At 70.0% G+C, this 57,671-nt stretch carries 40 protein-coding genes and 2 pseudogenes (1 of these 42 only partly in view); 22 read left to right on the forward strand and 20 right to left on the reverse strand.

Annotation, left to right across the window (positions count from 1 at the left end):
* On the reverse strand, positions 1–1,641 hold a 1,641-nt coding region (locus ABZ532_RS27500; RefSeq protein ID WP_361289289.1), incomplete at its 3' end, for an Ig-like domain-containing protein.
* 802 nt (positions 1,642–2,443) lie between these two features.
* Between ABZ532_RS27500 and ABZ532_RS27505 the strand changes: the two genes are divergently transcribed.
* From ABZ532_RS27505 to ABZ532_RS27520, 4 genes are all read left to right on the forward strand, one after another.
* Positions 2,444–3,931, forward strand: a complete 1,488-nt coding sequence (locus tag ABZ532_RS27505; RefSeq protein WP_361289292.1) for an oligopeptide:H+ symporter — start codon at positions 2,444–2,446, stop codon at positions 3,929–3,931.
* Positions 3,932–3,962: 31 nt separating this feature from the next.
* Complete coding sequence (locus ABZ532_RS27510) at positions 3,963–4,928, forward strand: DUF4344 domain-containing metallopeptidase (protein WP_361289295.1); 966 nt, start codon at positions 3,963–3,965, stop codon at positions 4,926–4,928.
* Between the two features lie 103 nt (positions 4,929–5,031).
* Positions 5,032–5,772 (forward strand): lysophospholipid acyltransferase family protein, encoded by a 741-nt coding sequence (locus ABZ532_RS27515; protein ID WP_361289298.1) that lies wholly within the window; start codon positions 5,032–5,034, stop codon positions 5,770–5,772.
* Between the two features lie 345 nt (positions 5,773–6,117).
* Complete coding sequence (locus tag ABZ532_RS27520; RefSeq protein WP_361289301.1) at positions 6,118–7,614, forward strand: APC family permease; 1,497 nt, start codon at positions 6,118–6,120, stop codon at positions 7,612–7,614.
* Positions 7,615–7,750: 136 nt separating this feature from the next.
* On the opposite strand, the gene ABZ532_RS27525 is transcribed toward ABZ532_RS27520, so the two are convergent.
* Together ABZ532_RS27525 and ABZ532_RS27530 are read right to left on the reverse strand one after the other, a co-directional pair.
* On the reverse strand, positions 7,751–9,250 hold the full coding sequence (locus ABZ532_RS27525; RefSeq protein ID WP_361289304.1) for a HAMP domain-containing sensor histidine kinase: 1,500 nt from the start codon (positions 9,248–9,250) through the stop codon (positions 7,751–7,753).
* Positions 9,250–10,002 carry a response regulator transcription factor gene (locus ABZ532_RS27530; protein ID WP_361289307.1) on the reverse strand — a complete coding sequence of 251 codons (753 nt, stop codon included), beginning with the start codon at positions 10,000–10,002 and terminating at the stop codon, positions 9,250–9,252. Before ABZ532_RS27530 ends, ABZ532_RS27525 begins: the two co-directional genes overlap by 1 nt.
* A gap of 175 nt (positions 10,003–10,177) precedes the next feature.
* Between ABZ532_RS27530 and ABZ532_RS27535 the strand changes: the two genes are divergently transcribed.
* The 4 genes from ABZ532_RS27535 (at position 10,178) to ABZ532_RS27550 (ending at position 13,689) form a co-directional block, all read left to right on the forward strand.
* The gene (locus tag ABZ532_RS27535) at positions 10,178–11,572 is read left to right on the forward strand and encodes a ferredoxin reductase family protein (protein ID WP_361289310.1); all 1,395 of its coding nucleotides are present in this window, start codon (positions 10,178–10,180) and stop codon (positions 11,570–11,572) included.
* Positions 11,573–11,614: 42 nt separating this feature from the next.
* Positions 11,615–12,076 (forward strand): FMN-binding protein, encoded by a 462-nt coding sequence (locus tag ABZ532_RS27540; RefSeq protein WP_361289313.1) that lies wholly within the window; start codon positions 11,615–11,617, stop codon positions 12,074–12,076.
* Positions 12,077–12,110: 34 nt separating this feature from the next.
* Positions 12,111–12,872 carry an FAD:protein FMN transferase gene (locus tag ABZ532_RS27545; RefSeq protein WP_361289413.1) on the forward strand — a complete coding sequence of 254 codons (762 nt, stop codon included), beginning with the start codon at positions 12,111–12,113 and terminating at the stop codon, positions 12,870–12,872.
* 73 nt (positions 12,873–12,945) lie between these two features.
* Positions 12,946–13,689, forward strand: a complete 744-nt coding sequence (locus ABZ532_RS27550; RefSeq protein ID WP_361289316.1) for a phosphatase PAP2 family protein — start codon at positions 12,946–12,948, stop codon at positions 13,687–13,689.
* 156 nt (positions 13,690–13,845) lie between these two features.
* On the opposite strand, the gene ABZ532_RS27555 is transcribed toward ABZ532_RS27550, so the two are convergent.
* The 3 genes from ABZ532_RS27555 to ABZ532_RS27565 are packed head-to-tail and all read right to left on the reverse strand — an operon-like array spanning position 13,846 to position 18,565.
* Positions 13,846–15,183, reverse strand: coding sequence for an MFS transporter (locus ABZ532_RS27555; protein WP_361289319.1), 1,338 nt, complete (start codon positions 15,181–15,183; stop codon positions 13,846–13,848).
* Between the two features lie 8 nt (positions 15,184–15,191).
* Positions 15,192–17,201: a PEP/pyruvate-binding domain-containing protein gene (locus ABZ532_RS27560; protein ID WP_361289322.1), complete on the reverse strand. Its 2,010-nt coding sequence runs from the start codon at positions 17,199–17,201 to the stop codon at positions 15,192–15,194.
* A complete protein-coding gene (locus ABZ532_RS27565) occupies positions 17,198–18,565 on the reverse strand; it encodes an ATP-grasp domain-containing protein (protein WP_361289325.1) in 1,368 nt (455 codons plus the stop codon). The genes ABZ532_RS27560 and ABZ532_RS27565 overlap by 4 nt, the downstream gene beginning before the upstream one ends.
* Positions 18,566–18,831: 266 nt before the next feature.
* Between ABZ532_RS27565 and ABZ532_RS27570 the strand changes: the two genes are divergently transcribed.
* The gene (locus ABZ532_RS27570) at positions 18,832–20,109 is read left to right on the forward strand and encodes a PAS domain S-box protein (protein ID WP_361289328.1); all 1,278 of its coding nucleotides are present in this window, start codon (positions 18,832–18,834) and stop codon (positions 20,107–20,109) included.
* Between the two features lie 55 nt (positions 20,110–20,164).
* On the opposite strand, the gene ABZ532_RS27575 is transcribed toward ABZ532_RS27570, so the two are convergent.
* From ABZ532_RS27575 to ABZ532_RS27595, 5 genes are all read right to left on the reverse strand, one after another.
* On the reverse strand, positions 20,165–23,998 hold the full coding sequence (locus tag ABZ532_RS27575; protein ID WP_361289331.1) for an SAV_2336 N-terminal domain-related protein: 3,834 nt from the start codon (positions 23,996–23,998) through the stop codon (positions 20,165–20,167).
* A gap of 3 nt (positions 23,999–24,001) precedes the next feature.
* Positions 24,002–24,997 (reverse strand): MoxR family ATPase, encoded by a 996-nt coding sequence (locus ABZ532_RS27580; protein ID WP_361289334.1) that lies wholly within the window; start codon positions 24,995–24,997, stop codon positions 24,002–24,004.
* Positions 24,997–27,321, reverse strand: coding sequence for a hypothetical protein (locus ABZ532_RS27585; protein ID WP_361289336.1), 2,325 nt, complete (start codon positions 27,319–27,321; stop codon positions 24,997–24,999). The genes ABZ532_RS27580 and ABZ532_RS27585 overlap by 1 nt, the downstream gene beginning before the upstream one ends.
* The gene (locus ABZ532_RS27590; RefSeq protein WP_361289338.1) at positions 27,309–28,484 is read right to left on the reverse strand and encodes a hypothetical protein; all 1,176 of its coding nucleotides are present in this window, start codon (positions 28,482–28,484) and stop codon (positions 27,309–27,311) included. Before ABZ532_RS27590 ends, ABZ532_RS27585 begins: the two co-directional genes overlap by 13 nt.
* 185 nt (positions 28,485–28,669) lie before the next feature.
* Positions 28,670–28,846 (reverse strand): hypothetical protein, encoded by a 177-nt coding sequence (locus ABZ532_RS27595; RefSeq protein ID WP_361289341.1) that lies wholly within the window; start codon positions 28,844–28,846, stop codon positions 28,670–28,672.
* Between the two features lie 424 nt (positions 28,847–29,270).
* On the opposite strand from ABZ532_RS27595, the gene ABZ532_RS27600 reads away from it, so the two are divergent.
* Complete coding sequence (locus ABZ532_RS27600; protein WP_361289344.1) at positions 29,271–30,074, forward strand: maleylpyruvate isomerase family mycothiol-dependent enzyme; 804 nt, start codon at positions 29,271–29,273, stop codon at positions 30,072–30,074.
* A gap of 303 nt (positions 30,075–30,377) precedes the next feature.
* Here ABZ532_RS27600 and ABZ532_RS27605 read toward each other — a convergent pair whose 3' ends face one another.
* Positions 30,378–31,217: a hypothetical protein gene (locus ABZ532_RS27605; RefSeq protein WP_361289347.1), complete on the reverse strand. Its 840-nt coding sequence runs from the start codon at positions 31,215–31,217 to the stop codon at positions 30,378–30,380.
* A gap of 905 nt (positions 31,218–32,122) precedes the next feature.
* On the opposite strand from ABZ532_RS27605, the gene ABZ532_RS27610 reads away from it, so the two are divergent.
* The 4 genes and pseudogenes from ABZ532_RS27610 to ABZ532_RS27625 form a co-directional block, all read left to right on the forward strand.
* Positions 32,123–32,323 (forward strand): DUF6229 family protein, encoded by a 201-nt coding sequence (locus ABZ532_RS27610; RefSeq protein ID WP_361289350.1) that lies wholly within the window; start codon positions 32,123–32,125, stop codon positions 32,321–32,323.
* Positions 32,324–32,423: 100 nt separating this feature from the next.
* The gene (locus ABZ532_RS27615) at positions 32,424–35,279 is read left to right on the forward strand and encodes a type 2 lanthipeptide synthetase LanM family protein (RefSeq protein WP_361289353.1); all 2,856 of its coding nucleotides are present in this window, start codon (positions 32,424–32,426) and stop codon (positions 35,277–35,279) included.
* Between the two features lie 147 nt (positions 35,280–35,426).
* A complete protein-coding gene (locus tag ABZ532_RS27620; RefSeq protein ID WP_361289356.1) occupies positions 35,427–35,867 on the forward strand; it encodes a GNAT family N-acetyltransferase in 441 nt (146 codons plus the stop codon).
* 38 nt (positions 35,868–35,905) lie between these two features.
* A pseudogene (locus ABZ532_RS27625) lies at positions 35,906–36,004 on the forward strand (IS5/IS1182 family transposase); the annotation flags it as partial.
* Positions 36,005–36,084: 80 nt separating this feature from the next.
* On the opposite strand, the gene ABZ532_RS27630 reads toward ABZ532_RS27625, so the two are convergent.
* Complete coding sequence (locus ABZ532_RS27630) at positions 36,085–36,894, reverse strand: methyltransferase domain-containing protein (RefSeq protein WP_361289359.1); 810 nt, start codon at positions 36,892–36,894, stop codon at positions 36,085–36,087.
* Positions 36,895–37,200: 306 nt separating this feature from the next.
* On the opposite strand from ABZ532_RS27630, the gene ABZ532_RS27635 reads away from it, so the two are divergent.
* The 3 genes from ABZ532_RS27635 to ABZ532_RS27645 all read left to right on the forward strand — a co-directional run bounded on the left by ABZ532_RS27635 (position 37,201) and on the right by ABZ532_RS27645 (position 40,013).
* Positions 37,201–38,079, forward strand: coding sequence for a hypothetical protein (locus tag ABZ532_RS27635; RefSeq protein WP_361289362.1), 879 nt, complete (start codon positions 37,201–37,203; stop codon positions 38,077–38,079).
* A gap of 237 nt (positions 38,080–38,316) precedes the next feature.
* Complete coding sequence (locus tag ABZ532_RS27640) at positions 38,317–39,096, forward strand: rhomboid-like protein (RefSeq protein WP_361289365.1); 780 nt, start codon at positions 38,317–38,319, stop codon at positions 39,094–39,096.
* Between the two features lie 416 nt (positions 39,097–39,512).
* On the forward strand, positions 39,513–40,013 hold the full coding sequence (locus tag ABZ532_RS27645) for a lamin tail domain-containing protein (RefSeq protein WP_361289368.1): 501 nt from the start codon (positions 39,513–39,515) through the stop codon (positions 40,011–40,013).
* Between the two features lie 109 nt (positions 40,014–40,122).
* Here the strand turns inward: ABZ532_RS27645 and ABZ532_RS27650 are convergent, their stop codons facing one another.
* Positions 40,123–42,054, reverse strand: a complete 1,932-nt coding sequence (locus ABZ532_RS27650; RefSeq protein ID WP_361289371.1) for a cellulase family glycosylhydrolase — start codon at positions 42,052–42,054, stop codon at positions 40,123–40,125.
* A gap of 145 nt (positions 42,055–42,199) precedes the next feature.
* Positions 42,200–43,567 carry a D-alanyl-D-alanine carboxypeptidase/D-alanyl-D-alanine-endopeptidase gene (gene dacB, locus ABZ532_RS27655; RefSeq protein ID WP_361289374.1) on the reverse strand — a complete coding sequence of 456 codons (1,368 nt, stop codon included), beginning with the start codon at positions 43,565–43,567 and terminating at the stop codon, positions 42,200–42,202.
* Positions 43,568–44,160: 593 nt separating this feature from the next.
* Between dacB and ABZ532_RS27660 the strand changes: the two genes are divergently transcribed.
* Entirely contained in the window at positions 44,161–44,718 is a 558-nt protein-coding gene (locus ABZ532_RS27660) for a DUF3291 domain-containing protein (RefSeq protein WP_361289377.1), read from the forward strand.
* 277 nt (positions 44,719–44,995) lie between these two features.
* Here ABZ532_RS27660 and ABZ532_RS27665 read toward each other — a convergent pair whose 3' ends face one another.
* The gene (locus ABZ532_RS27665; RefSeq protein WP_361289380.1) at positions 44,996–51,226 is read right to left on the reverse strand and encodes an amino acid adenylation domain-containing protein; all 6,231 of its coding nucleotides are present in this window, start codon (positions 51,224–51,226) and stop codon (positions 44,996–44,998) included.
* Between the two features lie 650 nt (positions 51,227–51,876).
* On the opposite strand from ABZ532_RS27665, the gene ABZ532_RS27670 reads away from it, so the two are divergent.
* Positions 51,877–52,287 carry a hypothetical protein gene (locus ABZ532_RS27670; RefSeq protein WP_361289383.1) on the forward strand — a complete coding sequence of 137 codons (411 nt, stop codon included), beginning with the start codon at positions 51,877–51,879 and terminating at the stop codon, positions 52,285–52,287.
* A gap of 185 nt (positions 52,288–52,472) precedes the next feature.
* Here the strand turns inward: ABZ532_RS27670 and ABZ532_RS27675 are convergent, their stop codons facing one another.
* Together ABZ532_RS27675 and ABZ532_RS27680 are read right to left on the reverse strand one after the other, a co-directional pair.
* Positions 52,473–53,069, reverse strand: coding sequence for an NAD(P)-binding domain-containing protein (locus ABZ532_RS27675; RefSeq protein ID WP_361289386.1), 597 nt, complete (start codon positions 53,067–53,069; stop codon positions 52,473–52,475).
* A gap of 40 nt (positions 53,070–53,109) precedes the next feature.
* Entirely contained in the window at positions 53,110–53,943 is an 834-nt protein-coding gene (locus ABZ532_RS27680) for an inositol monophosphatase family protein (protein WP_361289389.1), read from the reverse strand.
* Between the two features lie 137 nt (positions 53,944–54,080).
* Between ABZ532_RS27680 and ABZ532_RS27685 the strand changes: the two genes are divergently transcribed.
* A complete protein-coding gene (locus tag ABZ532_RS27685) occupies positions 54,081–54,992 on the forward strand; it encodes a LysR family transcriptional regulator (RefSeq protein ID WP_361289392.1) in 912 nt (303 codons plus the stop codon).
* 90 nt (positions 54,993–55,082) lie between these two features.
* A pseudogene (locus ABZ532_RS27690) lies at positions 55,083–55,202 on the forward strand (IS5/IS1182 family transposase); the annotation flags it as partial.
* 155 nt (positions 55,203–55,357) lie between these two features.
* On the opposite strand, the gene ABZ532_RS27695 reads toward ABZ532_RS27690, so the two are convergent.
* The gene (locus tag ABZ532_RS27695) at positions 55,358–55,930 is read right to left on the reverse strand and encodes a GNAT family protein (RefSeq protein WP_361289416.1); all 573 of its coding nucleotides are present in this window, start codon (positions 55,928–55,930) and stop codon (positions 55,358–55,360) included.
* Between the two features lie 918 nt (positions 55,931–56,848).
* On the opposite strand from ABZ532_RS27695, the gene ABZ532_RS27700 reads away from it, so the two are divergent.
* A complete protein-coding gene (locus ABZ532_RS27700) occupies positions 56,849–57,595 on the forward strand; it encodes a helix-turn-helix transcriptional regulator (RefSeq protein WP_361289395.1) in 747 nt (248 codons plus the stop codon).
* 63 nt (positions 57,596–57,658) lie between these two features.
* Here the strand turns inward: ABZ532_RS27700 and ABZ532_RS27705 are convergent, their stop codons facing one another.
* Positions 57,659–57,671, reverse strand: the 3' portion of a protein-coding gene (locus ABZ532_RS27705) for a squalene/phytoene synthase family protein (RefSeq protein WP_361289398.1). 926 nt of this gene lie beyond the right edge of the window; the window shows 13 of its 939 coding nt (coding positions 927–939); the start codon falls outside the window, past its right edge — the gene reads right to left on this strand; it ends in the stop codon at positions 57,659–57,661.

The following is a 57,671-nucleotide window of genomic DNA, read 5'->3' on the forward strand; positions in this document are numbered from 1 at the left end:
TGAGGGTGTGCTGTCGATGGTGATGGTGATGGGGTCACCGTCGGTGGTGTTGCCTGCGGCGTCTCGCGCGGTGGGGAGGATGGTGTGTTGGCCGTCCGCGAGGGCGGTTGTCGGGGTGCAGGTCCATTCGCCGTTGGCGTCGACGGTTGCGGTGCAGATGGTGGTGCCGGACTCGGTCAGCGTGACGGTTTCCCCGGCGCCGCCTGTGCCGGCGAAAGCGGGTGTGCTGTTCGTGAGCGTCGTTCCGTCTGCGGGACTGGTGATGACCGGCTTTGTGGGGGGCACGGTGTCGATGGTGATGGTGATGGGGTCGCCTTCGGTGGTGTTGCCTGCGGCGTCTCGCGTGGTGGGGAGGATGGTGTGTTGGCCGTCTGCGAGGGCGGTTGTCGGGGTGCAGGTCCACTGGCCGTTGGCGTCGACGGTTGCGGTGCAGATGGTGGTGCCGGACTCGGTCAGCGTGACGGTGTCCTCGGCGCCGCCCGTGCCCGCGAAAGCAGGCGTGCTGTCAGCCAGGACGCTGCCGTCGGACGGACTGGTGATGGCCGGGGTGGTGGGCAGATCGCGGACGATGATGGGAGCGGTGTCGATTGCCGGAGTCACCCCTTCGGTCGTGGTCGTCGCGTTCACATCGATCGTGTACGTGCCGGGAGTGGCCGCAACCCTGCTGTCGAAGTGGAGCGTGATGCTAGCTCCGCCGCCTACCGCAAAGGGGCCCGACCAGGTCAGTGTCTGACCGGAAATGACCGGGTCATTCGTCGTAGCTCCGGTTGTCGTCCCGGTTTGGTAGGAGAAGCCCGATGGAAGGGATACCTCGATGGTGCTGATGTCCGCGCTGAAGTTGTTGGGATTTTCGATCTCGACGGTGTAGCCGTTGATGGCGCTGGGCGGTGATTCCGGCTCGTCCGCTGATGCGGTCGCCGCTAGCGGCACGGTACCCGTGGGGGAGAGGGCTGTCGTCCACTCGAAGGTGGCATTTTCGCTGCTCGGGAGGTTCACCGGCCAACTGAGCCCCACACCGTTGTCGATGAGCTGGCCGCAGCGGCAGGTGTTCGGCAGCGGCTGCCCGGCCGTAGCCAGGTCGTATCCCTCGAAGTAGTAGCCTTCGATGTACGAGTTGCCACCTGTGCGTGGCAGTAGGGCCTCAATACGGCTGCCAGGATCCGGCGACGTGCTGCAAGCCGCGCCGGAGCCGATGACCCGACCATACCCGGCGTCGCTGTCTCCCAAGTAGCAGTCCCCTACGGTGTAGATGTAGCCGACTTGCTGGATTCCCGAGTTGTTCTGGACGGCAACGCTCGTGTCGTAGCTTTCCTCTCCCACCACATAGGTGTCGGTCTGGGTGAGAGTTACGCCTGAGCCAGCTCCGACAACGGTCACCAGACGGTACGGATCTGCTGCGGTGCCTGTGCCCGTGGGTCCTGTTTGGCTCACCGCTGTGTAGGGGGTGCTGAGGAATCCGTACGAGGTCCCGTTCAGGGCGATCATCGTTCCGCAACTGTCGCCGCCGTACCAGGCGGGGTTGGTGTCGTCACGATGCTTGACGAAACACTGCAGTTGCGAATTGGTGTCGATACGCGTCAGCGGACCACTTGAGTCGATGGGCGCTGCTTGTGCGGTGGAAATCTGCGGAACCAGAAACAAGAGGATGGTAAAGATGAGTACATGACAAACTCTTGACCAATTCGCAGGCCTCTGTGAGGCAATCGGGAGATTGGTATGTCTGGGGGAATGCACTGCACTTCCTCTCCGTCGAGTGGTTGACTCATCGTTATACGGTGAAGGGGCAGTGATTGCGGTCCTGTATAACGAGCCGCAGCGGTTGTTGTCTACATTCCCCTGATTCGCTCTAAAGAGGAAAAATAGGGTAGTAAGTAGACCTTACCCCAGGGCTCATCGGCGACTGGCTTCCCCGTCGGGTTTGACGGGTGCGTTCCAATTTCACGGTTCGCCGGCCACTGCGCCTCATCTCGTTTCGGACCTGGCGCAGGAGTCGGTTTTGTTTCGACGCATCAGATGAACGGCGCGCGCCTTGTCAAGTCGGCTTCGGAACACGTACCCGGAGTCCCTTCCGCATCGAGTCGGCGCGACAGGCTGAGATGGATGTCGTGGACCGGCGCCGGCACCACGACCTGGAGCGAACCGGGCACGGACGGAGTGCTGTCCATCACCCGGGACCCCGGTTCCCAGTGCCTGGTCAACTTGTCCACGCCCCCATTCCGTTGCCTGAACACGAACGGGTACTGCTGTCCAGCATCCTCATCCGGGACGGATTCCTGCCGCACGACGCCACGGCGTGGCTCGCGGACCGATGACGGCGTTCCCGGTGCCCCGACTCTGTGCGCCGGTCAGGGGACCGAGCGCGGGTCCGGGGCCCGGAACGCCCTTCCCGGCCTGAGCCGCGGTCAGAATGCCGGACAGAGCAACCGGCGGACGGGGAGGGAGAATGACCGACACATCCGAGGCGGCCCCGTCGCCCGGTCGTACCTTCTTCGGGCATCCGCGTGGCCTGTCCACCCTCTTCCTGACCGAGATGTGGGAGCGGTTCAGCTACTACGGCATGCGCGCCCTGCTCGCCGTCTATCTCGCCGCACCGGTGAGCGAGGGCGGCCTCGGTTTCCCGGAGAACACGGCCATCGCGATCTTCAGCGTCTATCTCTCGATGGTCTATCTGCTGACGCTCCCCGGTGGCTGGGTATCCGACCGCTTCCTCGGCCCGCGGAAGTCGGTGACCATCGCCTGCGTCATCATCATGGTTGGCCACTTCCTCCTTGCCGTGCCCACCGAGGGATTCTTCTTCGCCGGACTCCTCTTCGTCGCCATCGGCTCCGGCCTCGTCAAGGCGAACATCTCCACCATGGTGGGCCACCTCTACGTGGGCGCACTGGAATGGCGCCGTGACAGCGCCTTCACCATCTTCTACATGGGCATCAACCTCGGTGCCTTCTTCGCCCCGCTGGTCATCGGCACCATCGGTCAGAAGGTCGGCTACCACCTCGGGTTCGCGGTCGCCGGCGTCGGCATGGCCATCGGCCTGGTGCAGTACCTCGTCGGACTCCCCTCGCTGAGTCCGCACAGCGATGTCGTCCCGGCGCCCATGGACGCGGAACACCGGGCCGCCCTGGTGAAGAAGGGGCTGTTGTGGCTGCTGGCGCCCGTCGTCTTCTACCTCGTGGTCGGGCTGTCAGGCCACTACACGATCGACTGGGTGGTCGTGCCACTGACGGTCATCGGCCTGGTGTTCCCCGCATGGACGCTGATCCGAATCCGCAGGGACCCGGAACTGACTCCCCCGGAGCGGCAGCGGATGACGGCGTACGTATGGCTGTTCGTCGCCGCGGCGATCTTCTGGATGATCTACGACCAGGGCGGCTCGACGCTCAACATCTTCGCGGACCGCGACACCGACACCGAGTTCGCCGGGATCGACTTCCCGTCCAGCTGGTTCCAGTCGCTGAATCCCCTGTTCATCATGGCCCTGGGCCCGGTCTTCGCCTGGCTCTGGCAGTGGCTCGCGAGACGCCACAAAGAACCCTCCACACCGGCCAAGTTCGCCGTGGGGCTCATCCTGGTCGGACTTTCCTTCGCCGTCTTCCTCCCGGCGTTGACGGCGGCCGCGGACGGCAGCCTCGTTTCCCCGATGTGGCTGGTCGCCATCTACCTGGTGCAGACGGTCGGTGAACTGTGCGTGTCACCCGTCGGCCTGTCCGTCACCACCAAGCTCGCACCGGAGAAGTACGGCAGCCAGATGATGGGCGTGTGGTTCCTCGCGGTGACCGCGGGCGACTGTGTCACCTCGCTCGCCTCGCTTGCCGGCGCCGACCTGAACGGCCGCCCGTTCGTCGTCGCGGAGGTCGTCGTGGCGGTGCTGGTCGGCGCGCTCATCCTGCTTTTCCGCAAGAGGATCAGCCGCATGTTCGTAGGACACCACTGAAGGAATTCGACACGGAGGAGAGCTGACCAGAGTGCTGAACAGCGGTGGGTGCCCGGCCAGGACCAGAGGCGCCTTCGCGGCCGCACTGCTGCTCGCCGGATTGGCGGTCACCGCGTGCGGCGGTGAGGGCGAGGCCGACACGGGCGGCAAGGTCACGGTGGTCTACGACGATTCCGCGAGCCCGCCGAAGGACCGGCAGGCGGTAGCCGTGATCCGGAAATCACGCGTGCTCGAGCAGGTCGCCGACTGGGTGAGCACCGCGGTCGCCCTCCCGCATGACCTGGCCGTGAAAGTCACCGGCCAGGTCCCGCCGGGGGTCACGGACGCGGTCACCCAGCCCGACGGCAGGACGATCTACGTCCCGCCGCAGTTCCTGCGGCAGATCCAGGAGGTCCTGGGCAACGTGGTGAAGACCGTCAAGCGTCCAGCGCTCCTCCCCGAAGCCGACTACAACGCCGACGACCTGACCGCCCAGTCGACCCAGTTCGTCTTCGGCCACGAGATGGGCCATGCCCTGCAACGCCAGCTCCTGCTCGCGAACCTCGGCCTCGAGGAAGACGCCGCGGACGGGTTCGCGTCCTTCTACACCGTCAACGAGGTGGGACCGGGCCCGTCGCTGGCAGCCGCGCTGCTCTTCGACGAGCTCGCCCGCGATGAGGGCGCACTGACCCTGGAAGGGCTCTCGAGCGACCATCCCGTCACACAGCAACGCGTCTTCCACTTCCTCTGCTACCTCGAGGGGAGCGACCCCGGGAAGTACCACGGTCCGCTCGTCGGCACCGGATACCTGCCGAAGACCCGTGCCCCGTTGTGCCCGCAGGCGTGGGCGATGCTGGACTACGGCTGGTGGACCCAGCTCGCGCCGCACTTCAGCAGGGCGTTCAAGGACGAGGGCGACGAGGAGCAGCGGGACGCACAGGCGCATCTGATCGCAGAGACCAAAGCCTTCGCGGAGCAACTCGACAAGCTCCGCACCGGGCAGGCACAGGCCGAATAGCGAGCCCGCTTCGAGCCCCGGAGAAGATGAGTACGACTACTCACGCCCGGCAGCGCCCGGCCACCGACGATGAAGTCACCATCGTCCGGACCGGAGATCGCCCGTGCTCAGCAGCATCGCCAACGTTCTGGTGCCCGCTTTCGGCCGCCTGTCGGTGACGTCCGATTCCGGCGTCGCAGTCGCCCCGGGCAGCATTGTCGCCGCGAACCACACCTCGCTCGCCGACCCCGCCGTCGTGCTCGCCGCCCTGCACCGTCTCGGAACCGAACCGGTCGTCATGGCGACCGCGGGCCTGTGGCGTGTCCCCGGGCTCGGCCGCGCGCTGATCCGTGAAGGACACATCCCGGTGCACCGGGGCGACCGTCGGGCCGCCGCCTCGCTCGCCCTGGCCGTACAGGCCGTCGAGCGGGGGCGGTGCCTCCTCATCTACGCCGAAGGCGGCCTGCCGCACCGGAAGGACGCCGCAGAGGCGGCTCCAGGCGACTTCCGCAGTGGTCTGGCCAGGCTCGCCGAGCTCACCGGCGCACCGGTCGTGCCGGTGGGCCAGGCCGGCGCCCGCAGGATCACCTCAGGCAGCCTGCTGAAGCAGCTAGCCGGTCTGGCGACGGCCCCCGTCCGCCGGCCGGACCTGCACGTCCACGTCGGCGCGCCGCTCACGCTGACCGGTAGTCGAGCCGCCTGTACTTCTCAGGCCCGCGCCGCGGTAACCACTGCCTGGCGCACGGCAGCCGCGCACCTTGGCGAGTGTGCCGCGCTCGCCGCCTGGCCCTCGGCGCCTGCGGGGACCAGGCCCTCATCCGGTGAGACCCGCACCGTGGACTCCCCGCCTTCGTGTGCGGGCTGACGGTCGACGCACGCCCGGCCCAAGATCGTGGGGAAGGGCCCCGGTCCGTGGACGGCGGATTTCGACGCGCCCACCGGCGAGGGACTTCTGGGGTCGGTCAGCAGCCACGGAGAAGGCCTGAGCAACAGCGGGACGGTATACGGACCGGTGCCCGGTGCCGCGGCCAGGAGAACGCGCGACCAGCGCAGCGCGGCTGACGATGAACCATGGGCGCATACAGGCGGTCCGGTACCGTCGATCATCAATACCTCATAACCCGCCATCAGTGCCAAAGAGGCGCGAATCAGCCTCAGGGCAGCAGAAGACGTCGCACGGGCGAAGACTTGATGAAGCTGAAGAGGGTCCATGGTCGTACGGAGGAAAGCGTCCGACACCGCACAGCCGCTGATGCGGTTCGCCGGGGCGGTTGCGGTGTCGATCGCCATGATCGCGCCGACCATGGCGGTGGCGCTCAACGGGGTTGGCGCCGCGCAGACGGTCGGCAGGGCCGTGCCGATCGCCTTTCTGCTCGCCACCGTGGGCGTGGGGCTGGTCGGATATGCTTTCGTTGCTCTGTCTCGCCTCGTTCATCATGCGGGCTCCGCCTATGCCTTCACGGGCATCACGCTCGGCCCCCGCGCCGGGTTCATCAGCGGGTGGGCCCTCCTCGGGGCGTATCTGATGTACGCGGCCGGTGTACTGGGCGCTTTCGGGTTCCTCATCGGCCGCCTCGTCCAGCAATGGGGAGGGGAGACACCCTGGTGGGCCGCGGCGCTGTGCGCCGCGGTGGTGTCATTTCTGATCGTCCGGCGACGGGTGGGCCACGTGGCCCGCGTGCTCCTGGGAGCGGAAGCCCTGTCGGTCGGACTGATCATCGTGCTGATCGGGGCCGTGTTCGTCAGGCTTGCGACCGGCACGGCACCTGCCGGACTATCGATCAACGCAGAGCCGTTCTCCCTGCCGCCCCACGTATCGGCCCATCAGGTCGCACTCGCATCGGTGTTCGGCTTCCTCTCCTTCGCCGGTTTCGAAGGTGCGGCTGCACTGGGCGAAGAGACCGCCGACCCGCGGCGCAACATCGGCCGTGCCATTCGTTGGTCGGTCCTGATCGCGGGAGCGCTCTTCGTCGTCGCCATGACGGCGCAGATTCTGGGATTCGGTGCCGACGAGGCGGGGGTCGCCGCATTCATCCGCTCCGGCAGTCCTCTGAATGTGCTGGCCGACCGTTATCTAGGTTCTCCCATGGGAGACATCCTCATCGCCGGTGCGGTCGTCAGCGCCTTCGGCTGCGCATCGGCCATGATCACGGCGGCATCCCGGCTGCTCTTCGCATTCTGCCGGGAAGGGCTGGGGCCGGCCCCACTCGCGCGCTGGTCAGCAGGCGGGGTACCGGGACCGGCTCTGACGGCCACCACGGCGGCGGCATGTGTGGCGGTGGGGTGCTACGCCGCCGCTGATGTCTCCGGCGAGGACATGTACTTCGCCCTCGGCGCCATGGGCACCCTGTGCCTGCTCGTCTCCTACGCACTGGTCAATGCCGGTGCCCTGCGATGGCTGTGGGCCGGCGGGCCACGCACCCCGCGCGCTGCCTTGGGAGTGTTGCCGATCGCGGCGCTCTGCGTTGTTGGCTTCGCCCTCCTCAGCAGTGTGTGGCCAGTGGCCGGATCCCCTGAGTTCTTCGTTCCCTGTGCGGCGGCAGCGTGGCTCGCGTTCGGTCTGATCGCCGTCGTACTCCGGCCCGGCCAGGTCACTGCTTCGGGCGTCCGTCTCCTGCGTCGACAACAGCCGATTCGAGCTTGGCAGGATACCGGCGGCCCCACCGGACAACCCCCCAACCGGCAAGGAGAGGGCTCAGAGGAATAACCCCGACCCCTTCGCAGCCCAGCTCCGCCGGCACCGGCCTGCCCGACCCGGGCAGGCCGGTGCCGGCAGCCCTCTTCGTACAACACCACTGAGCCTTCGACTGCGGCCCAGGCACGGGCACCCCCGGCAGGGATCCTCAGACCGCCGCGGCTTCGGGTTCGTCCAGCCCGTCCCCGCGGCGCCTCGGCAACACCACCCGGAACACGGTGCGGCCCGGGCGGCTGGTGAGCTCCACGCGGCCCCCGTGCGCCAGGGTCACCGCGTGGGCGATGGCGAGCCCCAGCCCGGTGCCGCCGGTGCTCCGTGAGCGGCCGTCGCCGCCGGAGCGTACGAAACGCTCGAAGATCTCCGTCCGTAGTTCCTGGGGCACACCGGGGCCGTCGTCCGCCACCAGGAACTCCACCTCGTCCCCGGCGCCTTCACCGACGCCGAGCCGGACCGCGACCTCGGTGCCGGCCGGGGTGTGGGTGCGGGCGTTGGCGAGGAGATTGGTCAGCACCTGCTGCAACCTCCGCTCATCACCGCGTACCACCACGGGTTCCTCCGGAAGGTCCAGCACCCAGCGGTGGCGCGGTCCTGCGGCCTGGGCGTCGCTCATCGCGTCCAGCACCAGCCGGGTCAGGTCCACCGACTCGTCCGCGAGCGGCCGGCCTGCGTCCAGCCTGGCGAGCAGCAGCAGGTCGTCGACCAGCTCGCCCATCCTGGCCGCCTCGCACCGCACCCGGTCGAGCGAGTGGCGCACCTTCTCGGGCACCGGCTCCGGATGCCGCAGGGCGAGCTCCGCGTGCCCGCGGATCGAGGCGACGGGAGTACGCAGCTCGTGACTGGCATCGGCCGCGAACCTCCGCAGCCGTTCCTCACTCGCGTGCCTGCGGGCCAGGGACTCCTCGACGTGCCGGAGCATCCGGTTGAACGCGTCACCGACCCGGCCCACCTCGGTACGCGGATCGGTGTCGGGAACCTTCGGCGGCATGGCGACCTCACCTCCCGCGAGCGGCAGCTGGGCGACACGGGAGGCCGTGGCAGCCACTCGGTGCAGGGGGCGCAGAGAGAGCCGCACCCATGCGGCGCCGGCGAACCCGGTGAGCAGCAGGGCCGCACCGAAGACGATCGCCTCCACGAGCCGGAGCTGGTCAACGGTGTCCTGGACGGGCTCCACTGGCAGCCCTGTGATCAGCACGTCTCCCGCAGGCCCGGGCACACCGATCACCCGGTACTCCCGCAGCGCGGACAGCTGGATCGTGCGCCCCTTGCCGTCGCCGGGCACGGCCACCAGCGCACGCCGGTCGGCCGCGGTGAGGGACACCTGGCTCTCGGTCTGGTCGCCGACCACGGCTGCCTGGGTCACGGTCCCGCGCAGTACGCAGGCGCCGAAGGTGCCGGTGGCCTGCCCCCGGGTGTCCGGCCCGACGCCGTCGCCGCGCAGTTTCCGCGCGGGGTCGAGGCTCGCGGGGAAGTGATTGCCCACGGCCGAGAGCTGCTGGTCCAGCCGCCGGACGAGGAACCCCTCAAGAGCCGTGGTGGTCGCGAGCCCCACAGCGGCGCAGCAGAGCGCGAGCAGGATGACCAGACCGACCGTGAGCCTGGCTCGGAGGCTGCGGACCGGCAGCGCCGCGAGGGGGCGGCGTGCGGGCATCAGGAAGACTCCTGTTTGAGCACATAACCGACACCGCGCACCGTGTGAATCAGCGGGCTGTGACCGGCGTCGACCTTCTTGCGCAGATAGCTGATGTAGAGCTCGACCACATGCGCCTTGCCGCCGAAGTCGTAGCTCCACACATGATCGAGGATCTGCGCCTTGCTCAGCACCCGCCGGGGATTGCGCATCAGGAAGCGCAGCAGCTCGAACTCGGTCCGCGTCAGTTCCACCGGACGACCCGCGCGCGTCACCTCGCGGACCTCCTCGTCCAGCAGCAGATCGCCGATGGCCAGCAAGGTCGTCTCGTCCGTCGCGCGGGTCATCCCGGCCCGCCGCAGCAGGCCCCGCACCCGGGCCAGCACCTCTTCGAGGCTGAAGGGCTTGGTCACATAGTCGTCCCCGCCGGCGGTGATCCCCGCGATACGGTCCTCGACGGCGTCACGCGCCGTAAGGAAGAGCACACACACATCCGGCGCATGGGCCCTCAGCCGCCGGAGCACGTCGAGACCTCCGATGTCCGGCAGCATCACGTCCAGCACCACGGCGTCAGGGCCGAAGTCCCGGGCCGCGACGACAGCCTCCTCGCCCGTGACCGCCGTGCGCACCTCCCACCCCTCGTAGCGCAGTGCATCGGAGAGGATGCCCGCCAGATCAGGCTCGTCGTCCACGACGAGCACGCGCACGGGCGAGCCATCGGGGCGGCGCAGACCGGCCGACGTCGGGTACGGGGTGTTGTGCGGACTACTCATGGCCCCGGCAGTATCACCGGCCTTCTTCTGAATTTCCTATGAGTCCGCGCTGTGGACACCTTTCGGCAGCCGTTTCAGAGGAAACGCAGAGATTCCGCTGCCACGGTGTGCCGCACCCCGGCCTTGCACAGCGCATGGCCGGGGCTGGGACGACCGTCCGCCGAGAGGAGCCCCCGTGGCCACCGTCCAGCATGCCCACGCCAACCGCGGCCACCGTGACAACGGCCCGCATCCTTCCCCGCACGCGCCGCCCAGGCCTTGGCGCCCCTGGCGTTCCCCGGCAGCATGGCTCCTGCTCCTCATCCACGCAGGAGCCGCGGCCGTACTCGGTCTGTGGTGGGGCAACACGGAGAGGGTGGCGGGTGCGGGCGGCTGGCTGACCAACGCGGGCCGGATCACGGGGCTGCTTGCCGGATATGGCTGTGCGGTGCTGCTCGCCCTGATGGCGCGGGTGCCGGTGGTCGACCGGACCGTCGGCAGCGACCGGCTGGCCCGCTGGCACGCGATGGGCGGGCGCTACACCGTCTCGCTGGTGATCGCCCACACGATGTTCATCGTCTGGGGGTATGCGGTCACGTCGGGGACGGGTGTCATCGACCAGACCGTCACGCTGGTGTTCGACTACGACGACATGCTCATGGCCACGATCGGCATGCTGCTGTTCGTGCTGGTGGGGGTGGTGTCGGCGCGGGCCGCCCGGCGCCGTGTGTCCTACGAGACCTGGTACTACCTGCACTTCTTCACCTACCTCGCGGTGTTCCTCGCCTTCTTCCACCAACTGGCCTACGGCGCCGACTTCCTTGCCGGCCCGGTGGCGCGAACGCTCTGGTACGGGCTGTATATCGGGGTGGCGGGGCTGCTGGTGTGGTACCGGTTCCTCACTCCTGCCCGGCGCGTGCTGCGGCACCGGCTGCGGGTGGCGGAGGTGCACCGGGAGGCGCCGGGGGTGGTGTCGGTCTACATCACCGGCCGACACCTGGGCGAGCTCGGCGCCCGGCCCGGCCAGTTCTTCCGGTGGCGGTTCCTGACCCCGGGAATGTGGTGGACGGCCAATCCGTACTCGCTTTCCGCACCTGCGGACGAGCGATATCTGCGGATCACGGTGAAGGCGTCCGGCGGCCACAGCACCGCACTGGCCCACATCAGCCCGGGGACCCGGGTGTGGGCGGAAGGCCCCTACGGCGCGTTCACCGCCGCCCGGCAGTCCAGCTCCAAGGTCCTGCTGCTCGCCGGCGGCGTAGGGATCACCCCGCTGCGGGCCCTGTTCGAAACGTTGCCCGGCTCGGTGACGCTCGTGTACTACGCGCGCGGCGTCCAGGACCTGGCACTGCGGTTCGAGCTCGACGAGATCGCGGCGATGCGGGGCGCGGCCGTGCATTACGCCGTGGACGGCCCGGAGGGGCCGGCCATCCCGTTGACGGGTGAGGCCCTCGGCGGACTCGTCGCCGATCTGCCCGCGCACGACGTGTATCTGTGCGGCCCGCCCGGGATGACCGCCGCCGCCAGGACGGCACTGCGCGAGGCCGGTGTCCCCGGGCAGCGTGTCCACCACGAGACCTTCGCCTTCTGAGCTCCGGCCGCGGAGACCACCACACACCACGAGGAGAGTCCCATGATCCGACCTGTTGCGGTAACCGCCGCGACCGCCGCGGGCATCGTCCTGCTGCTGTCCCTCAAGCCGCACGACGACCCGTCGACGACTGCCACCAGCCCCCCTTCGGCATCCACACCCACACCCACCCCCACAACCGGGACCTCACCCTCCGGCAGTGCCACAGCCGCACCCGAAGGCACCGGAGGCGCGGCGGTGTCGGGCACCTTCGAGGGAGCCACCGTCCAGACCCAGCAGGGCCCCGTCCAGGTGAGCGTGACCCTGGCCGGCGGGGAGATCACCGACATTGAGACGCTCCAGGGTGTTCACGACCAGGGTCCGAGTGCGACGGCCGTGCCGGTGCTCACCGAGCGGGCCATCGCCGCGCAGAGCGCCGACATCGACGCCGTCTCCGGCGCCACGTACACCAGCCAGGGCTATGTCTCCTCGCTCCAGAGCGCACTGGACCAGGCCGGTGTCTGAGCTTGCGGTGCGGCTGCGCCATGTCGAGCGGGTGATGGGCACGGTGTTCTCGTTCGACGTCCGGGGCGGACCGGCGCCCGAGGCCGGCCAGGCGCTCGCGGGTGCGGTCGAGTGGCTGCACCGCGTGGATGCGGTGTTCTCCACCTACCGCCGGGACAGCCAGATCAGCCGCCTCGACCGCGGAGAGACCACACTGTCCGACTGCGACCCCGAAGTCCGCGAGGTCCTGGAGTTGTGCGGAGAGGCAGCGCGCACCACGGGGGGCTGGTTCACCGCGTATCCGGGCGGACGTCTCGACCCCTCCGCGATGGTCAAGGGCTGGGCGGTGGAGCGGGCCTCGCAGCTGCTGTACGAGGCGGGCGCACGCGACCACATGGTCAACGGCGGCGGCGACATCCAGTGCCGGGGAGAGTCCGCCCCGGGCCGCCGCTGGCGTATCGGCATCGCCCACCCCTTCCGTCCTGATGGTCTCGCCGCCGTGGTCGACGGCACCGACCTGGCCGTGGCGACCTCGGGCACCGCCGAACGCGGCCATCACATCGTCAACCCCAACACCGGGGCACCCGCGGCCGAGCTCGCCTCCCTCACCCTGGTGGGACGGCACCTCACCGAGGTCGACGCCCTGGCGACGGCCGCGTTCGCGATGGGGGACGCGGCCCGCGCCTTTGCCGGAGCACAGGACGGCGTCGAGGCCTACGCCGTGACGGCCGCAGGCCGCGCCTGGTGGACCTCCGGCTTCACGGCCCACTGCCCCGGCCTCCGCCTGGAAGCCTGGGTGCGGGCTCCGTCGGCATAGCGGCCGCGGTTTGCCGAACACGCCGTCGCGCGGTGCCCGCGTTCGCGTGAGGCCCACTGGGATGATCAGCCGCATGAGAAAAGGCCACGGGGCGAGGAACCACCTCGCCGACGCGCGGCGCGGCCTCCTGGTCTCCGGCGTCTCCCTGTCTCTCTTCGTCATCCTCACCTCACTCGTCGTCTTCCGGGCGCGTGACGGAATCCAGACCCTTGACTCCGCGTGGCTGTCCTTCATGACCGCGATCGAGAACCCGGTCTTCACGGCTGCGGGGGACGCGATCGGCCACGCGGTCGATCCGGCCCTCGTCCTCGGCGCCACCGTGGTGCTGGTGATCGCTCTCCTCGTGATGCGACGCGGGCGTGACGCGGCCCTCCTTGCGGTCGCCACCGTCATCGGCTTCGTCTCCGTCTACTGGATCCAGCACGCCGTCGGCCGACCCGGGCCGCCCCATCCGCTCGATCCCACCACCCACGTGGGCGCGTCCGTGTCAGACGGGTTCGAGCGCTGGCTGCGCCAACTGGGAACGTATCCGTCGGGGCACGTCGGCTGTAACACGGTCTTCTGGCTGACCTTGGCCTTCATCTTCACGGCCCCCCTCACACGCGCCCGGCGCGGGGCTCTCACAGCTGTCGCGCTGTTCATCGCCCTGGTGGCCCTGACGCGCACGTACATGCACGACCACTGGCTGACCGACACCGTGGGAGGCGCACTGCTCGGAGTCGGCATCGCCGTCGGCACGGCCGCTCTCCTCGACCTGACGGGGGATCACGGCCGACGGCCGCTGCCCCCTGTGGAGGTCGTGGAGAGGATGTCCTGAGGTTCCCGCCCATGACGGATGCTCACCCGCTCTCCACTTCCTCCGAGCCCGCAGCAGGGCATCCCGCGCCTCCCGCGCGGAACGCGCGTCCACGACCGGAGACGAAGGCCCCGAGGCCGTGTGCGACGCCCCTCGCCGGGTTGCCTCCGACGGGTGTCACGGCGCCGGGGCCGCGTTCTCGTCAGCCGGGACGGGCGCCGGGTTGTGCAACGGCCGACCCGCTTCGGCGGCCTTACCGTCAGCGGGCTCCATGGCCGCCGCCCTGCGGCGCAGCATCAGGTGAATCACCACCATCAGTACGCATGTCACCGCAGCGCTCTGCCACAGCAGCGCGTCCAACCGGCCGGCCGCCAGATAGGCGCCCACGGCGACGGCCGCCAGAGCGCAGACGCCGCGGTCCACGATGCTCTCCACCGACAGCAGGGTGGCGCGGGGGGCGGCCTTGGGGATGGCGTCGTTGACCAGGCTGCGCTGGAGCGGATAGACGAAGCCCGTGATGGCCGCGAACACACAGAGCAGGACGACGGCGGACCACGGACCCCCGGCGGCGACACCCACGAGGGTCAGGGCGAGGGCCACACTCAGCACCGACACCCACGCCGCGGGCGACAGACGGCGGCTCAGCCACTGCGGGCGCGCCGAGGCCACGGCTTCGGCGACCGTCATCGCCGCGAGCACACTGCCGTGGGAGCCTTCGGCGATGCCGTGGTCCAGCAGCACGGGCTGGAACAGATTGACCTGGCAGATCCTCGACAGAGTGAAGACGGCCACCCCCTGCACCATGACCAGCATCAGCCAGGGCGACGCCGCCAGACAGCGCAGCGCCGTGCCCGCGTCGCGCAGGAACGCGGTGCGCTGTCCCTTCCCCGCCTGCCGCCGCTCACGGGTCCCGGGCGGTGCGAGCCGGGGCAGCGCAAGGGCGCAGCCGAGCGAACCGGCGGCACTCGCGGCGCTCAGCACGTAGGGGGTCTGCGGCGCCAGCACCATCAGCGGCCCGACGAGTGGCCAGCAGACGACCTTGGCGGCGAGACCGAGGGCACGGGCCGTGCCCTCCGCCCTGACGTAGTGCGCCCCCGAACCCTCCGCGTGGAGCCCGTCGTAGAGGTACGCGCTGGCCGCCCCCGAGGTCAGGGACCGGCCGGCGGCGATGGCGAGGAAGTGGACCAGGAAACCGCCGTACGACGGGGCGAGTACGGGAGTCAGGTTCGCCGCCGTCATCACGACGGCCCCCGCTCGCAGGCAGTTGCGGGCGCCGATGCGGTCGGCGATGACGCCGGTGGGGATCTCGAAGAGGCAGAAGGCGATGTAGTAGATGCTCTGGATACCGAAGATCTGTCCGTCCGACAGACCGGCGTCACGCTGGTAGGCGTAGAAGACGGGCATCCACCAGAGCAGGTTGAACAGCAGCTGGAAGCCGTTGTTGAGCCGGATGATCCGCCGGGCGGCGGGACTCGCGACCGGACCGGACGAGCGGAAGGGCCATCGGGACGGCATACGGCGCATCACCGTGCGTACGGCCTGATCTGGACCAGGTGAAACGTTCCCTCCGCGCTCAGCAACCACTCGATGTCCAGCGCGTCGTCCGGATCGTCCTCGCTGAAGTGGGACTGGAGCAGACGGCCCGTCAGGGCCAGCTCCGCGAGGACCTCCCGGGTCGCCGCCGGGAGGTCCTCGCCGGCGGTCCCGACGGCGACCGTCCGCCCGCCGCCCTCGACGGTGTTGTAGAGGTACTGCTGCGGCAGGACCGTGCCGTCGACCACCTGCTCCGGCGACCCCGGGGTGCAGTTGAGGTAGACGTTGCGGAAGTCCTCACGCCGTGTCGGATTGCACGTCACCAGCACCCCGCCGAGATCGGCGGACACGTACTCCTGGACGATCACCCCCATGTACGTGTCGTCGAGCGAGATGCCGACCTGGTGCCGCAGCCGCACACTGCGCGGCGAGACCAGAGAGGCCCACACCTGCCGGACCGCGTCCAGGAGTTCCTCCGCTCCGCGCACGGTGGTCACGGAGTCGTAGATCCCGGCGGCGGAGAAGCCCGGAAGGTCTTCGGCGTTCGACGAGGAGCGGACCACCAGCCGGCTCCCGGACTCGAGCGCGGCGGGTACGGCCCCGGTGATCTGCCGGGCGACATCGTCCGGCACCGGTGTGTGGCGCACCAGGTGCTGGAGGTGCAGGCACAGCGGGTCGACGACGTCGAACGCCTCCAGCTCCAGAGCCATCTTCAGCTTGCCGATGCCCTGCTGCACTGCGGGGGAGGACGCGAGGAAGGCCTGGTGGAAGGAGAACGGCAGCGCCACACCCTCGGGTGCGCGGACCGTACGCGCCACCCGCTCGGCCGCGGCCAGGCGCAGCCGTGCAGGGTCCGCACCCCGCGTGCCGAGGCGGGCCGCCAGATGGGCGAACAGGTCGCTGCGCGGTGGGCGCGGACGGGCGTAGAACACGGTCAGGTCGGTGGTGCGGCTGTCCAGGACATGGTGCAGCTCTCCGAGGTTCGCCGCCTTGGTGCCGTAGCAGTCCCGGTCGGTGCTCCGCAGCCGGTGCAGCGCGAGCACCGGTGCCTCGTCCAGCAGCGGGGACCCGAGCCGTATGCGCTGCTGGTGCCAGATGGGCTGCTCCAGGACGGGTTTCGACGCCAGGGGAGCCAGGACGATGCCCTCCTCCTGGACGCGGTAGTGCACCCATGCCCCGTCCAGCTTCTCCCTGCCGACGAGTTCGTCGAGATCGCGCACGATGGCGTTGGGTATGCCCCAGCCCGAGGCCAGCACATTGGTGTGTGACAGCGGTGTGATGGGAGCGGTGTTGATGAACCCCGCCACCCGGGGCACATCGTCGGGCAGGCACCGCATGGCGACGATGTCCGACCAGCCGAGATCCGCCGCGGCAGCCTCGTACTCCCGCGCGGTGCGGAAGTAGCGCAGCCGGCCGCGTGCCTCACCGGGATTGAGGCAGGTACGGGTGCGGTTCCCGAAGAGCTCATGGCTGAGGATCCGGGGCACCCGCACGTCGCTGACCGAGGCCAGAGCATGCTCCTGTCCGTGGTTGGCGGGCTTCAGCAGCAACGGGAGCCGCCCGTCCACCCGCCCGCGCACGAATGCGTAGAACTCCTCCAGCAGGGCACCGCTCATGGTGTCCGCCTCGGTCGTCTCCAGGACGAGGAAGGGGCGTTCGCGGCCCTCGGCGTCCTCGTCGCTGTGGAGGGACAGCACCCCCAGCAGGAACCGGCGCTCGGGATCCATGTACACCGACGCGTTGAACCCGTCCAGATCGGCGTCGAGCTCGGCCAGACTCATCCCGAGCACACGCGTCGCGATGTAGTTGACGTGGAACGGGTGCACGCGGGTGTCCAGGATGTGCCAGGTGTCCCTGGCGCGGTCCACGACGACCTTCAGATACGGATGACCCGCCAGCACCCCGGACAGGGTGCGGAACAGCGGCAGGGACAGATTGGCGCCGACCACGGTGCCGTCACCCGTGACGGGTGCGCCCGCCTCGCCCAGCGCGGTGGTCATACGACCGCCCCCTCTGCGGCGGGCAGCAGCTCCGGCAGCGCGTCGACGAGCGCGCCGAAGTCGTGGACGACCGTCTGCGGATCGTCCGCGGACAGCAGACACAGTGCCGCCATCGTGTTCGCCCCGGCAGCCGGGTCGTAGACCGGCACCGTCGCACCGTCGGGAAGAGAACTCTCGGAGACGACGGACAGCCGGCTGCCGCCACTCAGCGGAGCGGAACGCACCACCGTGGGCGAGTCCCACACATGCCGGCGCTCCCACGGTTCGCCGTCGCCGCCCACGGCGAGTACCACGAGGGAACCGGCCGCTCCCTCGGCGTCCTCCGGCCGCAAGGCGCCCACGGGCCAGGCGACCGGCCGGCCGAGAAGCTGGTCGGTGAACATCCCTACCAGGTCGAGGCCGAAGACCTCCTCGATCTGCGGCACCGTCATCGCCCCGCCGAACCGCGCGGCGGTCTCGATCACCCACATGCGTCCGCCGGAGCCCAGTTTGATCTCGGTGTGGGTGCCGCAGTTCTCGAGCCCGAGCGTCTCCACGGCACGCCTGGCGAGCTCCACGACCCGTTCCTGCGCATCCGCTTCGAGCGCGGCGGGGGTGATCCCGGCGCGCTCGGTGAACGGCGCGACGGTCGGCATCCGGCCGCTCAGGCAGACCGGCCGGAACACACCGTCGACGACCACGCCCTCGACGCTGACGTAGTCTCCCCAGCCTGAGCCGTCGAACCACTCCTCGGCACAACCGGTGACGATCTCCTCGACGATGAAGTCCGCACCCGCCCCCGCGACGTGCAGCTCCGCATAGCCGAGCCGTGCCGAATCGGCCATGACGGCGCGCGAACGCTCCCACGACGAATCGAGCTCCGCAACCGACCGGATGATCTGGTGCGCCGTGGAACCCGCACTCCAAGCGGCCTTGAGCAGCAGCGGGAAAGACAGTTCCCCGGCTGCGCGCCGCAGGTCGCCCGCCGAACCGACGGCACGGAATCGGGGCTGGGGAATGCCGTGCCGCTCCCAGACACCGCGCATCAGCCGCTTGTCCCGGGCCAGCGCGGCGCTCTCCCCGGCGCCGGGGAGACCGAGCCTCCGGGAAGCCTCGGCGACCGCGACCACCGCGTACTCGGAGAAGGTGACCACGGCGTCCGCACCGACCTCGCCCGCCCGTTGGGCGATGAGGTCCACGAGGTCCCCGCGCTGCCCGGCGTCGGGCACCACCACCGATGCGCACAGCCGGCCCGTCTCCGCCGCGACGGCCGGGGGCAGTTCGCTGAGTGCCAGCAGGTGCACCGCAGACCTCGCGGCCACCCGCGTCAGGGCGTGGCCAAGCGGCGGCCCGCCCTTGGCATGTACGTACAGCACCTTGCTCACGAACACCCAACTCCTCTAGTAGCGCGGACTGGTTCCTGGCCCTCTCTTCCAGCGAAACATCCGCAGACCGGTCGACCGGCCGTACCGGGTACCGGCACATCAGGCAAATGCCAAAGCAGCCAAGGTGATTGAGGGGCCGGAAAGAGACAGCGATGAGGTACGGGCACACCAGGGCGACGGCCACGCTCGGCATGATGAAAGGCTTACGGGATACGCATGAGGTGTCACTCAAGGTGATGTGGTGGCGGAATTGAAGGAGTTGGGTCGTGGACGAGACCGATTTCAAGGCGCTCCTGGCACACCTGCCGGTCTTCTGGTGGGAGGCTGACAGCGACCTGAGAGTGGTCGACAGCGGCGGCGGCGCCTTCGACGACCAGGACACCACCCAGCGCTTCCTGGACGCCCTGGCCGCCGGCCCGGGCGACCTGCCCCGGCCTCCCGGCAAGGACCCTCTGCAGACCCACTTCGACGGCAGGGCCTTCGACGTGACATGGCTCGCAGGGCCGATCGGTGCCCACCACCACAGCAGGGGGGTGGCAGTCGCGACGCGCGAAGGAGCCGACCCGTTCGCCTCGTTCGCCGACCTCACGCCCGCGGCCGCGTTCGTCCGCGATGCGGCGGGCCGCTACCTATGGACCAACCACGCCTACGCCCATCTCTACGGCACGACACGCGACAAGCTGGTCGGCAGACACCTCACCGATGTCGACGCGCCCGACGACGCCGTACGGTTCCTCGCCCTCGACCACGACGTCCTGTCCGGCAACACCCCGGTGCGCCACACGCTCACCTACCGGCGGCCCGACGGGACCTCCGCGCACGCCGCGGGCTACCGCTTCCCGGTCCGCTGGGGAGCACGCCGCTGCGTGGCGGGCATCTACGTCGACATCACGGACTACACCCACGCACTCGACCAGCGCCGCCAGGCGGAGGACGACCTGCGTGCCCTGCGCGACCACAGCGGGCTGCCCTGCCTGCGGATATCCGCCGACGGCCTCGTCACAGAAGCCAGCACCGCCGTCTCGGAGCTGTTACGCGTCCGTCTCTCCGACCTGGTCGGCAGGCCCGCCGGCGCCCTGCTCGCCGACACGCCCGAACGTGCCGTGCTGCTCGAGATCTGGAACGACCTCGTCGACGGGCGGCGCAGGAGCGCCGAGACATCCGCCGTGCTCCTCGACCACGAACACGGCCGGCGCCGGGCGCGGCTGCACCTCACCACGACCGGCCGCACCGCGGGCCGCGCGACGAGCGTGTGGACCGTCGTCACACAGGCTGGCCTGCGCCACGAGACCCACACCGCGCTCACGGCCAGTCAGATACGCATACTCGCCCTGCTCGCCGCAGGGCGCAGCAACGCGGAGATCGCCGGTTCTCTGCGTCTGTCCCGGCAGACCGTCGACTACCACCTCAGCCGGCTTCGTGAAATCCTGGACGCCGCGACCCGCCCCGCCCTCGTCGCCCGCGCGTACGTCCTCGGCATCCTCTCCCCGCACACCTGGCCACCGCGGTCGGCCACGGCCACCCATCCGCGGAGCCCTGCCTGATTACGGTGCGAGGCCACCGCGGCAGAGGAATCACGCGTCCACGCACCCCGGCCGCTCAGTGAGCGCGGTTGAGAGCGAGGGGAGCCATACCGGCCTGGTCACGGCTCGTTGCCTGTGGACGGGGGTACGCCCGTTCCTGCAGTCGCTGTGTCACCTCGTGGTACAGCAGCTCCGCGGTGATGAGCTCAGGGCCCTGCGCCAGGCCGTTGCGCAGCACGTGAATGAGCTCCCCGGTGAACGCGGTGTACCGGTCACCGGCCGGAGCCAGCGCTGCCGCACTGGAAGCGGCCATCACGAAGCCGGTGCCGACGTCCGTCTTGATAACGGTGGCGTCGGGACGCACATTGCCGAGGACCGCACGGCCTGAGTAGCAGCAGTCGAGAATGACCACCTTGTAGCGGGCACGGCTCTGCAGCAGCAGTCTCCGCAGATGCCCGTATGCCAACGCCGAATACGGATGCTCCGCGCGGGTTTCGCCCACGGCCAGCATCAGCTCTCCCGACTGGGGATCGAGAAGACTGTGCCCGGCGAAGTACACCAGCAGGGTGTGCTGTGCGGAGTCGACGGCCCGACCGACGGCTTCCAGGACCTCTCCCGGACTCATCGGATCGGCCAGCACGGTCGTCTGCTCGTCGGCGAAGGCTCCCGCCAAGGGGTCCGACAGCAGCGCCGCCAGGTCGTGCACACCTGCGAGGACCGTGGGGAGCTGGTCGAGATGGTGGTAGGCGCCGACTCCCACCAGCACGGCGTTCGAGCGGTCCGTGGCGGGGCGGACCGGAGGCCGTACGACTTCGGGGGGTGCCGGATACATGCGGGCCCAGGCTCGATAGCCGTCGAGGTCCACTCGTACGCGCTGGAAGCGCCCGTGAAGTGCGGGCAAGTGCCTGTAGAGCTCCTCGCCCATGATGAGCGCGTGGCTGGCCCGCGGCTGGACCTCCAGCGACTCCCGCAGCACGGCGGAGTCGACGAGACGGCTCGCGCGAAGCACCGCGTCCCCGGCGAACCCGTGCTCCTCCGTGGCCACGACGCCGTGTTCGACCGCGATGCGCAGACGTGGGTACTGCCGCTGGGCGTAGGCATCCGCCAGTGCTGCGACGATGCCGTCGATGAACGCGGGCACAGCCGCCGTCGCGTCGACGTCGTGGGGGAGAAGCAGCAGTGTGGCGTCGCCTCGGTCCTGGAAGAGGCAGGCTTCCAAGGGCACGCCGGCGGCCCGCACCGCCTGAGCGAGGATGGCCGATGTGGTCTCCCGCTCCGCTCGTTGTACCGCCGCGCTCATCCCGCTGTACCCGACGGCCTCCACGACGATGCACACCCGGCGGGACGCCGTCGCCTGACCTGGCCGCTCCGTGTCCGGATCCCTCGACGCCATGACAGGTCCACGCGGTCCGTCGCGAAGGAGCGCCGTCGGCAAGCGCAGGCCGACGACGACCCCTGGCGCCAGAGTGCGGGTGCGCCAGGTGACACAGTCATCGAGGAGGAGCGGCTCGTCCGGTTCGTCGTCTTCGAGCATCACGAGGAAGGTCGCGGGGTCGGACTCGTCGGGATCACCGGGAGTGTGCGCGAGCCCCGCGAAGTCCGCCCACGAGAAGGGGGAAGCGCTGCGGTGCACGTTCACAGGAAGACAGTGTTCGGACGTGAGCCACGCCAGGTCGTGCCGGGTGCGCCGCGTGCCCCTCCGCCGCAGTTGCCGCGAGAGTGGGACGCCTTCCGCCTCGATGTACTGCGCCAGCTCCTCCACGACTTCTCGCTCCGTGACCGGCGGTGCCCCGGAGGATCCTGGCGGTGCCGAGGACGGGGTACCGGACCCGAGCGGCGCGGGAAGCCGTGTGTGGAGGTAGGTGAGCAGGTGCAGCAGCAGTAGTTGTGACTCGCGCGGGACCTGCCTCGCACGGAGCACATCGCGGAAGCGGGCGAACGTCGCGCGTACCGCCGCGGGCCGCAGGGCTACCGCCGCGTCGATGTACTGCGCCAGCAGAACATCCGCCATCTCAGCGGGCGGGCCGCCCCGAACGCGTGGGCGGGAGGCCTCGGTCAGGAGGGTGACCGCGAAACTCCACGGAGGAATGGCCCGCCCGGCGGTGTAGTCGGCGAGCTGTGCCCCCGGCACCCCGGCAGCGGTGGCGAGAGCGTCGCCCTTGCTGCCGAGGGTCGCGAACAGCAGCCCGAGTGATGCGTGCAGGCTGTCCGTCGACAGCCACGGGGATGCCGTGTCGCCCGTATCGGCGACACCGCCGGAGCGAGGCCTCGCTCCCGGCCCGTTTCCGGCTACCGGGCCCGGGCGGGAGGGGGACAGCACGATCGTGCCGGGGGCCGCGTCCTGCGTCATCGTGGCAGCCGGCCCGAGGCGCGCCCGCATGTCCGCGCCGAGGTACGCGAACGGTGCGCTGGGCGCTGGCCCGTGGCCGTCCAGAAGCCAGGCGGGAAAGTCGGAGGAGCGGCCGACGAGGGATTCGAGGCGTTCTCCGACCCGGCGGCCGCACTCGATGAGGTCGGCCGTCGGAACGGAGTCGAGCAGCAGCTCCTTCGCCTCGGAGGCGAAGTCGAACAGCCGGTGCCGTCCGCCGGGCTGCGCGGACCCGGAGTCGGCGAGTGGCTGGACCAGCCCGCCGAGCAGCACCTCGGCGAGCGGTGCCATGCCTTCGTGCGCGGAGAGGCACGAGTGGACCAGCTGCATCACCGGCACACTGACCGGAGCCATGGCCGCCAGGTGCGCGGCGAGACGCAAGGCCTCGGGTGAGGCAGCGTGGCTGAAGTCCACGACGCTCACCCTGCCCGTCCCGCAGGTGTGCGCCGTACCCCCGCCCGCCGCCCACAGCTGCACGGGAACGGGCCGTCCCACCACGGTGTTCAGGGCAGCCCAGCCGGCGAATCCCGCTGCGGAGAGTTCCAGGACGGGGATGGGGATCTCCGGCGGCGGAGCGACGCTCGGCGGCAAAACAAGGTCCATCGCCTGCCAGGCCCGGTTGGGCGCGCCCGGCCGTGGCGACGCCACGTGCCAGGTGTCCGCCCGCACGCCGGAGCCCGGCCACAGACGCCGTGGCAGCATGTGGATCACGGCAGTCGGCCCCTTGCGGGCCCATGACTCGAGCACCCGACGCAGCCGCCCGTCCCGCCACGCGGCCGCCGCCCCGTCGGTCACCACCAGGACCATGCTCCGCCCGGAGGCGTCCGCCAGGGAGCCGGGCGCACACGTGACCGAGGAGGCGCACCACGGGCGTCCGAGCCGCACGCCGGTCTCTCCGGACCCGTAGCGGAGCTGGTACGTCTCCACCTGCCGGAAAGCCCCGCTGCGCTCGAACAGCCCCTTGAGCCCGGAGCAGTGACGCTCCCACAGGGCCATGGACACACCGCTGTCGAGCACCAGCGCCAGTCGCATCCACCGCTCGGGCCGTGGCCGCAGGACCACCTGCGGTGTGCGCGTGTCCGCCTGCACGGCCGCCGTCGCCACCTCGTCGAGTTCGTACTCCTGGCGGCTTCGAACCTGGCGCTTCAGCGGGCGCAGGGCCCGGCCGAGGCGCAGTTCCGTCCCGAGTGCCCGGGCCCCGGGGACAAGCAGGGCCCGCCCCGGCGCATCACCGGTCGGTGGCGGCCCGGCATGCACACCGACGCGGTCCGACCGGCCCCGTGCAGTTTCTGCCGTCCGTACGGGAAGCCCGCCACCAGGATCCTGGTCGTGGGAACCCGATTCGCTCGTATCCGTACCGGGAGCGCGTGTCGGGTCACCTGGTCCCGGGGCTCCTGCGGCTGCCTCCTCCGCGGCGAGCACGGCGAGGGGGGCCGCAGGTCCGGACGGGACACGCGCGGCCAGCCACAGGATGTCCAGCAGATCCACCTCTCCTGCCGGCACACCAGCGGCACCGAGGACCTCCCGCAGCTCCCGGAACATGCCTCATCCGTCCGCGTTGAGCCGGTGCAGCACGGTGTTCAGCAAGCCGCCGGCCTCCAGCCGGGCCCCTCCGTGCCTGAGGAACACGGCGTTCAGGAGCTGATCGGTGGCCAGCTCTCCCATGGCCCGTTGTGCCAGGAACGCCTGCACCAGATCACCGGCGTCGGCGAGCGCCTCCGGGCCGAGGTGACCCGTGATGATCTCCCGCAGGCGCGCTTCGTCCGGATCGCCGAGGTGCAACGGCACGCACCTGCGGCGGAACGCCGGAGGAAAGTCCCGCTCCCCGTTGCTGGTGATGACCACGACGGGGAACTCGGTGCACTGCACCATCCCCCTGACCACCCTCGCCCGCTGGTGCGGATCAGAGGTGAGGACGTCGACGTCCGCCTGCTCTTCGGGCAGCCGGGAGAGCTCCGGGATCTCGAAGCTGCCTTCCTCGAACACGGTGAGAAGGTCGTTCGGCAGGTCGACGTCCCCCTTGTCGAGCTCGTCCACCAGCAGCACCCTTGGCCGCGACGCGGGGACCAGCGCCGTGCCCACGGGGCCCAGCCGGAGGAACGAACCGATGTCGGGCCGCGTCTTCTCCCCGTCCTCCGGGAGATTGCTCTCCTGGAGGCGGCCGATGGCGTCATAGCGGTACAGCGCGCCCTGGAGGGTGGAGCGGCTGTTGACGGGCCAGCGCAGCACGGGGCCCAGCCCCAGCTCATGGGCGATCGCGGCCGCGAGCGACGACTTGCCGGTGCCCGGATGGCCGGTGACGAGCAGCGGCCGACGCAGATGCAGGGCGGCGTTGACCACGTCCGCCTCAGCCCGGCCGATGACGTAGCGGGGCACTTCGGCAGCCGGCGGGTCACTGCCGCGGGTGCCGGCGAAACTCCGCCAGGGCGGAGCCTCGGGGATCGGCGTGACCCGCCGGTGCCCGTCTCCGCGGAAGATCTGCCAGTCCGCGTCCTCGGACGTGGCCGTGGTGAAGGTGTCCGCCTCGGGCTGGTGCGTCATCAGGAACTCTCTTCTCGGGAGCCGGACGGTTCGGTGAGCGACAGCACAGGCGGCAGGGGACGGTCTGCGTCCTCCAGCAGCACCGCGGGGCGCAGGGTGTGGGCCAGAGGAGCTCCGCAGACCCGTGCACGGTGGTCGCGTACGCGCCACGGCAGCCCGTCCACGTCCGCATCGGGCTGCACAGGGGCGAAATGACCGTCCGGAACCGGACCCGCCGCCTGCCGGTCCCACAGAATGACCGGGTAGCCGAGCAGCAGCGCAGCCTGAACCAGACGGTTCCGGCCGGCCGGGCCCGCCCTCACCACCGCGCGGGCCGCGCCGGTGTCCTGCTTGAGAGCCCCGTACGCGGCATGGCCTTCGCAATGGCTGTCATCGAGATAGACGACCGAAGTGTTGTGCCGCCCCGCCCAGCGGCGCTCCAGCTCGGCCCGGCGCTGCTCCTCACGCTCGGGGGACGCCAGCGGCGCACAGCGCAGCACCGCTGCGCGCTCCACGCCGAGCAGTGTGGGCAGCGGGTCGTCGTCATCGGCGCCGTCCCAGGAGTCCACGGGCAGATGCAGGGCGTCCGCTCGCAACAGGATCTCCACGACCGGGGTTTCGTGGGTCAACGCGCGCAGGCGCGCCAGGGTTCGCTCGATCCGGCGGACCACCTGCTGCGGGGACAGGGGCTCACGGCACTGTTCGGCAGCCTGCACCAGCTCACCGGTGCCCGTGTCCATCCACATCACGCAGCTGAAGCACTGCCCGTCGTTGCTTCCGGCCGGTGTCTCCGCTTCCAGCTGCGCCACGACACGGGGCGGCTTTCCGGGTCGGCCGAGCCCGCCTGCCCAGTTGGCCGCATCCGCGCGCCGCTCGGCCAGCCCGCCGGCATGCACACCCAGTCTCCGGGCCACGCGATCACCCCAGTCGTGCAGCCGCGCCCGGGCCTCGGGCGCGGGCGTTGCCGCCGCGAGCAGCTCGGTGAAGCGAACGACCACGGGGACCAGCGGCAATCCCCGGTCCACAAGGCTCATGCCCCCGGCATGCTCCTCGAAATGCTCGACACACGCCATGAGCTGACCGACCGCGCTCGGTCCATGAGGGGCGCCGGCCGGCGGCGGCGACCACGTCCTCTCCAGGGGCAGTGCGGCTCGCACCGCGGCGATCATGTGCGCCACGGCCGGCCGCTGCGAAGTCCGGGCGAACACCTCACGCAAGGTCGAGAACTCCAGCGGAGACAGCAGACCCGGCATCCCCAGAGAGCGTGCCAGTGACAGCAGCTGATCGGCGGCCTCTCTGTCCCGTGGATGCACCACCTCCACCAGCGCGGCCATCGCCCGCCTCACCGTGAGGAGCACATCCGCGAGGTGACCGTCCGTGGACCCGGGCTCCAACCGTGCCTCCGGACACGCGGACGCGAGGTGATCGAGACACCGCGCCCGCAGGTCCGCCTCCGACAGCAGGTGGCGCAGGACGAGGGTGACGTGCTCCCGCTCGGGTGATGGCGGCGAGGGCCGCCGGACCGGTAGTACCGTCCGCCGCTCCGAGCCGTCCAGAGACCGGATGTGCAGGCTGACGGGCGTCTGCAACGGCGCGCCCATGGCGTGCAGTTCCTGGAATCGCTCGTCGACGTGCTCGGCCAGCAGGCCCAGATCCGGCCGCAGGTCGACGGCGTGTGCCTCCAGCCAGTCGAGCGCCGTGCGGGAGAACACTCCGCCGCGCTGAGCGGCGTCGTTCTCCGCGACCTGGCCCGCACCGGCGGAGTACAGCAGGAACTGCTCGACGCCGCGCCGGGGAGCCACGGGAAACGCGGCCACCGCGGGACCCGCCTGCTGGTGGTGGTGCTCCAGGAACGTCGCACACGTGTCGAACAGCAGGACCTGCTGGCCCAGGCCCGGTAAGTCCGCCCGGGAGAGGTGCTCACGCAGGTTGGTGATGTCGATGCAGCGCTTGTCGTTCAGGGAGGCGTCAGGACACAGCAGCAGGCGCCGGTCGCCGTGGTCCAGCACACCGTGACTGCCCCAGTAGACGTACAGCACATCGCCGGTGCACCCGTCGAGCCCGCTCGTGAAGGCGTCCATGAGCTCGTCCCGCGACGAGGCCGGGCACCAGGTGAGCTCCGCGGCGTGAGCCTGCTCCTCCAGTGTCCGGCGGCCCTCCTCGCCCGGCGCGACCAGAAGCCGGATGTTGGCACCAGGAACGCCGCCCTTGCGCAGCCACCGCGCGAAGCGCAGCGCGTCATGGGCAGCCCCGGGCAGATCCCAGTCAGGCTGCCGGGGATACCGTTCGAGACCGACGACGACGGCGTGTACGCCGTCCGGGTCGACGATGTTCAGCCCATCCATGTGCCGATGGCGTCCCAGACTCTGCGGTTGGACCAGTAGGCACTGTGCGCGAACGGAAACGGCTGCCGGTTGTCCACTTCGTGATCGAAGGCGTGCTTGGGGAACACCTCGGCGGCGCGGAACGACAACAGGTCGCGTCGGTCGTACAGATTGAGCCAGCGCCTCGGGAAGTGATCGGGCGGCACCTGCGGGTGCTCGAGCGAGACCAGCGCCCCCGCTTCGTAGAAGAACGGCGCCTGTGAGCCGACGGTGACCAACTGGTCGACCCGGCCCAGCTCCTCCTGCACCAGCAGATCAACGCAGGCCACTCCGCCCAGACTGTGGGCGATCACGGTCACGGCATCGCCCGGCGCGTGCTCGACGGTGCGCTTGATCAGCTCGCGCAATCCCTGTCCGCGGGCCTGATAGCGCAGGATGTCCCCGACGGCGGGCAGCAGAAGACCGTCGTTGAGCGCACCCCGGCGACGCCGGGCATGCCAGGTCAGCGCAAGCAGGGCGGGAGTCGCCGCCGCCTTGGCCACGGACCCGGCGAGAGAGCGCCCCTGCGTGTGGAGATCGGCACTGAGCACGGACAGCAGGACGTCCCGCTCGACGCCGTCCACGGAGTCCGCCCCGCGCTCCGCCGCCTCCGCGAGCGCCGTCGCCACCACGGCGCGCGCGAACGCGTGCCGGTGCTCGTATCCGCCGTCGCCTGCCGTGGCCACCGCATCACGCAGCTCCGGAGAATCGGCCACGGTCCGCACGGCACCCTCGAGGAGACCGTCAAGCCCACGTTTCGCGAAAGCGTCCCGCACCTCGGGGGAGGGGGCGTAGGCCGTCAGCTCGGCATGCAGCTTCTGGGCCGGGCTCTGCGCCCGCCCCATCCCCGACGCGACCGGTGGGCGAAGCCCGAGAAGCCGCAGCTCATAGCCGGGGTCGAGATAGAGAACGCCCCACACGGCCACGTCCGCGTCCTCCTGCCGCCCCCCACCGGTCCGGGCATAGCCCGGGATGCTGACACCGTCGAGAGCCAGACCCGCTCCGGCGCCACGCCCCCAGAAGCACCCTCGCACGTCGGCCTCGGGCCGCAGTTCGAGCAGGGCGGCCCGCACCGTTCCGAAGGTGTCGCCGTAGGACTCCTCCCGCACGCCGGTGCCGTGCACGAAAATCACTGACCGCTGCACGTTTCCCCAACTCCCGGACATCGCATGGACGGTGGCCTGGCGCGCCCCGACTTCGATGCTAGTGCGGCCGAGCGCGCCGAGCCTGCCGTTCCGCCCGATCCGGCTTGCCCGGATGCCCCTGATGCGCGCCGTGCTCGACCTCCGCAGCGGTGTACGTGCCAAGGCCGTCCTCGTTGGCGGAAGCTTCAGCCGTGCAGTGGTTCAGGTTCATCCAGCACGGATGGCGCGGCCTGGGCGAGGGCGCGAGCCGCGGCGAGTTCTGCCCGTGCGGATCGCTCGGCGGTGTCCAGGTGCGCAGGCGTGCTGGTGACAAGCGAATTACCCGGCACCAGGACCATCAGGTCGTCAGGAACTCTGTTCATGACGACGAGCTGCATCACCTGACCCGTGATCGCCCACCGGACTCGCGCGCAGTAGGCCGGATGGGCGGACACTGAGCCAACGCGGCTTCAGGAAGCCCCGACCGCGTCGAGAGAGCGCGAGGTCACGGCGAGGCCTGCCCTTCTCGGCTCGGGTGAATGTCGGGCACGCACAGAGGGCCCCGCCATCACTCCGAATCGCGGCGTCTCCGTCCCGCGTGACCGTGAGGACCGCTCCGTTTCCTTGCCGGGCTCGCTTCCTCGGCAGCGCGTCCCCCGCAGCTTTCCACCACTCGGCCCTGACCATTGCGCACCCGCGTGTGCCTGCCCAGCCGCGGATCCTGGCGGGCCGATGAGCGTGTGCACCGCCCCGGCCGCCACACTGGCCGTGACGAGAACCGAATCGACGACAGGACGGCAAGAGCTCATGGCGACAACAGGCCGGGTGGGACACCCGCTCCCGTATGACGTGTACCGCCAGGCGATCGAGCGTGAGACGCTGCGGTTCGCCGAGGTGGTCAGGGACGTGGACCCTGGGACGCCGGTGCCTTCCTGCCCGGACTGGACCCTGGCCGACCTCATGCGGCACGTCGGGACGCTCCAGCGCTGGTTCAGCGCATTGCTGACCGCGCGAGTGCGGGAGCGACCGAGCAGCCGGAACGTGGATCCCGGGCCTGACGACGCGCGGGAGCGTGCGGACTGGGTGGCGGCGGGCGTGCCCGCCGTAGCGGCGGTGCTGCGGGACACGGATCCCGGAACGCCCATGTGGGCCTGGGGTGAAGACCAGTACGCGCGGTTCTGGGCCCGGCGAATGCTGTTCGAGACACTGGTGCACCGAGTGGACGCGGAACGAGCTGTCGGTCGGGCGACGGGGGTCGATCCCGTGCTGGCCGCGGACGGCGTGGACGAGTTCCTCGTCAATCTGCCCTACGCGGGCGCCTTCGCCCCGGCCGTGGCCGAACTGCATGGCAGCGGCGAGACCATCGCCTTCCGGTGCACCGACCCCGGCGACGGCGAGTGGCGGGTGCGGTTGGATCCCGATGGGCTGCGCCCGTTGACGCCGACAGACGCCGACGGAGCCGCCCGGCCCGAACCGCAGGCTGCGGTGTGTGCGTCCGCTGCCGACCTCCTGCAGCTCCTCTACGGGCGGCGGTCGTACCACGAGGCCGGCTACGAGGTGACGGGAGACGCCGAGCTTCTCGATCGCTGGTTCGCCCACACGGCGTTCTGAACCCGAGTTCCGCGGCGGCAGCCGGATCGTTCAGCGCTCCTGTGCTGCGAGGACAGGACGCCACTCCTCGAAGTCAGGAAGCGTCTCGACGGTCGCCGTGGTGCAGTCGCCGTATGGAGCCGGAGGTCAGGTGCGGGTTGGCCATGGCTCCATGGCGATCGCCGCTGACAGGCACGGCGCGGGGCGTGGCGCCGCGTCCCTTCACCCCGCCATCAGATCGTCGACCGGGGAACGGGAGGACGACGCCGGAACGGGAAGTATGGGTTGGGTATGGGGTATGGGTTGTCGTCGTGGTCGAGTCGGTCAGTGGGTGCGGACCGCCGTGATGGTGAATCGTTCGACATCGGAGACGTGGCCGCCCGTGGAGGCGACAACCGTGAGCACGGGGTCCCGGGCGCCGTTGAACGGCACTGTCACATGCCAGGGCTGCTTGTCGCCGCCCGCCGAGGTGCAGCACGGTGAGGTGCCGAGCGGGGCGGTCGACGACGGCTGGCGCACCTGCACACGGATGCTCTCGTCGACTCCGGAGATCTGCCCGCCCGTCTCCAACGGTGAGCGCGCGAGCGTTCCGTACGCGGGCGTGGTGAGGGAGAACGTCGTGTCGTCGGTGCCCACGACCTCCCACGGGGCATTCTGGCCGCCGCCGAACCGCACGAGATGGATCACTGCCGCGGTACCGCCTTCGCTCCCCGTTGGCGCGACGCCGATGCGGGCGTGCCGACCGCTCACGGCGCGCGAGGTGATCCGGTCGATTCCCGTGAAGTCCAGGTAGTCACGGGTGAAGGACAGCGCGGTTCGGGCCGGGTCGAGATGCCAGGGCTGGTGGCCGCCCGAGCGGTAGGCACGCTCCCACACCTGGGCTTGGGCGAGCGTGGTGAACGGCCACACGGGCTGGAGGCTCCAGGAGCCCAGTGGGGGTGTGCCGCTGGGACTGGGCGTGGCCGACGGGGCCTTCGTGGTCGATGAGGTGCCTTTCGGCGTGGGCGTGGGAGCTGTGCCCGTCGGTTCGGGCGCTGTCGGTGCCGATGCGGCGGGCGACGATCCTGATGTCCGCGTGGATCCGCCGGAACCGCTGCAGGCGGTGAGCATCAGACCGGCCACGGTGGCTGCGGCGAGGAGACGGAACGGGAGCTGGATGTTCATGGGTGCCCCAGGAGAGGTGAAACCGACCACTGATCGGCCTGTCCGGCTATCGTCCCACCAGCCCGGCCCGTGTCACAGAGGCTGCGTCATGGTTCGCCGGATCAGCTGCACAGCCGATCGGGCGTGCGAGCACGTGAGCTCGCCGCTCGCCGCTCGCCGCCCGCCGCCCGCCGCCCGCGGCTCGCGGAGCAGCTTCCACGCCCTCCTCGTCCGGGCGCAGGCGTACCCGGCCGGACGAGGAGGCGGGAAGTACGGCATCCGCGAGTCGGCGGCCAGGTCACGAGGAACGACCCGTTCCGCGGCGCTGAGTTCTGCCCGGGTACCTGGGGGGAACCGCCGAACACCACCGGGTCGCCACCGGCGCCGCCGGGGGAGCGCCCGTTTCGGCCAGCCCGACCGAGTGGAACCACTTCGTCCGTTATGCGCCCGGTCATGCCGTCGACGGCATCCGGGACACTCGCTGATCCGCGACCCGAGCGACGACCGATGGCTGCGGACCGACCTCTGGTCCACCCGCCGGGACGGCCACACCGCCCACGACTTGGAGCGGGCGCACGCCAACGCGTACCGCGGCGGACTCTCCGCCGGCCGCCGCACCTGGCAAACCGTCTGGTCCGCGGTGTTCGGTGGCGGCGGAAAGGATCCCACCGCTTCCACGGCACCCCCCACTCCGTCCGCGTCCACGGACGGGAACGTGTCACCGGACCGGGATGCTCGCTCCGTGACGCCAACGTCCACGGCGACTGACCGCCGGGCCGGACCGGAATCCCACCCGTCCCATCTATGCCGTTGCGTCCCGGCAGCACCACACGACTGTGGCCGGATTCGTCATCTGACGGGTGTTCGAACACGGTGATACTCAGGGCTGGGCAATCCGCCCGAACCCCTACGTCCGGAGGACATCCATGCCCCAGTCCAGTGTGCACATCGCAGCCGTGCTCGACGCGTGGCTGACCGGTGCCGACACCGCGTACGGCCTGTCGAACCCGGCCGGCCCGCTCTACGTCGGCGGCGCGGCCGCCGAGGCCGCCCTGACCGACCCGAGCGACTCCCTCTACGGCTTCTGTTCCAGCCCGAGCGGCTCGCGCGGCAGCTGGTGTTGCTGACACCGTGATCACGGGGAACCGCGCGCTCATCGGCGCGGTTCCCTCGCTATGTCCAGGCGCCCGCGGGGCGCACGCGCGGCGGAGAGGGAGACGGCGGACGGTGAGCGGATCGATGACGGAGAAGCCGCAAGAACCGACGGCGAAGGAACCGGAATCCCGGGACGAGACCGAGTGGTTCGACCCGCCCGTACGGTCCATCGCCCGGCCCTGGCGGGAGGAACTTGCCCGGCGGCTGGCCACCGTGGGCACGCTGGAGCCGGACGAGCGGAACACGCTCCTGCAAGCCGGCCACACCGCCCTGCTGCGGTCCCTGCACGCGAAACTGTCCCGGCTCTTCCTCATCGAACTGCACGCCCTGCGCATGACCGCGGGCAAGAGCCCCACCGCCGAGGGGACCTCGCGGACCTGGGCCGCGTTCATCGAGCAGGCGGGCGAGGACGGCTATCTCGAACGGCTGGCCGCCGAGCGGTACCCGACCCTCGCCCGGCGCGTCGCCTCGGTGGCGCAGTTGTCGGTCGCGGCCACCACCACCTTCGCCGAACGGCTCGCCGCAGACCGCGAACTGCTCACGACACTGCTGGGAGCGGCACCCGGCCGACTCCAGGCCGTCGCCTTCGGCGAGGGCGACAGCCACCGGGGCGGCCAGACCGTCAGCCGGGCCGAATTCACCGGCGGGACCGTCATGTACAAACCCCGCCCGTCCCAGGCCGACATCGCGCTCGGCGAGCTGCTGGACGACATCTACGCGGACTTCCCCGCCTCCCTGGCACCGCACGAGCGCATCCGGGTGCCGCGGATCCTGGCCCGCGACGGCTACGGCTGGGCCGAGTTCGTCGCCCACCGCTACTGCGCCTCCGACACCGAACTCGGCGTGTTCTACCGCAACATCGGCCACTGGCTGGCCGTGCTCCGCCTCACCGGCGGCACCGACATGCACGCCGAGAACATGATCGCGGCCGGACCGGTACCGGTCATCGTGGACGCCGAGACACTCTTCGACGCCCCCGCCCCGTTCCCGCCCAGCGGCCAGGGCGACGCCGTCGACGTGGCCGCTGCCGCCATCCGGCGCACCGTGCTGCGCACCGGACTGCTGCCCGTGCGCGGCACCGGCTTCGCGCTCGGCGGGGTCGACATCTCCGGGATCGGCGCGCTCCCCGGCCAGCAGCCGCTCATCCCCAACCCGGTGATCGCCGACGGCGGCACCGGCGCGGCCAGCTTCCAGGTGGACCTCGTCGCGATGCCCACCGCGGGCAACCACCCCAGCCCCACCCCGGTACTGAGCACATACTGGGACCGGATCCTCGCCGGCTTCCGCGAGATGACCGCGCATCTGCGCCGTCCCGGCACCGACCCGCACCAACTGCTGCGCCGCTTCGAGGGCGCCCAAGCGCGTCGGATCCTGCGGCCCACTCAGGCGTACGTCGACATCGGCCGCATGCTGTGGCACCCGGCGTCCCTGCACAACGAGCCGGCCGCGGTCGAACGCGCCCGGGACATCCTCCGGCGCAACGCCGAAGTGCTGCCCGGCGCGCCCCGCGACCGGGCGACCATCGACGGGGAGATCGCGGAGCTCCTGGCCGGAGACGTGCCGATGTTCAGCTTCACCGTGGACACGGCGGCCGTACGCGCCACGGTCGAGGACTGGAGCTCCGCGGACCTGGCGTTCGAGGAGTCGGTGATCCAGGACGCGCTGGTCGGCGCCTACCTCAACGAACGCACCCTGCCGGGCCGGGTGCGAGCCCCCGCATGGGACCCGCATGCCCGGGACCGGGACCGGCGCCGCCGGGACCTGGCCGCGCAGATGGTACGGCGGCTGTGCGACGGCGCGGTGCGCGGCGAGGACGGCACGGTCACCTGGATCAGCCCCGTCTTCACCCCCGCCGGCTGGTCCATCAGGGTGCTGCCCGCCGATCTCTACACCGGGCAGGGAGGAGTGGCGCTGGCCCTCGCCGAGTATCTGACCGAGGTGCGCGCCGGGCGGGCCGACGAGGTGCCCGGCGTCGCCGAGACCTATGAGGGCGCCCTGCGTGTGCTGGTCGGCACCGAGGACCACACGCCGGCGCCGTCCGCCGGAGCGTTCAGCGGCGCCGCGTCACAGGTGTGGACGTGGCTGGCCCTGCACCGGGTGCTCGGCGAACAACGGCTACTGGAACGGGCCGCCGACCGGGGCCCGCTCCTCGTGGAGAGTCCTCTTGTCGAGAACGACGTCGAGGTGGACCTGCTCAACGGCGCGGCCGGCGGCATCGTCCCGCTGCTCGGCCTGGCCAAGGCGACCGGGCAGGACCGCTGGCTGGACGCCGCCGCACACATCGGCCGCCGACTCACCGGCCTGGCCACCGTCGACGCGAGCGGCGCCCGCTGGACGACCCGGCTCAACCCGGAGGGCATCGGAGGCTTCGCGCACGGCGCCACCGGCATCGGCTGGGCACTGGCCCGGCTCGCCCTCGACGGCGCCGGTTCCGCGGCCGACCGGCGCGAGTGGTCCCGCGTCGCCGAGCTGGCCTTCGCCTACCAGGAGTCCCTGTACCGGCCGGAGCACGGAAACTGGCTGGACGTACGGATCGGCGCGGAGGAGGACTTCTTCACCAGTTGGTGTCACGGCAGCGCGGGCATTGGCATCGGCATGCTCGACCTCCACCGTCGTACCGGCGAAGCGGCCCACCTCGAGATCGCCCGGCGTGCCGCGCACGCCTGCGCCGATGAGGGATTCGGCTGGAGCCACACCCTCTGCCACGGCGACCTCGGTTCCTGGGAGTTGCTCACCGCCCTCGACTTCGCCGACCGCGCCGACCTGGACGCAGAGATCCTCACCGGCCTCGAACAACGCGGCCCGGTCGGCGGCTTGGCCCGAGAGGCCTTCTCGCCCAGCCTGATGTCCGGCCTCGCGGGAGTCGTGCACACCCTCCTGCGGATGCACCCCGAGTCCGGCCTGCCCAATCCGCTCCTCCTCGACTAGGCCGTGTTCGAGCACCGGCGCCGTCCGCCCGGAGGGCACCACACCGGGCAGGCCGAGCTCCGTCGACACGGCCACACCGCCCACCTCGGCCTTCTCTGCGCCGGACCGTGCTGATGTGACAGCGGTGCGTGTGTCACACTCCGCAGCATGACACTTGATCACGCCGGCGGGGCGTTGAGTGTGGGGCAGCGTGACACGGAGCTCAACGAGCGCTTGTCGCAAGGCCTGGACGAGATCAACTTTCCTGCCACTGGAACCACTCCGGCAGACCAGAGTTCACTTTCCGTGAAGGTTGTCGACGACGCAGGCGAACTCATCGGGGGCCTTGCCGCCTGGACGTGGGGTGGGCTACTCGGCATCGAGATGCTCTGGGTCCGCGAGAAGAGCCGTAAGGACGGGTGGGGCACGAAGATCCTCATCGCTGCGGAGGAGGAGGCACGTCGGCGCGGCTGCGACCGCGCCTGTGTATCGTCCTTCACCTTTCAGGCCCCGGGGTTCTACCAGCGGCACGGCTACGTCGAGACCGGACGAACCGTGGGTATCCCAGGCGGTGCTGAGGATGTCCACATGTTCAAGGAACTGGAGTAGGTCTCCGCGGGTCACCGGCGGTTCTCCCGATGAGAGGGAACAGCCGGGAGTCCGCGAGAGACTACCTACGGCTCGGCCAGCGGTCTGAAATGCTGCGCACGTGGGCCGCTGTCACCTTCATGACCGGGCGCCTTACCGCAAAGGCGCTGCCCGCAGCCGGATGAACGAGCACACGCGCGTCCACTGGTCTGCTCAGTCCTGCCCGCTCCGGGCAACCTCATGCCCGGCCGTGCGCCATCAGCGCCGTGTGAGGCAACGTCAATACGCGACCAGGCCCGGCGAACTCCGCGCAGAGCGACTCGAAGCGGTCCTTGATATCCGCGATGACCGACGGATCCTGGCCCGTGACAATCTGGCCGATCGTTGCCACTCCGGCGGCCGGCCCGCTCCACCATTCTTCGATGGTTGTCCGATGGTCCCAGGACAGGGTGCCGCAGACGACATCCATCAGGCCTGCGTCGCGCAGCAACGTTGCGAGGCCTTGTTCGGTGCGCGGAAAGTCGTCATCGGGCGCAAGAGCCGGCAGGTGAGCAGGACGCGTGACGCCCGCAGCCTGAACGGCCCTGCCCAGCAGGGCCTGCCCGGCGGCCGCGGGAACCGTCCAGATGGTGACGGCCGTCCGCCCGCCAGGCCGCGTCACGCGGCGCAGTTCCTTCAGGGCTTCCCGGGGCCGTCCGACATGGTTGAGGACGAAGTTGCCGACCACGGCATCGAACTCATCGTCTGCGAACGGCAGACGGGGCAGAGCGGAAAGCCGCACGTCGGCTGACGGGGCCGCCAGCGCTGCCCGTACGAGCATGTCGGGTTCGGCGTCGACCGCCGTCACCTTCGCGCCCCGCTCACACGCGGCCGCGGCGGCAGTGCCCGTGCCCGTGCCCACGTCGAGTACCCGCGTACCCTCCCGGACACCGGCAGCGTCGAGGAGCCCAGGCACGGGATACGCGCACAGTCTGGCAAAGCTCGCAGCATAGGCATCGGCCTGCCCTGCCCATGCGCGCCGCTCGGACTCGTCAAACGCCGTATGCACTACCCGTCCCCTCTCCGGAACAACCACCCACTGCGACGACAACACCGCAGGTCCCGACGCTAACGCATTCTCGAATCGGTGTTTTCTGCGGTGGCCGGGGCGAGAGGAGACATTCCTCGTGGCGAGGGCGCGGCCGCGTCACTTCGAGCGGGTCCGTGAGGTCACCTGCGGTTGCCCGGAGGTCTGCCCGAGCGGCTCCTCTCGGGACGCGCGAGCTCCGGTAGAACGGGCGGCGTGTGGTGGGGCGATGGACTCCGGTCCTGTTCGACCTCCGCCGCTGGAGCCCAAGGGAATGGAGCAGGCCGGGTGCGCGCACACGGGGACAAGAACGAGATGCACGGCTCGTATGCCGCGAGCAGGCCGGCCAGGCCCACCACCACGGGTCCGCTTGCCGAGCTCCAGCGCATGGCCGGGAACGCTGCCGTGACACGCGCGCTGCGGTCTGGCTCCTTGCCGTTCTCCGCCGGACTCGGGCACGTGGCCGCGGGCGCTTCCGCGACCCGCCCCGTTCAGCTGGTCGCGGATGCGGACGCCGGAGCCTCCGCCGCGGCGGCCGCCACTACCTACCGCCTGCAGATCCAGGTCTCCAAATCCACCAACAGCTACGACCCCACCTACTGGGCGGGGCGGTTCGGACACGCCTGGGTGGCCCTCTACACGACGGAAAACGGAGCGGAACGGGCCAAGACGTTCGGCTTCTTCCCGGCGGAAGACGTACGCGACGGCAACCCTCTGAGGACGGTGAAAGGATGCGTCTACAAGAACCATGACCGACCGGAGAAGGCGAGCAGCAAGTTCACCGCCGATCTCACTCCGGACCAGTATCAGAGGGCGATGGCCTACATCGATGAGAACCACGACCACCCCTACAGCCTGACCAGGTACAACTGCACCAGTTTCGCCCGCGGCGTCTACGCGGCGGCCACGGGAGGAACGGCACCGAACCGGTTCGGCATCCCCCTGGACAACCCGAACCTGCTGCAGGACGGGATCAAGAAGAACAACCAGTCGGCCGGCAAGCCCAGGAGGGGCGAACACATCGACGCCCCTCTGGTGGACAGCAGCGCCCCCGAGTCGGACTCCGAGGAGATCACCCCGCGCCCTCCGGAGGGCGGGCTCGTGGCGATTCCCGGGATGATGCTGCCGCACGCGGCTCCCCAGGACGACCGCCCCGTCATCGACTGAGCCTGCCGAGCAGGCCGGAGCCGCCATCTGCTCGCGGTACGTTCGGTGTTCGGACCGAGACCCGCCACGACAAGGATCGCCTGGCCCCTCCGGCGGACGCGGCGCCGACCTTGACGAGGTGCGGAGCTGGCCGGGCCTCGTCATGGCTCGCTCCGCGATATTCAGCGGGAGGAGCAACCTCATCCCGCTTCTTGCGCTCCTACCTCCCGTGATGAAAGCAAGGAAAGCCGAGGCCCCGTGAACGGACTGCTCCGCGCCGCCCGGGAGTACCCGCGCCGTGCACCGCTCACCCTTGCCTATGTCTGCCTGCTCCTGGTCGGCCACGCCTGGGTCGGCCACGGGATGCCCGCGGAGCGGGCGGCCACCCTGCTGGGCTTCCTCAGCACCAACCTGGAGAACCTCCAAGACCATCCGGTGGCCGCCCTGCTCGGCAGTGTGCTGTTCTTCGACGGCACGCTCACGGATGTCGCATCACCCGAGTTCGTGGGCACGTTGATCACCTTGGGCCTCGGTGTGTGCGGTTTCCTGGCCTGGGCTGAGCACCGGTGGGGCAGGCCACGCGCCGTGGCTGTGTTCCTCGGCGGACATGTCGCGGCCACTCTGCTCACCGCTGTCGTCATCACCGTCGCACTGCGGCACGGCTGGTATCCGGCGGCCGTGCGTCAGGCCACGGACTACGGCGTCAGCTACGGCGCGCAGACCGTGATGGCAGCCGGCACACTGGCCCTGCCACGCCGGGGCCGCCTCCTCTGGGCGCTCTTCGTGCTCGCCTGGCCCCTCGGCGGCGCCGAGTGGACGGGTCCGCTCCCTGACTTCACCACGGTCGGCCACCTCATCGCGGCGGCCCTGGGCTTCGGGATCGTGGCTGTCTCGGTGTTCGGTCGGCACCGGAGCCGGGTCGCCGGGGCATCCTCCGCTGCTCACGGGTCCGCGCCCGACAGAGGCGGCCTTCCGGAATCGGCGTCACCGGCAACAGGAACGGCCCCCAGATCCAGCGAGCGCACCCCCACGCCGTGATGGACGGTGACAACAGCCCCTGCAGCCCGGGCGGCGGCGTCTCATCCACGGCGCCGAGCTGCTGACCACACCGCGATCGGTCGACGGCAGCGGTCCGGTGCCGCCGTGTCCCGGTGTTCCTGTGTGAAGCATCGGCCGGGTTCATCCGACGGGTGCCCATGACGGCGGCCGTCTAAGCCGAGGGGCGTTTTCCGGGACCTTCGGCCGTAGGACGCTCCGGCTCTGGCGGTCAGCGGGCGAACGTTCCCACCGGGTGGGTCCTCGCTTCGGTGATCGGGACCGGAGCCTTCGCCGGACGCCAGGCCGCGCTCGCACCCCCGATCCGGAGCACACGATTCCTTCAAACTTTCCTCATTTTATGATTACTTCTCGATATGCTCCGCGAGCATCATTGGCACCACTGAGGGGGGTTCCTCATGCGCGTCCGCCGCGCTCTGACCGCCGCATCGGCCATGGCCTTCGTCGCCGGGCTCGGGCTTGCCACCGCTCTTCCGGCGCAGGCCGCCGAGTACTCGTCGGCGCTGAAGATCAAGGGCATCCAGTACGACGCCCCTGGCACGGACTCCAACAGGTGCTCAGGCGGAAACACCAAGAACGAGTACCTGACGATCAAGAACTACTCCCGGTCGAACGTGAACCTCAAGGGCTACGTCGTCAAGGACGCCGCCGGCAACACGTTCACTTTCCGGGCCAGCCACGTCCTGGAACCAGGCGACTACGTTCACCTGCGGGGCGGCAGGGGCACCGACTCCGATGCGGGAAACGTCGTGTACCGGCAGAACTGCAACTTCCTGTGGAACAACGACAAGGACACCGTCTACTTCAACAAGCCCCCCGGTGCGCGTGCCGACGTCCACGCCTACACCAAGAAGGCCAACGACCGGGACGGCAACGGATACATCACCTACCACGCCTGACCCGGTCGACGCCCGCCTGAACGGCCCCGGGCGTGAACGCGGTGAGTGCTTCGCCGGCCGGGCAGGGCACTCACCGCACTCTCGGCCGATCTCCGGGTGTCCCGGGAAGCTATGACGTTCCGGACCGATCCGTGACATGCGCGAAAGCGGAACCGGCGCCGCTCCCGCCGACGCGTCTTCCTCGGCCTTCCGCCGACCACGCCGCGAGCTCGTCGCGTGCGGCGCGCAGCAGGTCGCCGGCCGGAGCCGTCGCCCCGTTGGTGACCAGGGCGAAGTGCAGCCCGCCGGCGCCGGGAGCGGTGAGCAGGAGGCGCCGACTGCCCGTACCGCCCGGTTCGGCTGCCACGGCGATCGGCACGCCGTCGGTGTACTCCCCGGGCGAGTGCACACTGCCGAGGTCGGAGACGACGGTGGTGCGCGACGGTGTGAACGAAGCGGGCAGATGCAGTTCCGTGGGTGCCGTGGACCCGTCCGAGCGCCACAGCAGAAGCCCGTACTGACCGGTCCCGACGACCTCGCGGGTCCGTGGCAGGTGCGGCGGCACGGGGTTCCAGGTGAGTGTGGTGGAGCCGTCGCGGGAGCGGTCCTCGTAGGTGAAGGCGACGGTGCGGCCGGCGGTGGCACTCGGGTAGAGACGGTCGAGGAGACGGCCGTCCTGGCGCAGCACCGGGGTCCCGGAGTCGTCGGTACGCACCGCCGACAGGTCCTCGTCGTTCCAGGCGTCCGCTGCGGTCAGCACCTTGCTCGCGTTGCCGTTCATCCGCTCGCGGTGGCGTCCGTGGTAGATGTCCCACTGCCATTGGGTGCCGGACAGCACCGGACCCGAGTCGCGGGGCCGTGACCACCATGCCGCGCCGGGAAGCCGCGAGTCGAGCGCCTGGTACATCGCCTTCATCACGGTCGGCGCCTTGTCGGAGACGGATCCGCTCAGCGGATGCCCGAACTCGCTGACGACCGCCGCCGTTCCCGCGGCTGCGGCGCGATCGCGGACGGTGCCGAAGTCGCCCGCGTACTGCCCGTCCTTCGCCTTGCCCCACATGAAGACGCCGGAGATCGCCTTCTGGTCGTAGAAGTGGGTGTTGAAGACATAACGGGGGCCGAGCCGGCCGGCGTCGAGCAGACCGCCTTCCTGCCGCTGGAAGTCCAGGTTGGCGTTCCAGAAGAGATTCGGTTCGACGAACGCGGGCTTGTCCCGCCATCCCGCCGCGTCCATCCGGGCACGGAACCTCTCGTAGAACGGCCACAGCAGCTCGCGCTCCCAGGACCGGCTGCTCTGCCCACTCTCGTACACGCCCGCATGCGGCTCGTTGTACGGGTCGAACCCGACGACACCGGCGAACTCGGCTGAGGTCAGGTGCCCCGCGAGATACTCCATGGTGGTCTGCGCGGTGGAGAGGAACGCGTCCTGGATGCCACCTCTGTTGTGCCAGAAGTCGTACGTCGCCTTCGTCACGGCCTGGTTCTGCGTGATGTTCTGGCCCCAGAACAGACAGACCCCGCAGAACTCGGCGGGGTACCCGCCGGCGTCCACGACCCACTTGGGTGCTCCGTCACCCGTGTACCAGCTGCTTTCGTTGAAGAGGTACCGGGAGAACAGGTCCTGGTGGAAGTCCGGGTACACGCGGATCCCGGCACGCAGAAAGGCCCGCATCTGCGCGGTTGCCGCAGCGAGATACGCGGTGTCGACCCGTCCGCGCACGGGTTCGGCGTATGCCCAGGACAGCAGGAACCGCACGGAGTTGCCGCCGCCGACCGCCCGCAGGGCGGCCGCCGACTTCTCGGCATCGGCGACGGAGGCGAAGGGCAGCCCTCTGTTCTCCTCGAGCTTGGTCTCGCCGGACACGTTGTACCCGCGCAGGACGACCTCACGGCCCAGCCCGTCGACGAAGTGGCCTTCCCTGACCGTGAACGATGCCGCGGCGGCTTCGTCGAACCACAGGGAGCCGGCCTGGGGTGCCGCGGAGGAGGGGGTGCCCGACCCGATGAGGGAGGTGGCGAGGAGGACCAGCACACCCATGAGACGCACGCGCATCGTCGGCATGCTCTCACATTCCTGATGTGCCGTCAGTTTGTCAATATCGCAGCGGTGCTCGACAAGGTACGGGCGTCATCGGAAGGCGGGCTGATGGACGAGGCCCCGCCGTCAGGAGGGGGTGGTCGTCCGCCCGTGCGAAACGGGGCCGGTGTTACGCGTAACAGCCGTTGACGGTGGCCGCGAGGTCGTCCATGGCGTCCTTGGTGGAGTTCTGGTCGGCCGTGGCGCCGTTCTCGATGAAGGAGAACACCTTCCACTTGCCGTCCTTGCCCTGCGTCAGACCGCTCAGCGCGATAGCACCGGTGAGGGTGCCCGTCTTCGCGCGTACCTTGCCCACCGCGCACTTGGAGTTCTCGCCGTCGAAGCGGCCGTACTCCGAGCCGAGCGTGCTCCCGGCCTCGCCGGAGACGGGCAGGCCCTCGAGCACGGAGCCGAGGGTGTGCGCGTAGCGGGGCTGCGTCAGCAGGTCGAGGATCTGCGCGAGGGTGGTGGCCGGGATGCGGTCCTTCCGGGACAGGCCGCTGCCGTCGTGGAGCTCGAAGTCGTCGAGCGAGACGCCGTACACCCCGCTCAGGACCTGGCGCAGGACCTCGGTGCCGCCCTCGAAGGTGGCGGGGTGGCCGGCGCCCAGCGCGGTCATCCGCAGAAGGCTCTCGGCGATGTTGTTGTCGCTGTGCTTGAGCATCGACTTGACGATCTCCGACAGCGGTGCCGACTTGTGCCGGGCCACCGGCACGTCCTGCGGACTCGCGGTGGCGCGTGTGACGTCGCCGGTGACGGTGACGCCCCCTGCGGCGAGCTGATTGGCGAATGCCTGCCCGGCGTCGACGGAGGTGTCCTGGACGGCGTGCTTGTCAACGACCAGCGCGCGGACCGGGGCGACGGTGTCGGGGTAGTAGCCGTCGTTCCAGCCGTCGGCCAGCGTAGGCTCGGGGAACAGGCTGTCGTCGACGGCGACCTTCACGGTGGTCAGGCCGGCGGCCTTCAGTCCGGCGACAGCGGATTTCGCCAAGTCGGTGAGGTCGGCGGTGGTCAGGGTACGGTCACCACCTCCGACGAGGGTCAGGGTGCCGTTGCCGTACACGACCCTGGTGGTGAACCGGTGGTCCGGGCCGAGCACGGTCAGGGCGGCGGCCGACGTGGCGAGCTTGGCGTTGGACGCCGGCATCAGCGCGGTCGAGGCGTTGTGGCCCCAGATGGTCGTGTCGGACTCCGCGTCGATGACCACGCCACTCACATTGGAGCCGAGCCGCGTGTCGTGTACGCGGGTCTCCAGGTTCGCGGCGATCCGCTGGTCGTCGGGGTCCGGGACGTCGGTCTTGGCCGTTGCGCCGACACCCTTTTCGGCAGCGAAGGCGTTCGGGCCCGCCAGCGCGGCGGAAGCCACGGGCACGGCCATGGCGAGGACGAGAGCCCTCTGCAGACCGGTTCCCGTGCCGTTCCGTCTGGGCTTGCGATGCCGGCGCCGGCCACCCGGAAGGAAGGCGTTCTCGGGTGTCTCGACAGCTATTTCATTCATGGGGGGCAAGGCCTTCAGGAGTGGGGGTCCCTGGATGACGGAAAACAAGCGCACAGTATCAGCCGTCGCACAAGCAATCAGCTCAAGATCGTCATTCTGGCCGATACGGGCAAAGGATGTGCACGAAAGGCCATTTGATCGGGCCTGACGCTGGACCTCGGGCGCCCGGCGTGCTGGGTGTGATGACTTCTCGGAAAACCTCGGTGATCCGATTGGAGTCGGTGAAAAGGGAGTTCCCGGGCCCCAACTTGGTCGCCGGCGTGCCCCGGTACACCGGTTCGAGCGGAGCTGGCGATGCTGCTCCGCAGCTGCTGGGCCGATGCAGACTCCCACGACGGCAGGCACCACCACCGCCCCGACTCCCGCAGGGACGTGGGCAAGAGGCCACTTGGACAGGGAAAACGCAACTTCGACATGGCTCGGCAGAGGCAGCTACCTTCACCTGGCCCTCGGTGGTCGGCCACGGTCGCACAGGGATTCCTTCAGGCTGGACCACCCGCTACGGGATGAGTCGGTCACGCCCCACGAACCCTCGCCCCATGCAAGCCGCCGAACTGTGTCCACGTCAGACAGCCCCAACCAGGAAGAGACGCATGCCCCATCTTGCTCTGTACACATTCGGCGTCCTGAAGTCACCTCTGGTCGATCCCGCACCTTTCACGCGCGAGTTCTACGACATGGGTGAGGCCGTCTACCGGAAGATCAGTCAGCACCCCGGCTACCTCGCGCGTGCTGAAGCGGCGGACGGTGACCGGGGCGCGCTCTTCGAGGCGGAGTGGGGCGCGTGGGGAGAGTTCGCCGTACCGGCCTGGTACGGGAAGGGCCGAACGCGGGAAACCACCGCCCTGGCCGCGACCCTCTCGCTCTGGACCGGTCTGCGCCCCGCCTTCGACGCCGTCTACACCGGTCTGCACCGTGAGGCGCTGAACAGGCGTTACGACTGGTTCGAGAGGACAGGGCACCCGAACTACGTGTTCTGGTGGGTCTCCGACGGCGTGATACCCACCTGGCAGGACGGGGTTTCCCGGCTGGAGCACCTCCACGACCACGGCTCCGCGCCGCACGCCTTCACCTTCCAGGACTCGTTCGCCCCGGACGGAACTCCTGCCAGGATCAGAGGCATCGGGCCGAAGGACGACCCGGTTCGCTGACGAGGAAGCCTGAACGACGGGGTTCGCTGTCAGACGCCTCGATTGAATGACGGCGAACACCCGGGCCAACGGCTCGGCCTCTTCAGGACACCCGCACCAGGTAGTGCGCTCCACGCCACCCGGGCGTACCACCTGCGGTCACCCCTCCGGATCGACCGGCTGCCGCGCCGCGTGACAAAAGGCGCTGCAGGGCAGAAGCAGCCGGTTCCCGCGCGTCCTGCCGCGGGGACCGGCTGATGATCCGGTGCCACGTTCCCCAGCCTCACGCGGGGGTGGCTCAGCCGGCGCGGCGTTCCTCTCCGTCCCGTGCCACGCGCGGACCGGCGGGAACGGGCAGGAATCCGGACCGGACGAAATAGCCCAGGTAGACGCTGAACAGCTCCTCGTCCACGACCGGGCAGTCGATCCCCGTGCCCTCCAGCGCGCTCTGAGTGGCCGTCGTGTCGAAGATGAGCCCTCCCTCGGAGCCTGCCCCTTCGGTCTCCGCCCTGAGGGTGCTCAGCAGCGGGAAGGCCGCGTTGCCGGGGTCCGCGTGGATACGGTCCAGCCACTCCGGCGGACCGACGTCCGTGATGTGATAGCCGGCCCGGCGTAGCCAGCCCACGGCCGTGTCGAGGCGGGTCAGCCGTCCGGCGGCCAGGTGGAAGGTGCCGGACGCGGCCTGAGCCTGCTGGGACAGGGCGACGATCGCTTCGCTGACGTAGTCCACCGGGGCCAGATCGAAGGCGGTCTCCAGGCCGGCGGGCGCTGCCTGTGCCTGGACGCATGCCTTGAGGATCAGCCACATGAAGTCGCCGGTCTGGCAGGCGCCCGTCGCTGAGTCTCCGAAGATCCGTGTGGGCCGGTAGACGGAGACGGGCAGCCCGCGCGAGCGGGCCTGTCCGACCAGCCCCTCGGCCACCCACTTGCTCTGCGTGTACCCGTGCACGAGCGCGGTGGCCGGGCCGGTCGGGTGCCCGGCCCCGACCACCCCGCCGGGCTCGCCGGAGGTGAACACGCCGACGGTGGAGACATGGTGGACCGGCACCGTGCGGTGCAGTGCGGCCAGCCGTAGAACCTCTTCGGTGCCCCGGACGTTGGCGTCGCGCAACTGGGCGTAGGAGAAGACCAGGTTGACCGCGGCTCCGGGATGGTAGACCGCGTCCATCGTGCGCGCGAGACGGTCGAAGTCAGACTCCGTAAGACCCAGACGGGGTTCTGCGAGGTCGCCGGCGAGTACGGTGATCCGCTCCCGCGGCACCCGGTCCCACAGGCCGTACAGCTCCAGGGTGGCGCGCAGCCGTTCAGCGGCGTGTGCCTGGTCGCGTCCGCGGACCAGGCAGTGCACGGTGGCCCGGGTGCGGCGCAGCAGGTCACGCAGCATGAAAGCGCCCAGGAATCCGGTGGCCCCCGTGAGCAGCACGTGCAGGGGTTCCTTGGCCACGGTGGTGACGTCAGCCGTGGGGCCGATGCCGGCGTCCAGCCGTACTTCCGCGGACAGGTCCGGGTCGCCCGGGGCGGTCGGGACGGTGCCGTCGACCATGAGCGCGAGTCCGGAGACGGTGGGCGCGGTGAATACCGCCTGCAGGGGCACGGATGCGCCCAGTTCCGTACGCAGTGCCAGGACCAGGCGGGTCGCGAGCAGGGAGTTGCCGCCGAGGGCGAAGAAGTCGTCCCCGACGCCGATTCCGTCGAGACCCAGCAGTCCGGACCAGATCAGGGCGATCGCCTTCTCCATGGCGGTGCCTGGCGGAGCTGAGTACGTGGCGGTGTCGGCCGGGTCCCTGGGCTGCCGGACGGCCAGAGTCCTGCGGTCGACCTTCCCGCTGGAGGTCAGCGGGAAGGCATCCAGGGCGATGCAGCGAGCCGGGACCATGTAGCCGGGCAGGCGCCGGCGCAGCACCGAGGCGAGGGTGTCCGCCGCCGGGGGCTCGGAACCGGCGAGATAGTAGGCGACCAGGTGCTTGCCCGCCCCGGCCCCCGGATCACGTGTCACCACCACTGCGTCGGCGACGCCGGGTACGTCCCGCAAGGCCGCCTCGACCTCGCCGGTCTCCACCCGGTGGCCGCGTATCTTGACCTGGTCGTCGCCGCGGCCCAGGCACTGAATGCGGCCGTCCGGCAGGAACCGCGCCAGGTCCCCCGTGCGGTACAGCCTGCCATCGGAGGTACGGACGAACTTCTCCTCCGTCAGCTCGGGCCGGCCCGGGTAGCCCCGGGCCAGTACCGGGCCGGAAACGCACAGCTCTCCTACCGCGCCCACAGGGACCGGCCGCAGCCGTCCGTCGAGCAGCCGTATGCGCGCGCCGTCGACGGGCCGTCCTATGGGAGGCAGGTCCGGCCAGGCGTACGGGTCGCCGGTCAGCATCTCGGCGGTGACCACGTGGGTCTCCGACGGCCCGTACTGGTTGTCCAGGGTGGCCGTGCACAGCGTGGAGAAGAACCGGCGCAGGGCCGGAGTCGTCTGCAACTGCTCGCCCGCGGTGACGATCTCGGTGAGGGAAGGGCACCGGCGATCGGTGGCGCAGGCGTGTTCCACCAGCTGCTGGAGGGCCACGAACGGCAGGAACAGCCGCTGGACGTGCTCGGCCTCGATGAGGTCGAGCAGCTTCTCGGGGTCCTTGCGGATGTCGTCGTCGACCAGGACCAGCGTGCCACCGGTGGACCAGGTGCTGAAGAGCTCCTGGAAGGCGACGTCGAAGCTGAGGGAGGTGAACTGCAGGGTGCGGACGCCGGGGGCGGCGGTGGAGCGGCGGGACTGCCAGTCCAGCAGGTTGGCCAGCGGTCCGTGCGGCATCGCGACGCCCTTGGGGCGGCCGGTCGATCCGGAGGTGTAGATCAGGTAGGCGAGGTCGTCACCGGTGACGGCGGTGCGGACGTCGCGGTCCGTGTCGGGGACCTCGTCCAGGAAGCAGGGTCCGACACCTGCCGGGAGAGCTGCGCGGTCGGCCAGAGCCCGCTGGGTGAGCACCACGCCGGCGCCGCTGTCCTCGACCATGAAGGCGATCCGGTCGGCCGGATGGGCCGGGTCTATGGGTACGTACGCACCGCCCGCCTTGAGCACGCCGAGCACGGCCACCGGCAGGTCCAGCGAGCGTTCCACGCAGATGGCGACCGGGGTGCGCTCCAGTCCGCGATCGACCAGGTGAGCGGCGACGGCGTCGGACCGGCGGTTCAGTTCGCCGTACGACAGCTCCTGCCCCCGCCAGCGGACCGCCACGGACCGTGGCTGCTGCCGCGCTCGCCGCCGGAACGCCTCGTGCGCCAAGGCGGCGGTTTCGACGGCCTCGGCGTCCTGCGCCCAGAGGTTGAGCTGGTCCCGCTCCTCCCGGGGCAGGACGTCCAGTTCGCACACCGGGCGGCCGGGATCGGCGACGACTTCCTCCAGGAGTGAGCGCAGACGTGCGGCGAGCCGGTGTGCGGTGGCCGCGTCGAACAGGTCGGTGGAGAAATCCCAGAGACCGCGGAAGCCGTCCCCGGCGGGGATCATGTGCAGGAACGAGTCGTACTTGGCGGTCCCGGAGTGGACGTACAGCCGTTCGGCGTCCACGTCCGGCAGATCGAGGTTCGGGGCGGGAGCGTCGTCGAGGGCGAAGACGACCTGGAACAGCGGGAAGCGGCCCAGCGTGCGTTCCACGCCCAGTTCGCGCACCAGGTGGCTGTACGGCAGGTCCTTGTGCCGGACGGCCGACCAGATCGACTCCTTCGCGATGTCCACGAACTCCTGGAAGGACAGGTGGGCGGTGGGGCGCAGGCGCAGCGGCATGACGTCGGTCAGGCAGGCGATCATGCCTGCTACCTCGGGGGTGTCCCGGCGGGAGACCGGGGTTCCGATGACCACGTCGTCCTGCCCGGTGTGCCGGCCGATCAGCACGGCCAGCGCGGCGGTCATGACCGCGAACGGGGTGGTCCGCAGCCGTCGGCTCAGCCTCCGGATGCCCTGGCCGAGCATGGCGCCGACGGTGAACTCGATCCGGTCTCCGCCGGCGCCGAGCACGGCCGGTCGGGGACGGTCGGCGGGGAAGGCGGATTCCTCGGGGGCGTCCGCGAGGCTGTGCTTCCAGAACGCGAGGGCTTCCGCCCGGGCCGCTTCTCCGCCGTCCCGCTGGGCGGCTGCGTAGGGGCCGAACTGGAGGGGGAGTCCGGGCAGAGGCGGGCGGGCCTCGCCCAGCGCCTTCCGGTAGAGCTCGCTGAACTCGTGGTCGAACAGGCTGAAGCACCAGCCGTCGACCACCGCGTGATGCACGCAGACCGCGAGTACGGCATCGTCCTGGGCGATGCGCAGCAACGTCGCCCTCAGCAGAGGCGGTTCGGACAGCACCACCGGCCCGGACACAGCCTCGCGCAGCGCGGCGTCCAGGCCGTCCTCCGTGACATCCCGGATGGTGAGCGGGACAGACAGGTGGGGGAGGACCTGCTGGACGGGCCTGCCCTCCGCCAGGACCAGTCGGCTGCGCAGGCTCTCGTGACGGTCCACGACTCCGTTCAGCGCGATGCGCACGGCGTCGATGTCCACCGGTCCCCGCAGTCGGTTGACCCAGGACTCCAGGTAGCGCGAAGTCCCCTCCTGAACCTGGTCGTTGAGCCAGATCGACTCCTGCTCGTACGACATGGGATGGCAGGAGGTCGCGTCGCCCGCCCGCCGCTCGCCGTCTGCGCCCTGAGCGGTGAGGTCGCCCAGCAGAGTGGCGTGGTCGAGCTTGCCGTTCAAGGTGCGGGGGAGCACCGGACGACGGTGGACGCTTGTCGGGACCAGGTAGCGGGGCAGTACGGCTGCCAGGGATGCGCGCACCGTCTCGGGGCCGTCGTCGCCTTCCGGGTCGGCAGCGGTGTAGAAGAGGGCCAGACGGTCGTATCCGCCACCGTCGGGCTTGGGCAGGGGGATCACCGCGCAGTCCCGCACGGCCGGAAGACGCCGGGCGGCGGCTTCCGCCTCGGCGGGCTCGACGCGGTGACCGGCGATCTTCACCTGCCGGTCTGTACGGCCCCGGAAGTGCAGCACCCCGTCCTCGTCCAGCGCGCCCCGGTCGCCGGTGCGGTACAGCCGGGTCGGTGTGCCGTCGATCTCGACGGTCACGAACGAGGCTGCCGAGGCCCGCTCGTTGTCCAGGTAGCCGACCGCGAGCCCGGCCCCCGCCGCGCAGATCTCTCCCTCCACACCGGGCTCCAGCGGCGTGGTCCCTTCGAGGATGTGCACGCTCGTACCCGGCACGGGCCTGCCGACGGGGGCACCGCCCGGACGGTCGCAGTCCCGCGCGGTCACGGTGTGCGCGGTGGCGAAGACGCAGCTCTCGACCGGACCGTAGCCGTTGACGAGGGCCACGCCCGGATGGGCTGACAGGAAGGTGCGGGCGTGCGCGGCCGAGAGGCGTTCACCGCCGGTGAGGACCTGGGTCAGGCCGTTGAAGCAGTCCACGTTCGCGTCGACGAAGAGGTTGAACAGGCTGGCGGTGAGCCAGAGGGAGTTCACTCCCTCGTTCTTGATCAGGTCCAGGAGGTCGTCCGGGAGCAAGTAGTCGCTCTCCACGATCACGGAGGTGCCGCCGGTGGTGAGCATCCCCCACAGCTCCAGGCTGAACGCGTCCCAGGAGGGGGGTGCCGCCTGGGGCATGACCCGGCCCGGGCCGAAGTCGGCGAATCCGTCCGGTGCGAAGAGCCGGGTGGTGGCCTGGTGAGGGGAGACCACGCCCTTGGGCACCCCTGTGGTGCCCGAGGTGAAGAAGACCGTGGCCGGGGCGGTGTGCGGCACGATGGTCGCCGCCGCGCGGACACCCTCCTGCCGGGCCTCGTCCGGTGGGGAAGCATCCGGGTCCCAGCTGTACGGACCCGGAGCACGGGTCACCACGACCGGGGCGCCGAGGGCTCCGGTGACTGCGGCGATCCGCTCCGCGGGCCAGCGGTGGTCGAGAGCCGCGTAGGCGGCGCCGCACTTGAGGATCGCCAGCAGCACCACGACCAGACTCCGCGAGCGCGGCAGGACCACCGGCACCACGTGTCCCGGCCGCACGCCCAGGTCGAGCAACTCGAGGGCACAGGCGTCGGCGAGTGCGTCCAGCCGCCGGTAGCTGACCCGCTCGGCCCCGCAGACCAGGGCGACGGCATCCGGCCGCATCAGTGCCTGATGTGTTACGGCCTCGTGGATGAGGCGTAGGTCGAGCGGCTCGCCCCCGGTCCGGACGGGACGGGACAGCGGCTGCTCGGCGGGCAGCGGGGGCTGTACGGAGCCGGGGTCGGCCGCGCCGGCGATGTCGGCGGAGAGCTCCGGTGCGCCGAGGGGGTTGTGCCGGGCGCCGACGGCGGAGGCGCAGATCCCGCCGACCGTGTCCTGGTCGAAGACCACCTGCGGATCGATCAGGATGCCCAACTCGCCGCGTACCCGGGCGCAGATCCGCATGGCGTGCAGGGAGGTGCCCCCGAGGTCGTAGAAGCTGTCCGCGGCCGTCAGGCCGTCGGCCCTGAGGACGGACGCAATGATCCGGACGACGGCCCCTTCCAGGGCAAGGGGGTCTCCGGGGGAATGAGTTGACATGAGAGAAGAGCCTTCGGTTCGTTCGCGACGTACAGCGGCTAAGAGTGGGAAGGCCGGTGGGACGTCACACCCGCAGTGGTCGAAGTCCTCGTCGTCGCGGAACCCGTCGCCGTCCCCGGGAACCGCACGAGCGTTCACGATGCGGTCCGGCCGAGTCGTGGACCACCGCATCCGCCACCAGCCGGTGCGTACGGCGGCGACCAATCCGTCGGCCGGGGCCGAGCCGGCCAGGACCGCGCCGGGTCTGGGGCCGTGGCCCGCTTGTTCGGCGCACCCACGTGTGGGCGGGGCGCGGGACGCGCACATCCCGGACGCGGCGATGCGCTGCCGCACGACCGGACCCCACGGGCGGGCTTTCGCCATGATCGAGCCCAGCGTGGGTCGACAACGGCCGTGGTCAACGTCGGTCCAGAGCAGGGTTCCGGCAAGGCGGTGTGTCGACGGGTGGTGGACGGCGGGTTTCCCGGTGTCAGCGCGGGTGCGTGCCGAGGGGGTCCCGTGACCGCCGCGTCCGCCCATCAGGGGTCGATCCCTCATGCTGCGGCCCCGCGAACCCTGCCAGATTCGTCGTCGAGGCCGCCGCCTGGCGAGGGATCGCCGGGAGGAGACACGGCCGAATGCGGGAATGTCTAGCGTTGTGGAGATGCATCATGCGCATACCTGCCCTGTCTGCCACCGTCGCGGTGGTGGCCGCCACACTTGCGGGAGGAGCAGCCCCAGCCGCTGCGACCACCGCGGCCAGCGCAGTCAATCTGGAGGCCGGCGCCGGGCTGCACCACAGTTCGGCGACGGTGACCTATCAGCGCGTCGACGGCGCGGCGAACGCTGTCAAGATCCTCTTGGTGGAGGCCAAAGCCGGCGAGCGCGACTGCGTCTGGGTGGAGTGGAACGACCCCCAGGACGGTTGGACCAGCCTCAACAGCGAGCCTCCGTGTAACGGTGGCAGCCTGGTGGAGTCGCCCAACCTGACCATCAAGGCGCCGCAGGGCCATCAGCTCAAGGTGCGCTTGGCGGCTTTCCACGGCTCTGAGCTAGTCCACAAGGACATCGAAAAGCTCTAGCCGGCCGGCGCGGCGACCCGGATCACCCCAGAGGTGGTCCGGGTCGCCGTGCTACCCGGTGCACTCGCCCCTGGACGGTGTCGAACGAGGCGGTCACGGTCGAGGGCATGGCCCCGCTCCGGGGGCCAGGGCGTGTTGTGAACGCGGTGTGGGGCTTACAGGATCCAAGGAAAGGCGTCGGGCCTTCAGCGGGTGATCGAGATTGCGAAGGGCGCGAATCCGCTGGATCGGATCACGTGTGGCACGAACAGGATCGCGGCCTCGGCGGCCCGCGCGGTCTCGATCCCGCCGAGGTCCGTGATCCACTCCTGCTGCCAGCCGAGGTCGGCGAGAAGCCCGCGTACGACCTGCTTGGCCTCTGGGTCCTTGCCGGAGAGGAAGGCGGTCGGTGTCTGGGTGAGCGCGGCGGGCGCGGTCATCACCGTGTAGAGCATCGTGTTGAGCGTCTTGACGACGCGCGTGTCGGGGAGAGCTTCTTGAAGTTGCTCCGCGAGGCTCGAGCCGGGGTAGACCAGCTCGGCCGGCAGTCCGTCTGGTCCGTCGACGGTGGCGTTGGAGACGTCTACGAGAATCCTGCCCCGCAGTTCCTCGCGCAGCGCGATGAGCCGCTCCAGCGAGCTGGCGCCCGGGGTGGCGTTGATGACGATCTGCGCTGTCCGGGCCGCGTCGGCGGCAGAGCCGGGTGAGCCGTCCGCCACGGTCACCTCGTGCCCGGCCCGGGTGAGGGCCGGGGCGAGGCTGCCGCCGACGCGGCCGTTTCCGAGCACGGCGATCGTGGTCATGCTGATGTGGTCCTTCCGGTGTTTGTGGTTCTCGTGGGAGTCAGCGGGAGAGCGTGGTGACGGCTTCGGTGTGCACGCCGGGCCCGGCGGCCAGGAAGCTCTCGCTCTCCGGGGTCCAGGGGCGGCCCTCGGCGTCGGATATCCGCCCGCCGGCCTCGGCGACGAGCAGCGCCCCGGGAAGCAGGTCCGCGCGGGCCCCGGCGAACTGCCAGAAGGCGTCGATCCGGCCGGCGGCCACGTTCAGTAGGTGCAGGGTGGCGGGCACGGATGTCCGCACCACGAGCGCATCGAAGAGCATCGCGGTGATCGAGGAGCCGATGCGCCGCACGACCTTCTCGTCCTCGTCCGGCCTGGCCTGGCTCGTGGCCACGAGGCTCAGGCCGAGGTCCGTGGTCTGTGACACGTGCAGCGGGCGGCCGTCGAGGTGGGCGCCGGCGCCGGCGAGTGCGGTGTAGGTCTCACCGGTCAACGGCAGGTGAACTGCGGTGAGCACCGGCTGGTTGTCGCGTACGAGAGTGGCGGTCACCGCCCACTCCGGCAGGGCGTGCAGGTGGTTGACGTTGCCCTCGGCCGGATCCAGGACCCACCATTCGCCGGGGGGCAGGGCCCCGCCCGCGAGCTCGTCCTCCACCAACCGGGCGCCCGGGCGCAGGAGGGTGAGGCGGGGGAGCAGGACGTCGCGGGCCGCGTCGTCGTTGGCGGCGAGCGCGCGCATCAGCTCTTCGCGGGTCTGGTAGCGGACCACGTCGCCGAATCGCTCCCGCAGCGCCGAAGCCGCCGCGCGCACGGCGATCGCGGTCTGCGCGAGCAGGTCGGCGTCGGCCGCGGAGTCGGCGGTGGCTGCAATTCCGGTGGTCTGAATCGACTCGGGCATGGCGGTGCTCCCATCTGAGCAGGGGGGTGATGAGGCGGACCAGGCGAAAGCCGTGCTTCTTTCGCGCCCGCATCTCGAAGGTAGGAGGGCCCATCATTAACTGCAAGTGCATGTAAAGCACGGTTAGGATGAGTCTCATGCAATTGGATTTGAACCTGCTCGCCGCGCTCGATGCGCTCCTGGAGGAAGGCAGCGTGGCGGGAGCCGCTGAGCGCCTGCACGTCACCGCCCCCGCGATGAGTCGAAGCCTCGGCCGGATCCGGCGCACGACGGGGGATCAGATCCTGGTGCGTACCGGGCGCACGATGACCCCGACGCCGTACGCGATCGCCGTCCGGGAACAGGTGCACGAGCTGCTGCAGCAGGTCCAGGGCGTGCTGGCACCGAGCCGCGAACTCGACCTCACGACGCTCGAGCGCACCTTCACACTCCGCTGGCACGATTCACTCGTCGCCCTCAGTGGCCCCGCGCTTCTCGCGGCTGTATGCAAGCAGGCGCCGGGCGTGCGTTTGCGCTTCATCGCGGAATCGAGCATCGACACCCCCGAGCTGCGTCGAGGCGAGATCGACCTGGAGGCGAACGCGAACCGCCCGACCGCACCCGACATTCGCGCCGATCGGGTGGCTGAGACCCAGCACGTCATCGTCGTGCGGCGAGGGCACCCGCTCACCCGAGCCAAGACTGTCACCGCCGCGCAGTACGCCGCGGCCGAGCACATCACCGTCTCGCGGCGCGGAAGGCTCGGCAACGCCCTCGACGACGTTCTCGCGCGGCTCGGCCTCACCCGACGGGTAGTGGCGACCGTGCCCACCGAAGGGGCCGCGTTCGAGTTCGTGCGCGGCTCCGACCTCCTCGTGACAGCCCCCGAATCGACGACGCGTTCAGCGGCCTCGGTTCTCGGTCTGACCCTGCTCCCGCTGCCGTTCGAACTGCCGTCGGCCGCGGTGTACCTGTCATGGCATCAGCGCTATGACACCGACCCCGCACACGTCTGGCTACGCGATCTGGCGCGGACCGCGTTGGCGCCCCGACGTAACCCAAACCCTTAAAGATCAGTAGATGATCTGGTCTCACCTGTTCGTGGGTGAGGAGGCGGTTCCGGTCGAGCGTCGTGTCGTGTGCATGATGGAGTCGCGGACATGGAACGGGTGCCGTGCTCGACTGACATGCCTGATGAGCAGTGGGTGTTGATCGAACCGCTGATCACGGCATGGAAGCAGCAGCGGGTGGCGCGGTCGGCAACTGGAGAAGGCCCTGGTCGACCGGGGCTTCAAGGACGCGGTGACCATCCACGGAGCGGTGAACGCCGTCAACGCCGAGGGGGTCCGGCGCCTTCTGCCTCAGCCGGCTGGCCGCCAAGACGTCCTCACCCAACCCGGATGCGGCCTCTACCAGAAACGGATGCAACGCCCTCTCAGCCGACTGGGATCGGCATGGTCGACGGCCGCCACTCTCGCCTGATCAACCCGAACACCCACGAGTCGGATACCTCGCCGTTCACGACGCAGTCTTCCCGCAACGTCCCTTCCTGCACGAATCCGATCTTCTCCAGAACCCGGGCGGATGCCACGTTGCGTGTATCGGTCTCGGCCTGAACCCGATTCAGGTCCAGTGTGTCGAATGCCCACTGCAGCAAGGCGTGCGCGGCTTCCGTCGCGTAGCCGTGGCCCCACATCGCATCGTCGAGGACGTAGCCCAACGACGCGCTGCGGTAGTCCGGGTTCCATCCGGTCAGACCGCACCAGCCGACGAAGGCCCCGTCACAAGCACGGTCGATGGCCACCCGCGCCCCAGTGCCTTCGTCCGCCATCTTTCCGCACATCGCGATGAAGCGCTCAGCGCGAGCCCGTGCGGTCCACGGCGCGGAGTCCCAGTACCGCATCACATGGGTGCTGCTGTGCAGCGCGAAAAGGAGGTCCGCATCGGAGTCGGCGAAGGGTCGCAGTCGCAGGCGAGCGGTGTGCAGCATGGGAGTGGCCAAAGTCATGCGCACCATCTTGCGTCCTCATGGGGTGGGCAGAACACCGGAAATCCGATCCCGGTCCGGCCCTCACGATCAGGGCACCGCCTACCAACATCGTGCACGCCTTCAACCAGCACCCCGACATGCAAGTGCCCAAGCGTACCTCGACGCCTTGCCCGGGGACACGCTGCTGGTCAACGCGCACTGCCACGTCTGAGTCCGCGAACCATCCGCTCGCCGTCTCACGCAAAGGTGGCGGTGCGCTGTCCGGGGGCGATGAGACGGTACCTGGAACTCGCTTCGTAGGCACGGCAGTTCCGCCAGCGGCTCCCGTCGGGCGTCATGATGCGGCAGACTCGTCGTCACGGCCTTTGCGCGCTGAGCATCTGTGCTCCTTGGGCGGAGCACGTGATCGAGGCGAAGGCCGCTTCCGTGTGCGGCGGTTGCCGAACAGCGTGATCAAGTACGGCGCACCGTGAGGCTTCGGCGCGGCGCGACGTGACGAACGTCCGGGCGCCGGCCTGCATCGCGATGCAGGCCGGCGCGGTTGCGGGCGATGCTGTGAACAGCCCTGTCGAGTCATGAGCCCTCAACTGCCACGTCAAGACCCCCGTTGCCTGACGTGACGGCTTCCAGCAGAATCGCCCGCGGTACTGCGGCATACGGCGACGGAGTGAACGACCCTCCGGCCGATGCGTACTGACGGCGGCCCCTTCAGGCGCCATCAGGCGATCTACGACGTAAGCGATCCTGCTCCACCGGACTCACGTTGTCAACAATTGTGGTGGCGAAGTCGGTTGGGCCATGCTGACCCCCCACCTGTCCAGACGTGGCCGCCATTATTGTGGTGGGGTGCGTGACTTGACTGTTCGCGCCCGGTAGCCTCGGAGTGGCCGCGCATATGCGGTCTTCGCCGCCCACGAACCAGGAGACAGTACGGCCATGGATGCCGCCCCTGATGCAGCGCAGGCGGATGATCTTGCAGAGGTCATTGCATCGATCGACGAACTACTCGCGCTTCTGGGCCTGGACAGCGACGTCATTGAGCTCGACGACATCTCCTACAGGACAGGCATACCGGTTGATCGAGTGCAGGCGATGCTCCGTGGCGCGGAGGCGGAGCCAAGAAGCCTGCCGGAAGTCTTCCAGCAGCGGCTTGTCTTCCTCCGGGAGACGCGCCTCAAGCCGGGAGGCAAACAGTTCAGCCATGACGAGATCGCCGCCGGCGCGGGGATCTCGCACGGTCAGGTCGGTTACATGCTGAGAGGCGAGCGCATGCCCGGCCTCAAAGTCCTCGGAGGTCTGGAGAAATTCTTTCAGGTGCCGCCCGGCTTCTTCACGGCCGACGACCGCGATGCCCTTTGCAGGGCGCTGCGACCTGTGCATGACAGCCTCACCCACACGGCACTGCTCAAAGGCAAGGGCATCACACAGCTGGCCATGCGCAGCAGTGCGTCCAGTGACACGTCCGGCAGGCTCGGCGACGAGCTGCGCGCGGCGCTCACCTTTGCGCTGAACCAACCGGCCCCCGAACGGGACGACCCGGAGGTCCGGGAGCTCACCGACACGATGCTCGCGCTCACACCGAAGAGCAGGAGTCGGATCATTCCGTTGATTCAGGGCCTGTTGGGGCTTGTACGGTCGGACTCCGAGCACTCTGGCGAAGACTCCTCCCCCGGGGCACACTGATCTTCCCCCCGCGGAAGCCGTGACCCCGCGGTGGGCCGGGCACGTGCCTCGGGCCCCTGCTGGTCAATCGATGGGT

Origin of the sequence: Streptomyces sp. NPDC019396, assembly GCF_040632375.1 — a bacterium.
GTDB lineage: Bacteria > Actinomycetota > Actinomycetes > Streptomycetales > Streptomycetaceae > Streptomyces.

What these genes read in the sequence shown, in the direction of transcription:
- ABZ532_RS27505 (WP_361289292.1), top strand. Translation starts at nt 2,444, where the DNA reads ATGACCGACACATCCGAGGCGGCCCCGTCGCCCGGTCGTACCTTCTTC.
- ABZ532_RS27520 (WP_361289301.1), top strand. Translation starts at nt 6,118, where the DNA reads ATGGTCGTACGGAGGAAAGCGTCCGACACCGCACAGCCGCTGATGCGG.
- ABZ532_RS27525 (WP_361289304.1), bottom strand. Translation starts at nt 9,250, where the DNA reads ATGCCCGCACGCCGCCCCCTCGCGGCGCTGCCGGTCCGCAGCCTCCGA.
- ABZ532_RS27530 (WP_361289307.1), bottom strand. Translation starts at nt 10,002, where the DNA reads ATGAGTAGTCCGCACAACACCCCGTACCCGACGTCGGCCGGTCTGCGC.
- ABZ532_RS27540 (WP_361289313.1), top strand. Translation starts at nt 11,615, where the DNA reads ATGATCCGACCTGTTGCGGTAACCGCCGCGACCGCCGCGGGCATCGTC.
- ABZ532_RS27545 (WP_361289413.1), top strand. Translation starts at nt 12,111, where the DNA reads ATGGGCACGGTGTTCTCGTTCGACGTCCGGGGCGGACCGGCGCCCGAG.
- ABZ532_RS27550 (WP_361289316.1), top strand. Translation starts at nt 12,946, where the DNA reads ATGAGAAAAGGCCACGGGGCGAGGAACCACCTCGCCGACGCGCGGCGC.
- ABZ532_RS27555 (WP_361289319.1), bottom strand. Translation starts at nt 15,183, where the DNA reads ATGCCGTCCCGATGGCCCTTCCGCTCGTCCGGTCCGGTCGCGAGTCCC.
- ABZ532_RS27560 (WP_361289322.1), bottom strand. Translation starts at nt 17,201, where the DNA reads ATGACCACCGCGCTGGGCGAGGCGGGCGCACCCGTCACGGGTGACGGC.
- ABZ532_RS27575 (WP_361289331.1), bottom strand. Translation starts at nt 23,998, where the DNA reads ATGTTCCGGGAGCTGCGGGAGGTCCTCGGTGCCGCTGGTGTGCCGGCA.
- ABZ532_RS27580 (WP_361289334.1), bottom strand. Translation starts at nt 24,997, where the DNA reads ATGACGCACCAGCCCGAGGCGGACACCTTCACCACGGCCACGTCCGAG.
- ABZ532_RS27585 (WP_361289336.1), bottom strand. Translation starts at nt 27,321, where the DNA reads ATGGATGGGCTGAACATCGTCGACCCGGACGGCGTACACGCCGTCGTC.
- ABZ532_RS27595 (WP_361289341.1), bottom strand. Translation starts at nt 28,846, where the DNA reads ATGAACAGAGTTCCTGACGACCTGATGGTCCTGGTGCCGGGTAATTCG.
- ABZ532_RS27600 (WP_361289344.1), top strand. Translation starts at nt 29,271, where the DNA reads ATGGCGACAACAGGCCGGGTGGGACACCCGCTCCCGTATGACGTGTAC.
- ABZ532_RS27605 (WP_361289347.1), bottom strand. Translation starts at nt 31,217, where the DNA reads ATGAACATCCAGCTCCCGTTCCGTCTCCTCGCCGCAGCCACCGTGGCC.
- ABZ532_RS27610 (WP_361289350.1), top strand. Translation starts at nt 32,123, where the DNA reads ATGCCCCAGTCCAGTGTGCACATCGCAGCCGTGCTCGACGCGTGGCTG.
- ABZ532_RS27620 (WP_361289356.1), top strand. Translation starts at nt 35,427, where the DNA reads ATGACACTTGATCACGCCGGCGGGGCGTTGAGTGTGGGGCAGCGTGAC.
- ABZ532_RS27645 (WP_361289368.1), top strand. Translation starts at nt 39,513, where the DNA reads ATGCGCGTCCGCCGCGCTCTGACCGCCGCATCGGCCATGGCCTTCGTC.
- ABZ532_RS27650 (WP_361289371.1), bottom strand. Translation starts at nt 42,054, where the DNA reads ATGCCGACGATGCGCGTGCGTCTCATGGGTGTGCTGGTCCTCCTCGCC.
- dacB (WP_361289374.1), bottom strand. Translation starts at nt 43,567, where the DNA reads ATGAATGAAATAGCTGTCGAGACACCCGAGAACGCCTTCCTTCCGGGT.
- ABZ532_RS27660 (WP_361289377.1), top strand. Translation starts at nt 44,161, where the DNA reads ATGCCCCATCTTGCTCTGTACACATTCGGCGTCCTGAAGTCACCTCTG.
- ABZ532_RS27665 (WP_361289380.1), bottom strand. Translation starts at nt 51,226, where the DNA reads ATGTCAACTCATTCCCCCGGAGACCCCCTTGCCCTGGAAGGGGCCGTC.
- ABZ532_RS27670 (WP_361289383.1), top strand. Translation starts at nt 51,877, where the DNA reads ATGCGCATACCTGCCCTGTCTGCCACCGTCGCGGTGGTGGCCGCCACA.
- ABZ532_RS27675 (WP_361289386.1), bottom strand. Translation starts at nt 53,069, where the DNA reads ATGACCACGATCGCCGTGCTCGGAAACGGCCGCGTCGGCGGCAGCCTC.
- ABZ532_RS27680 (WP_361289389.1), bottom strand. Translation starts at nt 53,943, where the DNA reads ATGCCCGAGTCGATTCAGACCACCGGAATTGCAGCCACCGCCGACTCC.
- ABZ532_RS27685 (WP_361289392.1), top strand. Translation starts at nt 54,081, where the DNA reads ATGCAATTGGATTTGAACCTGCTCGCCGCGCTCGATGCGCTCCTGGAG.
- ABZ532_RS27695 (WP_361289416.1), bottom strand. Translation starts at nt 55,930, where the DNA reads ATGACTTTGGCCACTCCCATGCTGCACACCGCTCGCCTGCGACTGCGA.
- ABZ532_RS27700 (WP_361289395.1), top strand. Translation starts at nt 56,849, where the DNA reads ATGGATGCCGCCCCTGATGCAGCGCAGGCGGATGATCTTGCAGAGGTC.